51 protein-coding genes (1 of these 51 running past the window's edge) are annotated in these 57671 nt (G+C 49.8%); 26 read left to right on the forward strand and 25 right to left on the reverse strand.

Annotation, left to right across the window (positions count from 1 at the left end):
* A partial coding sequence (locus F4Y64_09780; GenBank protein ID MXX97887.1) for a dihydrodipicolinate synthase family protein occupies nt 1–478 on the reverse strand: 478 nt, incomplete at its 3' end.
* 63 nt (nt 479–541) lie between these two features.
* Nucleotides 542–1735, reverse strand: a complete 1194-nt coding sequence (gene galK / locus F4Y64_09785) for a galactokinase (protein ID MXX97888.1) — start codon at nt 1733–1735, stop codon at nt 542–544.
* 390 nt (nt 1736–2125) lie between these two features.
* On the opposite strand from galK, the gene F4Y64_09790 reads away from it, so the two are divergent.
* The 6 genes from F4Y64_09790 to F4Y64_09815 are packed head-to-tail and all read left to right on the forward strand — an operon-like array spanning nt 2126 to nt 9961.
* The gene (locus F4Y64_09790) at nt 2126–3316 is read left to right on the forward strand and encodes an aminomethyl transferase family protein (GenBank protein ID MXX97889.1); all 1191 of its coding nucleotides are present in this window, start codon (nt 2126–2128) and stop codon (nt 3314–3316) included.
* Nucleotides 3313–4893, forward strand: coding sequence for an NAD(P)/FAD-dependent oxidoreductase (locus tag F4Y64_09795; protein ID MXX97890.1), 1581 nt, complete (start codon nt 3313–3315; stop codon nt 4891–4893). Before F4Y64_09790 ends, F4Y64_09795 begins: the two co-directional genes overlap by 4 nt.
* The gene (locus tag F4Y64_09800; protein ID MXX97891.1) at nt 4893–6248 is read left to right on the forward strand and encodes an FAD-dependent oxidoreductase; all 1356 of its coding nucleotides are present in this window, start codon (nt 4893–4895) and stop codon (nt 6246–6248) included. Before F4Y64_09795 ends, F4Y64_09800 begins: the two co-directional genes overlap by 1 nt.
* Nucleotides 6249–6276: 28 nt before the next feature.
* Complete coding sequence (locus F4Y64_09805) at nt 6277–7431, forward strand: trypsin-like serine protease (GenBank protein MXX97892.1); 1155 nt, start codon at nt 6277–6279, stop codon at nt 7429–7431.
* Nucleotides 7428–8468, forward strand: coding sequence for a hypothetical protein (locus F4Y64_09810; protein MXX97893.1), 1041 nt, complete (start codon nt 7428–7430; stop codon nt 8466–8468). Before F4Y64_09805 ends, F4Y64_09810 begins: the two co-directional genes overlap by 4 nt.
* Nucleotides 8465–9961, forward strand: coding sequence for a magnesium chelatase (locus F4Y64_09815; GenBank protein MXX97894.1), 1497 nt, complete (start codon nt 8465–8467; stop codon nt 9959–9961). Before F4Y64_09810 ends, F4Y64_09815 begins: the two co-directional genes overlap by 4 nt.
* 46 nt (nt 9962–10007) lie before the next feature.
* On the opposite strand, the gene F4Y64_09820 is transcribed toward F4Y64_09815, so the two are convergent.
* Both F4Y64_09820 and F4Y64_09825 read right to left on the reverse strand, forming a co-directional pair.
* Entirely contained in the window at nt 10008–10301 is a 294-nt protein-coding gene (locus tag F4Y64_09820; GenBank protein MXX97895.1) for a hypothetical protein, read from the reverse strand.
* A 232-nt stretch (nt 10302–10533) separates the two neighbouring features.
* On the reverse strand, nt 10534–11661 hold the full coding sequence (locus tag F4Y64_09825) for a hypothetical protein (GenBank protein ID MXX97896.1): 1128 nt from the start codon (nt 11659–11661) through the stop codon (nt 10534–10536).
* Nucleotides 11662–11754: 93 nt separating this feature from the next.
* Between F4Y64_09825 and F4Y64_09830 the strand changes: the two genes are divergently transcribed.
* Nucleotides 11755–12468 (forward strand): glycosyltransferase family 2 protein, encoded by a 714-nt coding sequence (locus F4Y64_09830; GenBank protein ID MXX97897.1) that lies wholly within the window; start codon nt 11755–11757, stop codon nt 12466–12468.
* Between the two features lie 62 nt (nt 12469–12530).
* Nucleotides 12531–13442, forward strand: coding sequence for a branched-chain amino acid transaminase (locus tag F4Y64_09835; protein MXX97898.1), 912 nt, complete (start codon nt 12531–12533; stop codon nt 13440–13442).
* 234 nt (nt 13443–13676) lie between these two features.
* Here F4Y64_09835 and F4Y64_09840 read toward each other — a convergent pair whose 3' ends face one another.
* A complete protein-coding gene (locus F4Y64_09840; protein ID MXX97899.1) occupies nt 13677–15248 on the reverse strand; it encodes a DUF2911 domain-containing protein in 1572 nt (523 codons plus the stop codon).
* 104 nt (nt 15249–15352) lie between these two features.
* Between F4Y64_09840 and uvrB the strand changes: the two genes are divergently transcribed.
* The 7 genes from uvrB to F4Y64_09875 all read left to right on the forward strand — a co-directional run bounded on the left by uvrB (nt 15353) and on the right by F4Y64_09875 (nt 22365).
* Nucleotides 15353–17419 carry an excinuclease ABC subunit UvrB gene (gene uvrB / locus F4Y64_09845; protein MXX97900.1) on the forward strand — a complete coding sequence of 689 codons (2067 nt, stop codon included), beginning with the start codon at nt 15353–15355 and terminating at the stop codon, nt 17417–17419.
* A 56-nt stretch (nt 17420–17475) separates the two neighbouring features.
* Entirely contained in the window at nt 17476–17694 is a 219-nt protein-coding gene (gene rpmE, locus F4Y64_09850; GenBank protein MXX97901.1) for a 50S ribosomal protein L31, read from the forward strand.
* A 71-nt stretch (nt 17695–17765) separates the two neighbouring features.
* The gene (locus F4Y64_09855; protein MXX97902.1) at nt 17766–19127 is read left to right on the forward strand and encodes a thymidine phosphorylase; all 1362 of its coding nucleotides are present in this window, start codon (nt 17766–17768) and stop codon (nt 19125–19127) included.
* Between the two features lie 33 nt (nt 19128–19160).
* On the forward strand, nt 19161–19916 hold the full coding sequence (locus F4Y64_09860; protein ID MXX97903.1) for a PspA/IM30 family protein: 756 nt from the start codon (nt 19161–19163) through the stop codon (nt 19914–19916).
* 2 nt (nt 19917–19918) lie between these two features.
* Nucleotides 19919–20272: a hypothetical protein gene (locus tag F4Y64_09865; GenBank protein MXX97904.1), complete on the forward strand. Its 354-nt coding sequence runs from the start codon at nt 19919–19921 to the stop codon at nt 20270–20272.
* A complete protein-coding gene (locus tag F4Y64_09870; protein ID MXX97905.1) occupies nt 20269–21111 on the forward strand; it encodes a hypothetical protein in 843 nt (280 codons plus the stop codon). The genes F4Y64_09865 and F4Y64_09870 overlap by 4 nt, the downstream gene beginning before the upstream one ends.
* 15 nt (nt 21112–21126) lie before the next feature.
* A complete protein-coding gene (locus tag F4Y64_09875; protein ID MXX97906.1) occupies nt 21127–22365 on the forward strand; it encodes an HlyC/CorC family transporter in 1239 nt (412 codons plus the stop codon).
* On the opposite strand, the gene floA is transcribed toward F4Y64_09875, so the two are convergent.
* Both floA and moaC read right to left on the reverse strand, forming a co-directional pair.
* Complete coding sequence (floA, locus tag F4Y64_09880; protein ID MXX97907.1) at nt 22362–23366, reverse strand: flotillin-like protein FloA; 1005 nt, start codon at nt 23364–23366, stop codon at nt 22362–22364. The genes F4Y64_09875 and floA overlap by 4 nt on opposite strands.
* A gap of 27 nt (nt 23367–23393) precedes the next feature.
* A complete protein-coding gene (gene moaC / locus F4Y64_09885; GenBank protein MXX97908.1) occupies nt 23394–23879 on the reverse strand; it encodes a cyclic pyranopterin monophosphate synthase MoaC in 486 nt (161 codons plus the stop codon).
* Between the two features lie 166 nt (nt 23880–24045).
* Between moaC and F4Y64_09890 the strand changes: the two genes are divergently transcribed.
* Together F4Y64_09890 and pckA are read left to right on the forward strand one after the other, a co-directional pair.
* Nucleotides 24046–25782: a long-chain fatty acid--CoA ligase gene (locus F4Y64_09890; protein MXX97909.1), complete on the forward strand. Its 1737-nt coding sequence runs from the start codon at nt 24046–24048 to the stop codon at nt 25780–25782.
* Nucleotides 25783–25859: 77 nt separating this feature from the next.
* Nucleotides 25860–27470 (forward strand): phosphoenolpyruvate carboxykinase (ATP), encoded by a 1611-nt coding sequence (gene pckA / locus F4Y64_09895; protein MXX97910.1) that lies wholly within the window; start codon nt 25860–25862, stop codon nt 27468–27470.
* A 44-nt stretch (nt 27471–27514) separates the two neighbouring features.
* Here pckA and F4Y64_09900 read toward each other — a convergent pair whose 3' ends face one another.
* The 4 genes from F4Y64_09900 to pyrR all read right to left on the reverse strand — a co-directional run bounded on the left by F4Y64_09900 (nt 27515) and on the right by pyrR (nt 32962).
* Nucleotides 27515–28618: a DUF4249 domain-containing protein gene (locus F4Y64_09900; protein ID MXX97911.1), complete on the reverse strand. Its 1104-nt coding sequence runs from the start codon at nt 28616–28618 to the stop codon at nt 27515–27517.
* 10 nt (nt 28619–28628) lie between these two features.
* Nucleotides 28629–31001 (reverse strand): TonB-dependent receptor, encoded by a 2373-nt coding sequence (locus F4Y64_09905; protein MXX97912.1) that lies wholly within the window; start codon nt 30999–31001, stop codon nt 28629–28631.
* A 453-nt stretch (nt 31002–31454) separates the two neighbouring features.
* Nucleotides 31455–32405 carry an aspartate carbamoyltransferase catalytic subunit gene (locus F4Y64_09910; protein ID MXX97913.1) on the reverse strand — a complete coding sequence of 317 codons (951 nt, stop codon included), beginning with the start codon at nt 32403–32405 and terminating at the stop codon, nt 31455–31457.
* Nucleotides 32405–32962, reverse strand: a complete 558-nt coding sequence (pyrR, locus tag F4Y64_09915; GenBank protein ID MXX97914.1) for a bifunctional pyr operon transcriptional regulator/uracil phosphoribosyltransferase PyrR — start codon at nt 32960–32962, stop codon at nt 32405–32407. The genes F4Y64_09910 and pyrR overlap by 1 nt, the downstream gene beginning before the upstream one ends.
* 46 nt (nt 32963–33008) lie before the next feature.
* On the opposite strand from pyrR, the gene F4Y64_09920 reads away from it, so the two are divergent.
* The 4 genes from F4Y64_09920 to F4Y64_09935 all read left to right on the forward strand — a co-directional run bounded on the left by F4Y64_09920 (nt 33009) and on the right by F4Y64_09935 (nt 37976).
* A complete protein-coding gene (locus F4Y64_09920; GenBank protein ID MXX97915.1) occupies nt 33009–33947 on the forward strand; it encodes a DUF58 domain-containing protein in 939 nt (312 codons plus the stop codon).
* Nucleotides 33948–34567: 620 nt separating this feature from the next.
* Nucleotides 34568–37135, forward strand: coding sequence for a SpoIIE family protein phosphatase (locus F4Y64_09925; GenBank protein MXX97916.1), 2568 nt, complete (start codon nt 34568–34570; stop codon nt 37133–37135).
* Nucleotides 37132–37554, forward strand: coding sequence for an ATP-binding protein (locus F4Y64_09930; protein MXX97917.1), 423 nt, complete (start codon nt 37132–37134; stop codon nt 37552–37554). The genes F4Y64_09925 and F4Y64_09930 overlap by 4 nt, the downstream gene beginning before the upstream one ends.
* Before the next feature lie 71 nt (nt 37555–37625).
* A complete protein-coding gene (locus F4Y64_09935; GenBank protein ID MXX97918.1) occupies nt 37626–37976 on the forward strand; it encodes an STAS domain-containing protein in 351 nt (116 codons plus the stop codon).
* A 456-nt stretch (nt 37977–38432) separates the two neighbouring features.
* Here the strand turns inward: F4Y64_09935 and F4Y64_09940 are convergent, their stop codons facing one another.
* The 7 genes from F4Y64_09940 to F4Y64_09970 all read right to left on the reverse strand — a co-directional run bounded on the left by F4Y64_09940 (nt 38433) and on the right by F4Y64_09970 (nt 44751).
* On the reverse strand, nt 38433–39713 hold the full coding sequence (locus F4Y64_09940; GenBank protein MXX97919.1) for an ammonium transporter: 1281 nt from the start codon (nt 39711–39713) through the stop codon (nt 38433–38435).
* Nucleotides 39703–39960 (reverse strand): hypothetical protein, encoded by a 258-nt coding sequence (locus F4Y64_09945; protein ID MXX97920.1) that lies wholly within the window; start codon nt 39958–39960, stop codon nt 39703–39705. Before F4Y64_09945 ends, F4Y64_09940 begins: the two co-directional genes overlap by 11 nt.
* A gap of 36 nt (nt 39961–39996) precedes the next feature.
* Nucleotides 39997–40770, reverse strand: a complete 774-nt coding sequence (locus F4Y64_09950; protein MXX97921.1) for a nucleoside-binding protein — start codon at nt 40768–40770, stop codon at nt 39997–39999.
* A gap of 45 nt (nt 40771–40815) precedes the next feature.
* Nucleotides 40816–41070: a NifU family protein gene (locus F4Y64_09955; protein MXX97922.1), complete on the reverse strand. Its 255-nt coding sequence runs from the start codon at nt 41068–41070 to the stop codon at nt 40816–40818.
* A gap of 20 nt (nt 41071–41090) precedes the next feature.
* Nucleotides 41091–42170 (reverse strand): Mrp/NBP35 family ATP-binding protein, encoded by a 1080-nt coding sequence (locus F4Y64_09960; GenBank protein MXX97923.1) that lies wholly within the window; start codon nt 42168–42170, stop codon nt 41091–41093.
* Nucleotides 42171–42345: 175 nt separating this feature from the next.
* Nucleotides 42346–43320, reverse strand: coding sequence for a hypothetical protein (locus F4Y64_09965; GenBank protein ID MXX97924.1), 975 nt, complete (start codon nt 43318–43320; stop codon nt 42346–42348).
* An 87-nt stretch (nt 43321–43407) separates the two neighbouring features.
* Nucleotides 43408–44751, reverse strand: a complete 1344-nt coding sequence (locus F4Y64_09970; GenBank protein MXX97925.1) for a hypothetical protein — start codon at nt 44749–44751, stop codon at nt 43408–43410.
* 188 nt (nt 44752–44939) lie between these two features.
* Here F4Y64_09970 and F4Y64_09975 point away from each other — a divergent pair, with 188 nt between their 5' ends.
* The 3 genes from F4Y64_09975 to F4Y64_09985 are packed head-to-tail and all read left to right on the forward strand — an operon-like array spanning nt 44940 to nt 47945.
* The gene (locus F4Y64_09975; GenBank protein ID MXX97926.1) at nt 44940–47087 is read left to right on the forward strand and encodes a SpoIIE family protein phosphatase; all 2148 of its coding nucleotides are present in this window, start codon (nt 44940–44942) and stop codon (nt 47085–47087) included.
* A gap of 36 nt (nt 47088–47123) precedes the next feature.
* The gene (locus F4Y64_09980) at nt 47124–47495 is read left to right on the forward strand and encodes an STAS domain-containing protein (GenBank protein ID MXX97927.1); all 372 of its coding nucleotides are present in this window, start codon (nt 47124–47126) and stop codon (nt 47493–47495) included.
* A 3-nt stretch (nt 47496–47498) separates the two neighbouring features.
* Nucleotides 47499–47945 carry an ATP-binding protein gene (locus tag F4Y64_09985; GenBank protein MXX97928.1) on the forward strand — a complete coding sequence of 149 codons (447 nt, stop codon included), beginning with the start codon at nt 47499–47501 and terminating at the stop codon, nt 47943–47945.
* On the opposite strand, the gene ubiE is transcribed toward F4Y64_09985, so the two are convergent.
* Complete coding sequence (gene ubiE / locus F4Y64_09990) at nt 47899–48660, reverse strand: bifunctional demethylmenaquinone methyltransferase/2-methoxy-6-polyprenyl-1,4-benzoquinol methylase UbiE (GenBank protein MXX97929.1); 762 nt, start codon at nt 48658–48660, stop codon at nt 47899–47901. The two genes, F4Y64_09985 and ubiE, sit on opposite strands and share 47 nt — an antisense overlap.
* A gap of 235 nt (nt 48661–48895) precedes the next feature.
* Here ubiE and F4Y64_09995 point away from each other — a divergent pair, with 235 nt between their 5' ends.
* Both F4Y64_09995 and F4Y64_10000 read left to right on the forward strand, forming a co-directional pair.
* A complete protein-coding gene (locus F4Y64_09995) occupies nt 48896–49393 on the forward strand; it encodes a hypothetical protein (GenBank protein ID MXX97930.1) in 498 nt (165 codons plus the stop codon).
* The gene (locus F4Y64_10000) at nt 49390–50361 is read left to right on the forward strand and encodes an NAD-dependent epimerase/dehydratase family protein (protein MXX97931.1); all 972 of its coding nucleotides are present in this window, start codon (nt 49390–49392) and stop codon (nt 50359–50361) included. Before F4Y64_09995 ends, F4Y64_10000 begins: the two co-directional genes overlap by 4 nt.
* Before the next feature lie 10 nt (nt 50362–50371).
* Here F4Y64_10000 and F4Y64_10005 read toward each other — a convergent pair whose 3' ends face one another.
* The 6 genes from F4Y64_10005 to F4Y64_10030 form a co-directional block, all read right to left on the reverse strand.
* Complete coding sequence (locus F4Y64_10005) at nt 50372–52219, reverse strand: carboxypeptidase-like regulatory domain-containing protein (GenBank protein MXX97932.1); 1848 nt, start codon at nt 52217–52219, stop codon at nt 50372–50374.
* 149 nt (nt 52220–52368) lie between these two features.
* A complete protein-coding gene (locus F4Y64_10010; protein MXX97933.1) occupies nt 52369–53526 on the reverse strand; it encodes a M23 family metallopeptidase in 1158 nt (385 codons plus the stop codon).
* Between the two features lie 33 nt (nt 53527–53559).
* A complete protein-coding gene (def, locus tag F4Y64_10015; protein MXX97934.1) occupies nt 53560–54129 on the reverse strand; it encodes a peptide deformylase in 570 nt (189 codons plus the stop codon).
* Nucleotides 54130–54134: 5 nt separating this feature from the next.
* Nucleotides 54135–54602: a DUF411 domain-containing protein gene (locus tag F4Y64_10020; protein ID MXX97935.1), complete on the reverse strand. Its 468-nt coding sequence runs from the start codon at nt 54600–54602 to the stop codon at nt 54135–54137.
* Nucleotides 54603–54606: 4 nt separating this feature from the next.
* Nucleotides 54607–55491, reverse strand: a complete 885-nt coding sequence (locus F4Y64_10025; GenBank protein ID MXX97936.1) for a DUF4835 family protein — start codon at nt 55489–55491, stop codon at nt 54607–54609.
* A gap of 271 nt (nt 55492–55762) precedes the next feature.
* Nucleotides 55763–57671: the 3' portion of a hypothetical protein gene (locus F4Y64_10030; GenBank protein MXX97937.1), read on the reverse strand. 911 nt of this gene lie beyond the right edge of the window; the window shows 1909 of its 2820 coding nt (coding positions 912–2820); its start codon lies beyond the right edge, outside the window — the gene reads right to left on this strand; the stop codon is at nt 55763–55765.

Consider the following 57671-nt stretch of genomic DNA (forward strand, 5'->3'; position numbering starts at 1 on the left):
ATACATAGCGCCCCGTAGCCTTATCTGACGGCCGTCCTACTATACCAGGGAAGTGATATAAATACACTCTAATCCAAGTGCTCCCCATCGATTGAAGCAGGTGATCATACGAAGCAAACAGACCGTCCTCGCTCACATTTTTGTAGTAGAACGGGGGGAGGACCAGCATGCGTTGCACACCGGCGTCCAGTGCATGCTTTGTTAAATCTGCTGTATCTGTCAGAGCGCAACAACCTGTGCCAACGATCAGATGATCAGGATCAACGCCAGCATCCAGGACCGTATCAAGGGCTCGTTTTCTCTCCGACGTACTCAGACTATTCGCCTCCCCTGTCGTCCCCATCAGGACAACGCCCATGGCACCGCGTTCCAAAAGCCATTGCACATGGGCACCTAGACGATCATGGTCTATCCTCAAGTCTTGATCGAATGGAGTAAGGCTGGCCGTCAACACTGAAATTCCTGTGACTTGAGACATCAGAATAGCTAGTTCGTAAGGTCTTGAATGCCGCCCTGCTCTACCGTTTTATTGTGGCTCCGATCAGAGCCATTCTACATGTGCCTCAATTCCCGTACCGAGTACATGAACTCTGGCCTTAAGCTGGTATTTTTCCTCATAGGCCGTTGAAACAGCTTTAGCAACCGATTGTGCGTCCTGGGACCGAGCCAGATTGATTGAACAGCCGCCAAAGCCACCTCCCATCATCCTCGCCCCGAAGACTCCAGCAAGCGATTCCGCGTGCGCGACCAAAAAATCAAGTTCTTCGCAACTCACCTCATAGTCGCTTTTCAGGCTTTGATGTGATGCAGAAAGTATACTTCCCAGCAAGCTCCAATCTGAGCGGACTAAAGCATCGCATGCGTTCCTCACCCGCTCATTCTCATGAAAAACATGCCGGAGGCGCCGCCGCAATACAGATTCTTCCAGACGATTGATATGATGAAGTTGTATCTGGCGCAGTGAGGTGATCTCCAGGTCGGCTGCTTTAATTTGCTGCAGGGCCTTGTGACATTCCGCACGCCGCTCATTGTACTTTGAGTGGGCAAGCTTTCTCTTTACCCGACTGTCAATCACAATGAATTGTGCATCCCGATTCTGAATTGGAATATGCTCCCACTCCAGTTTCCCACAATCCAAAAAAAGTGCATGATCGGTACGGCCAACGCGGGATACAATCTGATCCATGATCCCGCACTGCACTTTCGCGTACTTGTGTTCTACGACCTGACCGATCCGAGCGAGATCAAGCGGATCCATGGGGGTATCGCGGAGCTTTTCCAATGCGAGTCCGGTTGCCATTTCCAGTGCGGCCGAAGAGCTAAGGCCTGCCCCCAAGGGGATGTCCCCCAAAATCAGCAGCTTGACAGGTTCCGGTGGGGGAAGTTCTTTAATCATCCCTGCAACGTACGTTGCCCAGTGCGCGTGCGGCACCTCAGGCCATTCCCCCGGACAATAGGATAGACTCTCCTGATAATTCAGTGATCGAAGTTCGTGGAATCCAGTTGAGCTATGACCCACAGCAACATAAACTGCCCGATCCAGCGTCATCGGCAGTGCTAATCCACCATTATAGTCCGTATGCTCCCCGACAAGATTGACCCGACCGGGCGCACACGCTACAAACAATGGATCTGCACCTCCACGCCATCTCCTAAATGCCTCTCTTACACGCTCTTTGGAATTGAACATATCGAATGCAATCACTGCCGTTGTCTGGAGATCCGATTCATTCAATCTGGACGGCCAGGGATTCTTTTAAGCTTCATCAATATCACCGGCGAACAAATTTGACCGCAATGTCAGCCCCAAGAAATGTGTAACACGGGATGATCCTGTACGAATTTAGTTCTCTCAAAGTACTCATCCTGAGATACAACCACGAAGAATATATTTCTGCCACGCATTCAACGAATTTTGCCTCCAGGACCCCTCAAACACGAAATTTACGCTCAGGTTACGAACCAAGAAGCTTTTTACTAGTTTTCGGTGAGTTTTCCGAAATAAACGGATCTCTCATTGCATTTTCGTCAAGTACTGGTTTCACCTGCAAGCACCAACTTCGCCTGCAGAATTAACCAACCGACAAACATCTGCGAATTTTGATTGACCATAAACTTTAGTAGTATGCTTCCGACTGCATTTTATTCACGCCAATTAGACCTTTGTGAGAGCATGGATTGGACACGCTGGAGCGGATATTATGCTCCCCAATCCTATCAACTGCACCACGAAAATGAGTATCACAGCATCCGCACCGCAGCAGGTTTGATTGACATCTCTCCACTTTTCAAGATTACAATTACGGGCCCGGATAGTTTGACACTCTTGAATCGGATTGTCGTGCGCGATCTTTCTAAACTCAAGGAAAACCGTGTTGCCTACGTAGTGTGGTGTGATCCGGATGGGTTTATTCTTGGGGATGGCGTCGTCATGAGACAGGACACAGACACCTACTTCTTCATGTGCCATGATCCCACTTTCGGTTGGATTCAAAAACACGCCACCCACCTCAATGTGTCTATTAGAGACGAGACGGAGTTACTTGCCGGCTTATCTTTACAGGGGCCCCATTCTGCCAAAATACTCTCCCATGCAGGTGTAAAGGACCTCTGCAGCCTCAAATACTTTGGAGCCATCCATACGAATATCAACGGTACACCAACCTGGATATCACGAAGTGGCTTCACAGGAGATTTAGGCTACGAATTGTGGTTTCCAAACAATCAGGCATTGAACGTTTGGGACACACTCATGGAATCAGGATCTGAGTTTGCTTTACGCGCCGCAGGCCTCAAAGCCCTGGATGTATGCCGGATTGAAGCGGGGCTGTTACAACATGGAGTTGATTTTCAGAATGCATCGCAAGTACTGGTTCGTGCACAGAAATCCACGCCCTATGATTTGGGGCTCGGTTGGATGGTACACTTGGATCGTGACCCTTTTGTTGGACAGGCTGAACTTCGAAACCTCCAGAACTCCCGGTATACGATGGTCGGACTGGACATTGACTGGATTCAGACGCGAGATCTATATGAATCAAGAGGGCTGCCCCCTGCTCTCCCCGTTGAGGCATGGTCCACGTCGGTTCCACTTTATCGGGACCATGCACGCCAGCATCAGGTTGGCTATGCAACCAGTGGAACATGGTCTCCGATACTTAAGAAGTATATTGCACTGGCTACCATTGAGACATCCTACGCATCCGATTCTGTGCGAATTGAACTTGCCGTAGAGCATGCACGCCACTGTGTGGACGCGCATCTCGTAGAACCACGATTTTATGATCCCCCCCACAAGCGAGCACCCGTGGGATGAGTGCCTCCTGGGATGCCGTGATCATAGGGGGAGGTCATAACGGACTGGTCTGTGCGGCCTACCTAGCACGTGCGGGGCGTAAAGTATTGGTCCTTGAACGCCGCGATGTCTTAGGGGGTGCGGCCGTATCTGAAGAAGTCTTTCCCGGGTTCACGTTCTCTGTAGCCTCCTATGTGATCAGTCTGTTCCGCCCGCGTATTATTCGTGAACTGGAGCTGGCGAAATACGGCTATCAGGTGATTCCCATGGATTGTGCATTCCAACCTTTGCACGATCATCACGGACTTGCACGCTGGGGTGATGCAGTCCGAACATATTCAGAGATCAGTCGCTACAGCCGGCGCGATGCCGAAAACTACCATGAATTCAAACGCACTCTAACTCGATTCGGCCGCATCGCCGCCCAGATTATCAATCGCCCGGCTCCTACGGGATTTAGACCTCAGGACCTTCACACACTTACAGGACTGCTGCAATCGGTTCGAGGTCTTGAGCAGCATGAGTTGCAACAACTCGTGCGGTTACTTACACTGAGCGCTGCAGATTTTCTTGATGAATGGTTTGAATCAGAGATCCTAAAGGCTCCCCTCTCTGCGAGCGGAATCATCGGCACCTTCCAGGGAGTACGCTCCCCAGGCACTGCCTATGTCCTTCTACATCACTATATGGGGGAAATTGATGGCGCCTTCCGATCATGGGGCTTTGCCCGAGGAGGAACCGGGAGTGTGAGCCTGGCCTGCGCCAAAGCAGCCCAGGCTCACGGTGCAGTTATTCGCACGAATGCTGAAGTGACCAGTGTGCGTGTCCGAAATAATCGTGCAACTGGCATTATTCTGGCCGATGGCGAAGAAATCAGTGCCCGCAGAATTGTGTCGAACCTTGACCCGAGGCGGACACTGACAGGATTGATGGATCCTGCACATCTGCCGGAGGATGCGGCAGATGCACTTGCCCGTTTCAAGTATCGGGGAAGTAGTGGTAAAGTGAATCTGGCTTTGAATGGCCTCCCGGACTTTACCTGCCGGCCAGGTGTGGGGGATCATCTAAGAGGTGACATTGCGATTGCACCGAGCGTTGATTATCTGGAGCGTGCGTTTGACGAAGCCAAGTATAGCGCGTTTTCATCCCGTCCCTTCATTAACGCGGTGATTCCATCACTTACGGACCCCTCCGTCGCTCCACCAGGCAAGCATGTGATGTCGTGTTTTGTCCAGTACGCCCCCTATGCGTTGGCGGGGGGACCGGAAGCCTGGAACTCACAACGCGAGGCATTCGGACAGGTGGTGCTGGATACGCTCGAGGAATTTGCTCCGGGGCTGCGCGACCGTGTAGAACACATGCAAATCCTGACTCCCCTTGACCTGGAACGTGACTTTGGATTAACCGAAGGTAACATCTTTCATGGAGAACTCAGCCTGAACCAGCTTCTATTCCAACGCCCTGCCTGGGGGTTAGCTGGATACCGAACCCCGATACGGAATCTGTGGATGTGTGGGTCAGGTACACATCCTGGTGGTGGTGTAATGGGAGCCAGTGGCGAACTGGCGGCAAAGGAGCTTTTACGGGAACGGCGCTGATGCAAAAGCCTGACGTAATTATCGTCGGAGCCGGAATCAATGGCTTGGCGGCTGCAGCCGCTCTATCCAAAGCAGGGATGGATACCCTCGTCCTTGAAAAGAGGGATGTCGCCGGTGGACTCTCCGCATATCACACGTTTGGGGGCAGATATCGGATTCCAGGATTCCGCCCCTACCCGGGTGGAACGGTGAACATGCTGAACAAAGCACTAAGAGTGATACTGTCCGAGCCGACTTCCAGTACAACCGCGGGACTCTGGGATCGTGAGCCCTTTGAGGTCGAGAGCCTCCCTGCTCTTGCGGATGCTGGCAATGCATTAAAAACACTACTCGGCGTTCCTCTGAGACACACTTCACTGCGGAATAAAAGTGCCTGGCTGACCACCTTGCTCCAAACGCGGATCAAAGATTTGGCCAGATGGATCCCGCTCAGTTGCGTAGATCTCTTCAATGAGTTCGATCTTCACGAGACGCAGCGCTGTGCTCTGGCTGTTCCCCTGTCTGTGCGCACCTTTGCAGGGCCCCGGTCGCCATTTGGAGCACTCCAACTGTTGCTTCATGCGACGGAAAATATTTCGAATGGGCATGCTTCGCTAGCGGCAGAACTGGAAGCTATTGCACGTTCGAGCGGAGCCGTGCTCCGAACAGGTACTCAGGTCAAACAAATTCGCTCTGACTCCAACGGGGCTCATGTATTGCTGCAGGACGACGCCCCCATCTACGCCAGATTCATTCTGGTGACATGCTCCCCGGCAATGCTTCGTAACCATTTACTGAACCCTGCTTTGGTCAACCAGTGGCCCCCGGTCCGATCTCGTGGCACCTGTGCAGTGCTTGCACTTGCGATGGATGGGCTCCCGGACTGGCTCTCGTCAGCCCGAACGCGTGTGACTCCTGGCTTGGTTGCACAGGAGCAAGCCTTCGATTGTGTCAAATACAATACAATCCCCACACAGCAGACACTCGAAATTGTCACGCAGCAAGAGGACAACACTGTGATCATTTATGCGCTGCAAACCCCTTTCCAGACAAGTGACTCATGGGCCGAACCAGCGCGAGAATTATTGATCGAGCGAATCCTGAATCAACTCCCGGGCTTCGACCGACCGATCCTTGCAAAGCAACTCTGGGTACCGGCGGATATAGCAGATGAATTTGGAGTTCCTGACGGGCATGTTCTCCATTTTGAACGTGACCTGGATCAGTTATTGTTTCCTGCTCCTGATTGCCTTTTCCCTGGCGTATACTGGTCCGGTCATTTTGCCAATCGAGAGCTTGGGCAGATTGGTGCTGCCGGGTTGGGAGCAGCACGTAAAATCATCAATAAAAGAAACCACATGTCTAAACTCTCGTAAAGAATTTTAGTCATGTATCTTTAGTTCTATGGAACGTTTTCTCGTATTCGTACATCTTTCTCTGGCCATCATACTGCTTGGATGCCAGCAAAACGTGCGCTCTCAGGCACAACTGGTTTCGCCGGAGTCTACAGCCACGATCAATGACTCCATCACGCTTAGCCGGCAGACCGCCATCACACGTGCAGTAGAAACGGCGACACCTGCCATTGTCAGCATCAACGTTATTGAATTGCAACAAGTCCGTTACCGGGATCCATTCGCGGATCTTTTTCAGGACCCATTCTTCGGACAGTTTTTTTCCGAACGGCAATCGCGAATCATTGAACGCCGTGTCCAGAACCTCGGGAGTGGCTTCGTAATATCTCCGGATGGTTATATCGTGACCAACCACCATGTAGCTGGGAATGCAACCAAAGTGACTGTATCGCTAACTGATGGACAAACACTGGATGCGGAGTTAATTGGAGCCGATAAGGCAACTGATCTTGCCCTCCTGAAGATTTCTCCAGATCGTCCTTTGGACTATTTACGTTTTTCCGAGTCCCCCGAGCCGATCGTGGGGGAATGGGCAATCGCCTTGGGAAACCCTTTTGGACTCTTTGAGGCAGCGGCCCCCAGTGTGACGGTTGGAGTAGTCAGTGCAGCAAAAAGAGACCTTGGAAGCAAGGATGGACGCATCTACCATGACATGATCCAAACAGATGCTGCAATTAACCGCGGGAACTCCGGTGGCCCACTCATCAATGCTCTCGGTGAAGTGATTGGCGTCAATGCTGCAATCTACAGTGAAAGCGGAGGATCCGTCGGCCTGGGGTTCGCGGTCCCCGCTGCCAGAGCTCAGAGAATTATCAACGAGTTGCGTGAAACTGGCCGGGTTGACCGCTCCTACTATACAGGAATTAGTTTTGTAGCTGTGACCGCACAGATTGCTGAAGCTCTGGACCTGGAAGATACACGGGGAATATTGATTGCTGATGTAGACTCGGGTTCTCCTGCCGAAGAAGCCGGCCTGCTGCCCTATGATCTCATAGTGGGACTTCAGGACGAGTCGATCTCAAACCATGATGACTATGTCGCCCGAATATTTGATTTCAGACCGGGAGATGTGATCACGTATCATGTATTACGTGATAACCGCAAAGTGCAGTTAAGCTTACAAATTGGACGGCGGGAAGGTTGATCAACGCATCTCATATCAATTCCAGCTGTCTGATTCTTGTCTCCTGCATCCTGCTCACAGGATGTCTTCCTTCCTCCTGTAACCGGATTGAATCGCAGACGATATCTCCCGCAGATTCTCTGTCTCGAACCATTGCAGCCGGGATCCCGCCTGATACCCTTGCATCTCCAGATGTGATTCGTGGAGCGGATCTAGAATATCCTCGGACCATACTGTTTGGTAAAGGTAATCGAATTTATGCGAGTGATACGGAAAGCGGGCGCATCTTTGTGTTTGATCTGAACGGAGTTGCTGAGACCTCTTTTTCGTTACCCAACACTACTTTCCCTTACCTTGCCGGATGGAAATCTGACTCTCTCATTGTCTTCGATCCAGAGGCACACCGATTCCATTTTGTAGTGAACAGGACAAGTGTGGACTCCATCGTTGCTGAAAAAGTGCCCCCAAAGTCATTGCAGTATGTCTTGGCAAACGAAGATAAGTTGTACCTCAAGGCCGTTACACGTGACACAACCCACTTCCTTTGGACATTGGACCGAGCCGGAAATCCGATTCAAGAATCCGTTTTGTATGGATCTTCCTGGGAACATGCAGGATTTCTGCGTAACTTTGACGATCAACTTGTCAGTCTGAGTGGATTCTACCCATGGATTTTGATCTGGACAGAGGATTTATCGGACGGCCCCGATACACTGCGATGGAGGGGCTTCGATTCACCGATGCTGCGACGAACCTATGCATTCGATCAGGGACAGGGTCGAGGTGCTCCCCTTATCACCAGTTCAGCCGCGACAGCGGGGGAATTCTGGTTCGTACTGAACCAGCGTGCCGGCTGGCTTCGTGTGGATGTCTATGACCGCTTAGGAATGCTCCAACACATACTCATAGAAGCCGACCCCAGTTACATCAAAAACTTTTACCCGATTGACCTGGCTGCGAAGTTGAACCCAGATGGGACCTATCAACTGGCAGTTGCACTCGTGGCACCGGAACCTTCCATCCGTGTGTATCTATGGACTCCTCCAATACAAACATGAATACCGTGAGCGTTAAGCGTGAAGACATCAAGACACTGGGAGATCTGAGAGCATCTTCTTACAAAGTGGAATCCGTCAAGGATGAACTTCGCCGAAATCTGCTGAAGCGCCTTCATGATGGGAGTGAAGTATTTCCGAGCATTCTCGGATATGACCGTAGCGTGATCCCTCAACTTCAAAACGCGATCTTGAGTCGCCATGATATTCTTCTTCTCGGGTTGCGGGGCCAGGCAAAAAGTCGAATCCTCCGACTGATCCCTCTTCTGCTTGACGAATATATCCCTGTGGTGGCTGGTAGTGAGCTCAACGATAACCCCTTCTCTCCCTTATCAAAGTTTGCATGTGACCGGATCGCCAGCGAGGGTGAAGAAACGCCGATTGCATGGCTTCACCGAAGTGAGCGCTACGCAGAAAAATTGGCAACCCCGGATACATCTATTGCCGACCTGATTGGAGACATCGACCCGATTAAGGCTGCGCATCGGCGACTCACCTATGCGGATGAGGAAGTGATCCATTTCGGAATCATTCCACGTACAAATCGTGGGATTTTCGCCATCAATGAACTCCCTGACCTGCAGGCACGGATTCAGGTCGGCCTGCTCAATATTATGGAAGAGCAGGACATTCAGATTCGCGGATTCAATGTGCGCTTCCCATTGGATCTGATGATGTTGTTCAGTGCCAACCCTGAGGACTATACCAATAGGGGAAACATCATTACCCCGCTCAAAGACCGCATTGATTGTCAGGTACTGACCCATTACCCAAAAGATCTCAATACTGCATTGGCCATCACCGATCAGGAGGCTTGGCAGAATCGTGGTGGTGTTCGAGTGACCATTCCAGAATTTATCCGACAGGTGATTGAAGTTGCGGCGTTCGAAGCCCGCGCTAGTGAATACGTGGATCAAAAATCAGGGGTGTCCGCACGGATGACACGCTCGGCACTTGAGGCAGTGATTGCAAATGCCGAACGCCGGGCAGCTCTTTACGGACAATCACAGATCTGTGTCAGAGTTAGTGACCTCTACTACGTAGAGTCGGCGATTACAGGCAAACTGGAACTTGTGTACGAAGGGGAGCAGGAGGGGCCACAAAAAGTCGCGCGGCTTCTCATTGGGCGAGCTATCCGAAGAGTGTTTGCAGACTATTTCCCTGATCCCAGTCTCAAGGGAAGGGAGACCTATGGCAAGATCTTGGAATGGTTTGCCCAGGGAAATACCTTAACACTTGATCCTGAATTGTCCGACGCGTCATTTAAGAAGTGTCTGCGTGCGGTCTCGGGGTTAGATGAAGTCATTACCGGCCAATTCGGGCCTGCTAAAAAACAGCGCATCTCCGCAAAAGAACGCTGGATTCTTAGGGAATTTGTCCTTGAGGGGCTGCATCAGGCATCTATGCTCGGCAAAGAAGAGCAGACCTATTCCGACATGATGGGAAGTATGCTGGGATCATTGGATCCAAGCGAAGAGGAAGAAGATTTTGAATGACTTTCGTATCTACCAAAATGGCTCAGGTTTTCGACGCAACTATCATTCACTTTGGAACGATACGGCCATCTGGAGTAATCCTTTCATTGTCGCCGGGGGGACGTGTTGGGAAGTTGGAAATTGGAACATTAGGATCCCGATCCTTGGGGACATAATGGGAATGGTTACCGTGAGGAATCTCAGCATATTCGTTTTCCCCAAAAGGATTCAGAACAGTTTGCATTACAAAGAATAACAGGACCGCTCCCACGATCAGCAAGAATACGCGAAACCGGCGTCGTGCAGGTGAGGTCTTTCGCGGATTTTCGGCTGCTTTTCGTGATTCAGATGATACTGCCATCCCCTTTAATCTCCGTGTGTTTCGACTCTAAAAAATAGTACAGTCAGGCAGCTAAGAACGCATCAAGTTCTTCTAAGTTTTTCAGACTCGCTTGGGTTCTGGACCACGTCCCTCATCAAATCTCCCGACGTAGTTTAAACTGGCGTAAGAATAGCCTTATCCCTGACCTCACACAACGATCTCGCCTTTTTCTCGTCTGATCTTACCCTGCGGATAGGAAATTTCAGGAACCCTACGGTGAGATGTACTCATATACTTCGATAGATGGGTTGCCCAGATCAGTATAGTCCATATCTGGTTGTACCACTCGATACAATAATCCAGATTTGGCTTGCTTAAAGAGATAATTAGTACCCAATTCCTCTGTAACAAGGAAACCATCTTTCGTAAATATTTGGTAGCCAAGGCCCTTAGGGCCGGAGTATTGCACCATAATGCTTTGATCATTTAGTTCGAATATCCGACTCGTAAGTGTGCTACTGGCACGTAGGCGACTACTGGCTTTCATTTGTGCCGCAGGATTACCCGAACCATGGCTTGGAATATCCTTGGATACATCCTGAAACCAGGATGTTCGGTGTGAAATCTTTGAATCTATAGTACCGTCTCCAGCAACCTTTAGAACGTGAGGTTCTAGGGCTCCAGCATAAAACGTATGCGTCTCGTCGGCCACAATTCCACCCATTGCCATCCTAGCATTTGCATTGGGGAACTTACTGGCAGGCAATTCAATCTCACGAACCGTTTCCCCGTTGGGAGTCATGAACCTTATGATTGACGCAGTTGGCGTACGGTAAAGACCGACAAGATTGCCTCGGGAATCTGTATCCCAAAATCCCGGTCGGGAGACGAGAGAAAAATCCGAATGAACATTACCCAAACATCCTCCTTCTGCCGTGAAACGGTACCCCCACGGACCAGCATTTCCAAGAAAAATGGATTGATCATCCAGGAAAATTGCATTTACAGGTCGGAATTCAAAGCCCGGATGACATGAGGACGGGTCCAGGACGGCTAGGAGACTGCCGTCTGAGTCAAATAGAAAAGCTTGTCCTCCTGATAGATCAACAACTAATAATCGCCCCTTGGAATCTATATCTAAGCTCCAGATTTGACTGATCAACAAGTCCTCTGTAAGTACCTCTTGCGGGTCGGACAACGTAATTGTTTGTACTTTTCGAAAGTTCTCTGACAGGATATTACCGGATTGGGCACTTGCACTGCCTAAGGCAATCAAGCATCCAAATAAGCAAAGAGATGAATTATGACTGATTCGCCGATTGAACATCGCAAACGCGATCCCCTGAATCCATGAAGCATTCATCGTGAACGAGTCTCTAATGCTCTTTAGATCTACCATTTCTATGACTGAGGGGAGCGCGTATCGGCTAGGGTGTACTCAAACATCTTAAAATTATTCCTGGTTTAATCATTTTGTCAGCTACTGTTCTTGATGCGTGTCCTGGTTATCATTCCTGCATTTAATGAAGCCGAAGCAATCGCCCAAGTGATTCAAGATATCCCTCGTGGACTCGTTACCGAGGTCGTCGTTGTGAATAACGCTTCTACAGACGCAACAGAAAAAAATGCATCCAGGGCAGGAGCAACGGTACTGTACGAATCCCGCCGCGGATATGGCTATGCTTGTCTTCGCGGGCTTGCCTATGCGTCAAGCCGGAATCCAGACGTAATCGTATTTCTTGATGGCGACTATTCGGATCACCCCGATGAGATGTCTGCCCTGATCGCCCCAATTCTAGCAGGAACCCACGATCTCGTGGTCGGCAGCCGCATCAGGGGAGTGAGTGAGCACGGTGCCCTTTTACCACAGGCACGCTGGGGAAATCGACTGGCTTGTCTGCTGATGCGGTTACTCTGGGGGGCTCACTATAGTGATCTGGGGCCCTTCCGGGCCATTCGATATCAGTCCCTCATGAAGTTACATATGCGCGACGCGACCTTCGGCTGGACCATTGAGATGCAAATCAAAGCACATATAGCGGGTTTACGTATCACAGAAATACCGGTCTCCTATCGGAGACGAGTAGGTGTATCCAAAATCACCGGATCCCTGGCAGGAGCCGCAAAGGCATCGGTAAAAATCCTTGGAATTATCTTCCGATTTGCAATCATATCACGTCATCTGCGTAGAAGACTAGCCGCGTAACTGTCTCAGATTGCAACCGCATGTCTTCTTATACGTAAGTGCGCTTTCAAATTCAATTCAGCATGAATTACGATATCTGGTTTAACGGGAAGTTTGTCCCCTACGAAGAGGCAAAAGTTCATGTGCTTGCTCACGTGATTCACTACGGCTCAAGTGTATTTGAAGGCATTCGTGCTTACCAGACCAAAAAAGGTACGGCTGTGTTTCGTCTTCGCGAACACATGCGTCGTTTACTGGATTCGGCCAAGATCTATCGTATGGAGCCTCCTTATGATCTGGAAGCTCTCCAGCAGGCAGCAATTCAAACCGTCTCCCGGAGTAACCTACAGTCCAGTTATATTCGGCCTATTATGTTTCGAGGGCTGGGCCCGATGGGAGTGAGTCCATTGGATAATCCCGTCGAAACCGCCATTGCAGTCTTTGAGTGGGGCCCATACCTTGGAGCGGATGCACTGGAAGAAGGGATTGATGTGCAGGTGGCTTCGTGGAACCGATTTGCTCCGAACACCGTGCCGGCTCTTGCAAAAGCAGGAGGAAACTACATCAATGCCAGCCTAGTCAAGATGGATGCAATGCTCAATGGGTACGAAGAAGGAATTATGTTAACTACCAGTGGCTATCTTGCAGAGGGCAGTGGGGAGAATTTATTCCTTGTTCGCGATGGTGAAATTTTTACGGCACCGACAGCCTTCTCTATCCTGCCTGGAATCACGCGTTCAACGGTGATCCAGTTGGCGAAAGCTGCAGGGATTCCGGTACATGAGGGAAGTATGCCACGCGAGGCGCTCTACGTTGCAGATGAGCTATTCTTTACAGGCACCGCTGCTGAAGTCACTCCCATCCGCTCGGTAGACAAATATGTGATCGGTAACGGAAAACGTGGAGAGATCACTCACAAAATACAGGAAGCATTTTTCGATATCGTTGAGCAAGGAAACGATCCATTCGGCTGGCTCACTCCCGTCTCCAGCTAACCTCAGTCGGTTCTTACCTCAATTTCAGGATGTGATTTGGGGGAATCCAAACACTCCGAAAACAAGCCCCATCACATCCCGCTCAGGAAGATATGAAACAGGGAGGCGGTATCAACTCTACCAGGGAATAATACCTGAACGCCTGTATACTCAAATGTACCCCCTGCTGCTAAACAGATTACCGCTGAGTACTTCGTGCACCTACGCGTGTATCCGCTACAGTATCAACTTGTGCTAAGACGCTTTTAGGGCCAATACCACCCTGGTCTGATCCCATTCGATCACCATATCTATTCCATCCTCACTTCCTTCGAAACGAATCGTGAATGCCTCCCGGATCGAATCCAACTGAGTGGCTGGAACTACAACTCGCAGCACATCCTCTTCTTCATCGTACTGACCTGTGCCATTCTGACCCAGACCGCGGTTCATAATCAACGTCCACTGCGTCTCATCCGGGATACTGAACAGTGAATACGTTCCCGCTGGTAATTCCTGACCACCAACTTGAACATCTCCAGTAAACGTGATTTCTGTGGCCTCATTGGCGGCGGTACGCCAAAGCTCTCCGAATGGAACCAGATCCCCAAATATCTTGCGACCCCGTTTGCGTGGCGAACTGTAGTGCACTTTCACATAAGCATCCCCCAGCTGCGTACGGGCTAATTGGAGTGGACTCAGACGAGGCTCCTCGGCAGGGATATGATCCGTGTTCCAGTCATCCTCATACAGACTTTCATCAATTGCTGGAATAATCCGAAGTGCATTCTTGTAGTACACCTTACGCAAAACCTCATCGGGTAAATCCAACCCGTACATCGTCCACCAAGCATGACGTTTCCGATAATAGGGGAAGAATTCATCAGCGGTTTCAAAGAGACGGATATAGGTATGATATTCGGCGGCGTTCCAGGAATCCTTGCCCATTAGTACACGATCCTGGTAATCGATCATCCACTGCCGTGCAGTATGCGGCTGACGGCCGAGCTCTGCGACCACAGCTCCCAATTCCGTATAGACATTGGGAAACTCGTCCAAATGCTCTCCCAGTCGCTGCAAATCATTTCCCAACCAACCAAGATGTGCGTTGAGGAAGATCGTCTCGGGATGTTTTCTGAACACATTCCACTGCTCTTGGATCAACACATCCCAAGATGGGTCCGGCTCCCGCTTTCGTCCCGGGCGCTCCTTCAACTCAAACCAGCGCTCGTTGAATCGGTCGTGGGGGAGCCAGAATTGTGATGGGTCCGCAGTATGAATCAGAACCGGAATACCTAATTCCCCACACTTTGCCCAGATTGGATCCAGTCGTGGATCATCCGTTTTTAGCCGGACTCCGCTCGAATCAAAGACCGACATCCCCAGATTTTTGAATATTTTTAGCCCTGCAGCACCATTCTTTACATCCATCTCCAGTTGTGCTGCAGCAGCCTCTCCGAATCCAGCCTCATCAATTCTCGAAAAATCAATGTTGGCAAAATGCACAAATCTGCCGGGTGCATGTAAATCCGTGTTTTTAACCTTTTGCAATAGATCCTGACCGCTGCCCCCACTTAAATTGACCATCGTCACCAAGTTCAAGTCATCCATTGCCGCAACCAATTCACCTATTTCTTCCTTGGATGCTGTGCCAATCCGCCATTGATGCCCGTGTGCATCAACAAAACGATATTTTGCTTTCGTTAGTAGATTTTCTTCAACCACAAGCGTAGAAACGGGGGCATAGTCTTCCCATTGAAGGGTTTGCCCCTCGGCCTGAAATACAATGAATGTCAGGCCAAGAATAATCAGAAGTCGGTGTGTCATGACGATTGATCGAATGCAATAGTGAGTTGAGAGACGTCAGAATATACGCCAGTATAGTACTTTATTCATACAACCGTTAAACTCTTTTTCTGTTGACTATACCCATGTCGGTTCCGCTTTCCCAGCGCACATTTGAGCTATCTGCTTCGTTCGTGCCGTTTGGAGATCAACCAGGTGCGATCAAGGCCCTTACAGAAGGGTTGGTTCAAGGAAAAGAGCATCAGACGCTTCTTGGAGTGACGGGATCCGGGAAAACATTCACAATCAGCAACGTGATCCAGAATATCGGAAGGCCAACCCTGGTTATGAGCCATAACAAAACGCTGGCCGCTCAGCTCTACGCCGAGTTTCGGCAATTTTTCCCGAATAATGCTGTTGAATTCTTTATATCCTACTATGATTACTATCAACCCGAAGCCTATATCGTTCACTCCGATACCTATATAGAAAAAGATCTGTCCATTAATGATCGAATTGATCGACTTCGGTTGAGGGCAACCAGTGCTTTGGTATCCGGACGGTCAGATGTGATTGTAGTGGCAAGTGTTTCCTGTATTTACGGCTTAGGCTCCCCCAAAGAGTATCAATCCCAAATTGTCCAACTCGTACCCGGCCAGAAAATAGAACGTGGGGACCTATTGCTGCAGTTGATTGGAATTTTCTATAAACGCAATGACATGGAGCTCCAACCTGGGACATTCAGGGTACGCGGAGATACTGTAGATATTTACCCCACTTATGCGGAAGATATCGCATACCGTGTTCTCTTCTGGGGAGATGAGATTGAACAGATCACCATGATCCATCCACTCACAGGAGAGACTCTCGAACAGGAACACGCGGCACTGACCATCTATCCCGCCCGGATTTTCGTGACACCGAAGGAACAGATTGATCGTGCAGTTGCTGCCATTGAAGACGAGCTGCAATGGCGCCTGGCAGTGCTCCGGCAAAGAAATCAAATGTTGGAAGCCCAGCGCTTGGAGCAACGTACACTTTTTGATCTTGAGATGATCCGTGAACTGGGCTATTGCTCAGGGATTGAGAATTATAGCCGTCATATGACCGGATTGCCCGAGGGGCAGCGTCCATATTGCCTCATGGATTACTTCCCGGATGATTTCCTTCTTGTGGTTGACGAGAGCCATACAACAATTCCGCAAGTACGGGCAATGTACAACGGCGATCGAGCCCGCAAACTCACACTGGTTGAGCATGGCTTTCGTCTGCCCTCTGCGCTGGACAATCGACCAATGACGTTTGAAGAGTATGAAGAGCGGCAACACCAAACGATCTTCATGAGTGCAACCCCGGGAGACTACGAACTCATCAAATCAGAGGGAGAATTTGTTGAGCAAGTTATTCGTCCTACCGGCATCCCTGATCCGCCTGTCTTGATCCGACCCAGTGAACATCAAATTGATGACCTTCTGGAAGAGATTCGTAGTGTGAACCGACGCGGTGAACGAACCTTGGTTACGACACTGACAAAACGCATGGCAGAAGATTTGACGGACTATCTGGAATCATTTGGGATCCAATGCCGCTATCTCCACTCAGACATTGATGCGCTCACAAGGGTTGAGTTATTGCGGGATCTTCGACTTGGCGCATACGATGTACTGGTGGGGGTGAACCTGCTTCGAGAAGGACTTGATCTCCCGGAAGTATCTCTCGTAGCGATCATAGATGCTGATAAAGAAGGCTTCCTCCGAAGTGACCGTGCGCTCATACAGACAGCTGGACGTGCCGCACGCAACATCAATAGCAAGATCATACTGTATGCAGATAAAGTCACCGGAAGTATGCAACGAATGCTTGATGAGACCAACCGCCGCCGAACAAAACAGCTGGCCTATAATGAAAAACATGGAATCGTCCCCCAGACGGTGCACAAAGACCGCCGTGATGTGCTGCGTGGAACCGTGGTCGCTGAGGAGCGCGAGCCTGGAGGACAAACACCACTCATCCACCCCGAAAAAGCCCCTGAAATACCACGGGAGCTGAATGATCCCTTGATTAAAATGCTCACCGAAGCGGAGAAGCGAGATCTGATTAAGCAAATGAATGTGGAAATGCTTGAAGCTGCCGAGAAAATGGAGTTTGAGAAGGCCGCAGCACTCCGAGATACGATCGCCCGCACTGAGGCTCTTCTCAAAGATGGAACATAGCCGAAGCAGAATGATTAGAGCGGGGCTATTGTGTATACCTGATACGAGATCGATCAATGAAAAAGGGAATCCATCCAGACTACAGCCCGATCAAGGTGCGCCTCGCCGATGGGACCGAGTTTGAAACGCGGTCAACGATGCCGTCCGAGCAGTATGTGTCCGACGTTGACAGTACAAATCATCCATTTTATACGGGACGTCGGCAATACGTAGACACCGCAGGTCGCGTCGAAAAATTTCATCGTAGGTACGGCAAAAAAAGTGCCAGCAAATAATAGCTTTTGCGTATTTGAATGTCTTAGGGGGCGGACCGTGATCTGGTTCGCCTTTCGTGTTTCGTACAGTCATGGATGCAATCCAGATCATTAAGAAGAAGCGTGAGGGCTCAGAGCTTTCATCCGCCGAGATTCAGTATCTGATTGAAGGATATACCGCAGGGCGTATCCCTGATTACCAGATGGCAGCGTTTCTGATGGCTGCACAACTGCGTGGCATGGCCCTGAATGAGACGATCACACTGACCCAGTGCATGCTGAATTCTGGGAGGATCCTAGACTTCTCTGCCATTTCCACTCCCGTAGTTGATAAGCATTCAACGGGCGGAGTTGGAGATAAAATTTCACTCGTGCTCACTCCCATTGTCGGGGCGTGCGGGGTTCGTGTACCCATGATCTCAGGCCGAGCTCTAGGACATACTGGAGGAACACTTGATAAGTTGGAATCTATCCCCGGGTTTCGTACGAACCTGCAAATCCATGATATCTACCGCCAGATCCGTGAGCTTGGCGTAGCAATGATTGGAGCAACCAAGGAAATCGCGCCGGCTGACCGCCAGCTGTATGCCCTGCGGGATGTGACTGCGAGTGTCGACTTTATCCCCTTCATTACCGCCTCAATCCTAAGTAAGAAACTGGCAGAAGGCATCGATGGATTGGTGCTTGATGTGAAACTCGGTCGCGGCGCTTTTATGAGAAAGAACGAAGAGGCACGAGAGCTTGCTGAGACCCTGGTAAACGTTGGAGAACACTTTGGGATGAGTACGATTGCTTGGCTCACCAATATGAACATTCCCCTAGGGCAGGCCATCGGGAATTGGCTTGAGGTTGAAGAATCCATCAACTGCCTACGTGGGGAAGGTCCCGAAGATGTACTTGAGTTATCGCTGAAGCTGAGCGGTGAAATGATTGCGCTCGCGGATTTGGCTGGGTCACCTGGAGAAGGTGAGGAAATGGCACAGGCTGCAGTGCAATCCGGCCACGCACTGAATTTTCTGGCGAAGATTGTCGAGGCCCAGGGTGGAGACCCTGCTGTCATTCATGATCCTGCGCTTCGTATGCGTACCTTGGAGCCTCAGACCGTCACGGTCCCGCTGGATATCAGTGGATACGTGAGTGACGTGGATGCTTTCACGCTTGCCGAAATCGGGAACAGCCTTGGAGTCGGAAGACTGGTGATCGATGACAAAATTGATCCTGAAGCTGGGATCGTATTACACCTGCGTCCAGGCGAAAGAGCCACACCCGGTCAACCGCTGGCAAGCTTCTATACTCGAAAGACTGATCAACCTGAGCAGGTTGCACACAGTATCTTTGACGCCTTTACGTTCTCGAAAAAACCCGTTGATAAACCAAACATTCTTATTGACCGCCTCACTTTTGAAGGATGGGCATCTGATTCGCGAGAACATAATTTAATCTCGCAGAGTTAGGTATCTTACAGTTCAGCTAATCCCCTTTTTAACATGTCTCTCTGGACCCGATTCAAACGTGCAATTCGATCAATTTTTGGGGGCGCTATCTCTTCCCTGGAAAACCCCAAGCTAATTCTGGAGCAGAATATCCGGGAACTGAATGATCAGGTTCCGAAAATGAACGAGAACATTGCGACCGTAAAGGCCAATGTAATCCTCCTGCAAAAAGAACTCAAACGTGTCCAGTCCGAAGTGCACACATTGAGGTCAAAGATCCAGTCCGCAATCCAAGGTGGACGTGACGACCTTGCACAGCAACATGCAGTTCGATTTGAAACTGCCCAGGCAAATCTAGTAAAAACCCAGGAACAGCTTGCTCATGCAACTGCGGCCTATGATAAAGCGCAACAGGTTAAAAAAGCTTTCATGCGTGAGCGCCAGAGGAAGATTGATGCTGCTCAAGAGGCCCTGCGTGCAAGCGAGCGTGCAAAATGGCAAGCAAATGTTGCCGATGCACTTGAGAAATTCGAAGTAGGCGGGATTGATCAGACGCACGATGAAATGATCCAACGCTTGGATCAGGAAACGGCCAAAAATGAAGCACGTATTGAAGTTGCCATGGATTCCGTGGATCTGCAGGCAATCCGCTTGGATGAAGAGGCTGAAGATTTGCGAGCTGCCGAACTGGTGAACCAGATGAAACGTGAAATGGGGCTGCTCTCTGAACCAACAACGGATCCTGAACGTATTGATGTAGAGAGCCCTGAGGAAAAGACCATGGGGCGTACACGCAACCGGGAATCGTAGCGATGCCTGAAGAGGAACGCGCACGTCTTAAAGAACAATATATCAAGGAGCTTCGAGAGCGTAAGCAGATCCGTCGTACGATTGAGTCCGCCAAGAAAACACAGGCAATCAACAGTGCTCTGGGTGCGATGGTGGACACTCTGGCTAGCGCGGGAGATACTGCAGACGAATTTACGGCACGACTGGATGCTGAGACAGCTTTGAATGAGGCCCGTCTCGAAGTTGCATTAGAAGACGAACTGTCAAAAGAGAAAACGTCGGCTGCTGATTTGGATGCGGCCGCTCAAACCTCCGATCCTCCCACCAAGACCATTGGTCCCAGATTAAAGGCTGATACTCCCGACAAAGACGCATGAAAGAGGGAGAGATCAACTATACCCGCGAGACCTTCCTGCATCCGTGGAATTTATCCTTCCTTACCATTGGGGCGGGGGCTGCACTCGCACTCAGTACTATTGGAGGACCAGTAGGAGATACGCTCTTTCAATCCATATTGACCGCAATCATTGCCTTTGAACTATTGATCTTGGGTTATATGCCCCGTCACAAACGGTTTCGGAACCTTATCCGTGCCAAATATGCAGCAATTGCTGCTAAACCTCCTTCTCAGCGTGAGATGTATCGGCAGCTCAGCCGGGTAAATCAGCGTCGTTACATTCGGTTAAAAGATCTGGAAAAAGAATTGCAGGCGAATTACCGCAAATTTAGTTTCGCATCTCAGGGGATCCTGGAGAGTCATACCGGCAAAATCGAAGGACTCATGACTTCCTGCCTGAAACTCATGTTTCAGCAGGAACGGTACACCTCTTTTGGTCAACACAAACGTGAACAGGAGCTTACCACGGCAATTGCTGCCGTTGAATTAGAGTTGGAAAATGCCTCTGAACCCATTCGCAACATCAAACTTCGGCGACTGAGGGTGTTGGAACAGCGCAAAGAACGCTTCAAACAGACCCAGGAGCAACTGGAAATGATTGAAGCGCAGGTCGCTACAATTGAAGATGTCGTGAAGTACATTCACGAACAGTCGCTAACCCTGAATAACCCTGAGGAAATCACCTACCAGCTCGACCTTCTTCTCTCCGAGGTTGAGGAAACCGAAGCATCTGTTTCTCAAATTGAATCTGTATTTGGACCAGAGGAAAGTGAGAATGACTGGGAGGCTCCGGCACTGCAGTCCAGATCCCGTACCTGATCGCCTGCTTCACGCATGGCCTTGTCTGTAATAATTAGTACTCTCTTTTTGAGTGCGTTCTTCTCTGGCACAGAAATCGCATTCGTCGCCGCGAACCGCCTACGCGTCGAAATGCGTGCACGGCGCCGCGGTGTTCTCGGGCATCTGGTCACTTTTTTCTTCGAATCACCTACACGACTACTGACGACCACTTTGGTCGGCAATAATATCGCACTGGTCATCTTTTCCACCGCCATGGCACTCGTTCTGGCCGAACCACTATCCCGCTATGTGACCGGTGAGAGCCCGCAGTTGATTGTTCAGACACTCATCGCTGCGATTGTGGTGCTGCTGATTGGCGAGATACTACCCAAAACTATCATGCGGGAGACTGCAAATCGAGCGGTCTTTTTTCTCGCGATCCCGCTTGTCGCAACCTATATCGTACTGCTACCTCTCATCCTCCTGGTTGGCTGGACATCACAGCTACTTGTCAAGGGACTCGGTGGTGCATCTGATCAGCTTACCCGTTTTTCCCGCCGCTCGTTCGAAAAAATGATCGAGGAGAATGTGGAGCGCGGATCTCTTGACCTTGACGCCGAGGAAACAGAGATGCTTACCAATGTTTTTGGGCTGCACGCAAAACGCGCGAAAGTATGCATGACACCGCGTACGGAGATCATATCTATTTCGGAAGACACTTCTCTCGAAGATTTTCGGCAAATCTGCATTGAGAGCGGGTATTCCAAAATACCAGTCTACCGGGAAAACATTGATACGATTGTGGGCATTGCCTTTGCCTACGATTTATTTGATAGCCCCAAGACTTTACACGAGGTCGTGCGCCCTGCCCGATTCGTTCCAGAATCGAAGCCTGCCAAAGAGCTTCTTCGAGAATTCAGGGACAGTCACCGATCTATCGTGATTGTCATTGATGAGTACGGTGGAACTGCCGGCTTGATCACACGCGAAGACCTTCTGGAAGAGCTCTTCGGTGATATTCAGGATGAGTTTGATACGGAGAAGATAACCATGAGCGAAACAGCACCCCGTACTTACAGATTCAGCGGAAAAGCCGAAATTGATGAAATCAATGAACGCTTTGATATAGCAATCCCCACGGGAGATTTTGAAACTATCGCCGGGTTTATTCTTGATCACAGCGGCGCAATTCCCTCCCCGAACGACCGCTTGATCGTTGGTACCTTCCGAATCGAAATTCTTAAAGCCTCACGAAATCGGATCGAGCTCGTCCAGCTCTCCCTTATCGATTAGGATGATGGGGGCTTGCCCTCACCGGTAGACTCCGCATCTCCACCAATTGCCGAGCGCATATCTGTATCTGCCTCAATATTGCGCAGATTATAATAATCCATCACCCCCAATTGGCCTTTGCGGAACGCCTCTGCAATTGCTTCAGGAACCATTGCCTCGGCTTCTACAACACGAGCACGAGCTTCCTGTACACGGGCGATCATCTCCTGCTCAAGCGCGACGGCGGCGGCACGCCGCTCCTCCGCCTTGGCCCGCGCAACCTGCAGATCTGCCTCCGCCTGATCCGTCTGCAGCTTCGCACCAATATTCTCGCCAACATCTACATCCGCAATATCAATGGAAAGGATCTCAAATGCAGTCCCCGAATCTAGTCCCTTCGCTAGTACAGTCTTGGAGATAATGTCAGGGTTTTCTAGCACAGCAGCGTGCGAGTCAGATGACCCGATGGTGGATACAATGCCCTCCCCTACCCGAGCAATGATGGTTTCCTCACCCGCTCCTCCCACGAGCCGCTCAATATTGGCACGCACAGTCACACGCGCAATGGCACGAAGTTGGATCCCATCTTTCGCGATTGCGGAAATGGGTGGGGTTTCAATGACCTTCGGGTTCACGGAAACCTGAACCGCCTCAAATACATCCCGCCCTGCAAGATCTATCGCCGTTGCACGCTCAAACGGCAGGTCAATGTCTGCTTTGTCTGCCGAAATCAGCGCATTGATGACCTGTTGGACATTACCTCCCGCCAAGAAGTGTGCCTCCAGTTTTGGAGTTTCAGAGGGAATCCCAGCCTTGTGCGCCGTGATGAGCGGCTTTACAATCCGATCCGGTGGGACCCGCCGGAGTCGCATTCCGACCAAATCGCGGAAAAGTTTCAGATGAACACCTGAGAAGATTGCCGTGATCCAGAGTCGTACCGGAACGAAGTACAACAACAGGATAGCACCAAAAAGGATCAGCAGAATAATGAAAAAACTGCCAAAGTTCAATAAATTCTCCATTTGTTTCGTCTACAGGTTTTTTTTCTGTTACGGAGTACTGTCAACTGAATAGCGACCACGCACACCACCCTCTTTGGATACTAGTCGTATGTCAGTGATACGTATTGCCTTCGAAATAGATTTACACATGTCATAGATGGATAACGAAGCGATCGACACAGCCGTCAATGCTTCCATCTCCACTCCGGTGCGTCCGCATGAAGTAACCTTGGCTTGAATCTTAACAGCGTGCGTCTTTTCATCAAACGAAAACGAAAGTACGACCGAATCCAATGGAATCGGATGGCATAATGGAATCAGCCGGGCAGTATCTTTCGCCCCCATGATTCCAGCTAGCTGCGCTGTAGTTAGTACATCCCCCTTGGCAATACGCTTCTGCGTCAGTGCCGTGTATGCATCAACACCTAATTGTATAACCCCCTCCGCGGAGGCACTGCGTGTCGAGGAAGGCTTCCTCGAAACGTCTACCATGTGGATGCCACCTTCATCCTCCAGATGAGTAAATTCCGGCATTCTAGAATCGTATGAATTACCTGATACCTGACAGGGGTTCTTTTGTCCCTGTCCTAAAATTTTCGTACAATTCACCCTAATGTAACGTAATCACATCTGAAGTATCCCCTGAATGGGTAGGACACTCCTGGATGTGAGGTGATATCGCAATAATTCCGCTGATACTATGACTGATATTTCGACCCTCTGTGACTTAATTGATTTTGGCCTGACCCATAACTCTGGCATTGTTTCTTCTACCAAAAGGAAGGGAACATGGATCGATACGGACGTGGCTACATTTCGAGAGCGTATGGATGCCTGTGCTGCAGGTTTTTACAGCCTGGGCATACGAAAAGGGGACCGGGTTGCTCTCCACTCGGAAAACAGCACTGAATGGCTCATTGCTGATCAGGCACTGTTATCTCTGGGGGCAGTCAGCGTGCCTATCTATACCACCCAGCCCGAAGGGCAAATCTTACACATTGTTCGTGATGCTGGTGTGCATGGATATATCGTATCGTCTCAGGAATTGTATGATCGGTGTCCCAGCGAGATGATGGTAAATTCAGACTTGAAATGGGTGATGGGAATCCTCGGCAAATACACCGATGATATGTTCACCATGGAGGATCTGATTGAGCGTGGCAGAAAACAGCTTTCCGAGACACCAGATCTGCTCAATGAAACCAGATCGGCGGTGAGCAGCGACGACCTGGCGACACTTTGCTACACGTCCGGTACTACTGGTCAGCCCAAGGGGGTTATGCTCACACACGGGAATTTGACGACCAATGCACTTGCATTGGCCGAACGCTTACCGTTCGATGTTCCCGCACGTGTCCTGTCCTTTCTTCCCCTGTCTCATTCGCTGGAACGCGTTGCCTCTACCTTCTATCTCTCCCAGTCTTGTCCCATCTACTTCATTGAAACGACCGATGAGTTGATGGAGGATATGCAACATGTGCGCCCGGCACACATGACGACGGTGCCTAGATTGCTTGAAAAGGTTCATGCAGGTATCATGACCAAAGCCGTAGCCGAGAAAGGAATCCCAGGATTGATTGCCCGGTGGGCCTTTGGACGCGCGGAACGGTTTGATCTTGAAAACCCCAGTTCAGGTTTGCAGGACAAGCTTGCGGACAAGCTTGTCTACAGTAAAGTACGGAACACACTCTTTGGTGGAAATCTGCAGGCACTGACCAGCGGGGGTGCTGCACTGTCAACTCAGGTGCAGGCTTTTATCAATGGCTTGGGCATTTATTGTGGCCAGGGATACGGTCTAACTGAAACCTCTCCCGTAATTACCCTCTACGAGCGTAAAAAACTTCGTCCAGGCTCGGTCGGAACCGCGATTCGAGATGTAGAAGTGAAGATTGCTGAAGATGGAGAAATTTTGACCCGGGGGCCGCATATTATGCGTGGATACTATAACATGCCCGAAGAGACCGCGGAGACGATTACCGATGACGGATGGTTGCACACCGGCGATATCGGGAAGCTTGATGAAGATGGCCATCTATACATTACTGATCGAAAAAAACAACTCTTTAAGCTCTCTACCGGAAAATACATTGCTCCCGTGCCAATTGAGGTAAAGCTGGCTTCGGATGCTCTCATTGAGCATGCCGTTGTGATTGGCCCTGATTTCAAGTTCTGTGCCGCTCTGATCGTCGTAGATGCCGCCTACGTAGAAAATGCTTACGGATCTGAGCCGGATGTACAGATCCTGAATAACGCAGTCCAGACCGTAATCGATAAAGTGAACGAAGATCTGCCGCCCTGGGAACAGGTGAAGAAGTTTCATTTGATCCTTGATCCATTCACCATTGATACGGGGGAACTCACACCCACGCTGAAAGTGAGGCGGAAGAATGTATTTGCAAAATATCAGAAAGAAATTGACGGACTTTACTCGTCCTAGTCAGCGATATTCATCACTTTCCCGCGCAACGGATATGGAGCATCGCCGTATGCCACGGCCGTGATATTTCTTCCTTAATCATGAAACTTGACCTGACTCCTTTTGGCATTGAAGTCAAGGATATTCGACGGAATGTGGTTCCGGCAGTACTGTACGAGGATGCTCTGCGCAATGAAGCCACCGCAGCAATTACACAGAGTGGTGCACTGGCCATCACAAGTGGAAAAAGGACAGGCCGCAGCCCTCGGGATAAGCGCATCGTTAAGATGCCTCCAAGCGCAAGCGATATCTGGTGGGGTTCTGTAAATCTGCCTATTGATCAGCATACCTTCGAAATCAATCGGGAGAGGGCTCGCGATTATCTCAATACCCGCGAACGACTCTATGTGGTGGATGGCTATGCCGGATGGGATCCCCGCTACCGTATCAAGGTGCGCATCATCTGCGAACGAGCGTACCATGCCCTGTTTATGCGAAATATGCTGATTCGGCTCAGCGATGAGGAGTTGAAAGCCTTTGGCGAACCGGACTACGTCGTCTACAATGCCGGTATGTTTCCAGCCAATCGCCACACGACCTATATGTCCTCTAAAACCAGCATTGATCTTTCTTTCGAAGATCAGGAGATGGTCATCCTAGGTACGCAGTACGCCGGGGAGATGAAAAAAGGCATCTTTACGATCATGAATTACATCATGCCCCGCAGAGGGGTATTGTCTATGCATTGCTCGGCGAATCAGGGAAGGGAAGGTGACGTCTCTCTTTTTTTCGGGCTTTCGGGAACGGGAAAAACCACATTGTCTGCGGATCCTGCCCGTGCACTGATTGGTGATGATGAACATTGCTGGACAGAAAATGGGATTTTCAATATCGAGGGTGGCTGTTATGCCAAGGCCATCAATCTGTCTGCTGACCAAGAACCGGAGATTTTCAATGCAATCCGCTTTGGTACTGTTCTGGAAAACGTTGTTTTCGATCCGGTCACACACACCGTGGACTATACGGACACGACCCTGACCCAAAATACCCGTGCCTGTTTCCCCATTGAGTTTATGCAGAATGCGCAGATTCCCTGCGTAGGGAGGCACCCGTCAAATATCATTTTCCTCACATTTGACGCTTTTGGGATTCTGCCACCAATTGCGCGCCTGAGTCCCGAACAGGCAATGTATCACTTTATCAGCGGCTATACCGCCAAGGTTGCAGGAACGGAAGTAGGGGTCAATGAACCGGTGGCAACCTTTTCTGCGTGCTTTGGTGCGGCATTTCTGGTATGGCACCCCGCAAAATATTCTGAATTGCTGGCGACAAACATTGAAAAACATAAGGTCAATGTCTGGCTTATCAATACCGGTATGGTCGGGGATCGAAATGAGCGAATCCAGCTTCGGTATACCCGCGCGATCATTGATGCCATCCATAATGGAGACCTCCTTGATGTACCCACAGTACGCGAACCTATCTTTGGGTTGGCAATTCCTACAACGTGCCCCGGCCTGCCAAAAAGTCTCCTGTTTCCTGAGAAGGCGTGGTCTGATCCAGATGCTTATCAGGAAGCAGCCCAGCGCCTCGCAGTTCTCTTTACTGATAATTTTGCTCAGTACATCAGCAAATGCTCTCCCGAAGTTCAGTCTGCCGGTCCTCTGAGTAACCAGGGATCGGAGGTGTATTTTCCCCGAGGCGGATGATTCTGGCCTTATTAGTCATCAATCGTCGGGCATGATACCCCCGATTACTCAATCACTGCCAGATCGAAAAGACGATGGCTTGCAGAATAACCGGCGAAGATGCCGCGCCCACCTTCAAGGTTTGTGTATATATTGGCCGGTTCTCCAAATCCACCAAAATCCTCCTGCTCTTCAATTGAGCCATGGTATTCCACATATTCAGGACTCAAAGCCGTAACGAAAAGGATCAGAGTCGCTTCCTCAAGATTTCCCAAATCTGATGGTATTTGCACCTTGATATCAAAATCAAAGTCTGGATCATCCACAAAACGATCAGAAGAGACCCCAAGGGAACAATCAAAGTCATCACTAGCTTCCACGGACACGGGATTCAGGACATCACTAAATGAACAGAACCAGCGTGGACTGTCATGGCGCATGGGTAGACCTTGAACCCGATATGTTGTCCCGCCCAGAGGGAATCCAAGAAAAATGCCAAAACTATAATAATTGAGACCCGGGCGATTCTCCAAACTAAAACTGACTACATACCCTGAATCTTCGAACACGTCAGTAGGGTCCAATCTTGAGATCTCTGCATCTGAAATGACTGGAGGTGCAGGAGCCATCGAAATGGCAGATACGGAAGGAAGTCCTGGAGCTTCGACAACGATACGGTAGGAGACATTTGCCCTCGGCTTGCGCAACTGTGATGAGACATACCAGCCATCCTCTCCTCCATCATGTATCAATCGGGCAACAAGCGACTCCTCCCTATATACCATTACCGTAGCGTCGGTTAAAAATGCATCTGTTGTATCACCCAAACTCCCGAGCGGAAGGGTTTTTGTGACTCGCGCTGACCAGACCGAATCTGGAGAGAATTTGCTGATAATGGCGAGTTCGGAGTCGTAATCCGGTGGATCAATTTCGACTACCGTTTCACAGGCCGACAACAGGACCATACTCATTACAATCGGCCAGATTAATCGGAAAGAGGTCAACTTTGATTTTCTGCTAAATTCGGTCCGAGTGGGCCATTGACGTATCATGCAACTCGCTAAAAATGAATTCCTCATCACCATTTTGTCTGGGTCCGCCAGAAAAGCTGAAAGAGCCTTTTTTCTTGCCTGAAGTAACCAGCCGTCAATATGAACAGCACTTTGCATTTTGACATAACTAGAAAGACAACTGATAGCTGATGGAAGGCACGATTGGGAGTATCGAAAACTTCTTGAAGATCAAATCACCATTATCAGCACTATCGGCAAAAATGCTGATTGCATTCCTTCGACTGTACGTGTTGTAGGTACCTAGGGTCAGGGTGCGCTTTACGCGTGTCATTGTTCGATGAATACGCATCCCAATGTCCAGCCGATGATAGGCTGGCATTCGTGCGCCGTTGCGGGCGCTCTGCACCCGATACAGCGCCGTCCTCTCACCTCTTGTCCATGGAAAAACAGTCCGCGAGGATGACTCAGCGACGAGATGTCCGACTGGTAGCGTAACCGCCTGACCTGTACCATAAACCCATGTTCCACTGATATCAAACCGGGCGTTGAGTTTATGGCTGATTACCAGTGCGGCATCATGACGGCGATCATACCGATATGGAAACCAACGGCCATCGTTAATTTCATCGAACTTTCGGCGACTCCAGGATAGAGTATAGCCGATCCAGCCTGTCGTCCGCCCTGACCGCTTCCGAATAAAGACCTCTCCACCGTAAGCAACCCCATACCCCGACACCACGCGATCTTCCCAGTTCCCATAGGTGGCATTAAAATAATTGGCACCATCTTCATATTCGATCAGATTATCCATCTTTTTGTAATACCCTTCCAGTGACAGCTCGAGCTTTCGGTCCGCGAGCATCTGGACAACTCCACCTGCAACCTGCCATGATTTTTGGGGCAGCACTTTTGCCGTTGCAGGGACCCATAGGTCTGTCGGCAGAGATAATCCACTAGTCGTTGCTAACAGATGAATATACTGTTGCATGTATGCAAGAGATGCTTTCAGACTAGTTTGTGCGTTCAAACGCCACAGTGCCGCAATCCGAGGTTCGAGTGAGACGTAGGTTCGGTCTTCAATCAAAAAGTTTGATGCATGCACACCAGTATTCAAGCGGATCCGGGAACTAAGACGCCAATCATCTTCGATGTATGCCTGGAACTCTCCCGCTCGGAGGCGGCGATTAGGAGAAGATGTTGAATCCGTGATGGCACCATCAACCCTGAAGACCTCCTCGTAGGCACCAGTGAGGAAGTAATGCTGCAGTGCGCCCACCCCAAAACGGATGCTGTGATTGGCACTTGGGATGAATTCCAAATTCACACGTGCATGCAAATCACGAATACCAGATTCGTATGAGTTTTTATATCGAGAAGTTGAGGTTCCCCCTGTATCGTATCGGTATTCGCTGTCAGCAAGCAGCGCGTAATCGGTATAGCCAACCAAAACATTCGAAAATAACCGTGCTCCGAAGATGTGATTCCATCGGATGGTCGCCGTCAGATTGCTCCAGCTTAACCCACTTCGATCCTCATCGTCATTCCCCTCGTACCTGTAATAAGAGTACAAACGATCATTCCCTGCATAACCGCTTAGATAAATTCGGTCATTGGGTGAGAGAATCACGTTGGTCTTTACATTAAAATCATAGAAATAGTACCCAAAATCTTCTTCATCGCGATCGAGGAAGGGGCGGACGAGCAGGTCGGCATAGGATCGGCGTGCGGAGATTAAAAAAGATGCGCGGTCACGCTTGATGGGCCCCTCCAGTGTCATACGGGATGCCAAGAGCCCAATGGCTCCCGTTCCTGTAAACCGCTTCATATTCCCCTCCTTCATGGTGATGTCAATCACTGAAGATAGTCGCCCACCGTAACGTGCCGGAAATCCCCCCTTGAGGACACGGACATCCTTGATAGCATCGGAGTTGAACGTACCCAAAAATCCAAATAGGTGACTCGGATTATAAACTTGGGTCCCGTCGAGGAGATATAGATTTTGGTCCGGCCCACCTCCACGCACATAAAGACCCGTTGAGCCCTCTACACCGGACTGAACTCCAGGCAGAAGTTGAATGATGCGTAATACATCCGCCTCTCCCAGAAGCGATGGAAGATTCTCGATATCCTGGACAGGAATTGTTACTCCGCTCATCTGTGTTGTCTGCAGTGCGGATTCGGCAGGTGCAATCACTTCCAATTCCCCCAGAGCGAGCCTAGCAGGCACAAGCGAGATATCCAGGACAAGGTCCTCCTGAGACGAATAGGTCAACCGTTGCGTAGTATATGCGACATGACTGACGACCATGCTCACGCTGTCGCCAAGCAATGTCAGGCTGTAATAACCGTATTGATTGGTCGTGACTCCTATGTCTTGAGTAGACACATACAACGCCGCTCCGACGACCAGCTCTCCGGTTTCAGAATCCGTTACGGTTCCACTGACTGTGATGGGGTTCTCCTGAGCAGACACAACTGGCAGGCATAGACCAAAACCTATGAATACCAGCAAGATCGGGATCTTGTGTGAACCAATCATTTTTGAGCCAAGATCATGGGCGACAAATCTTCCATTCCGCTACCATATTCTCCTCTCCATTTAGGATATCATAGGCTATTTCCCGGCGAGCAGGCATGATTTTGACCATCACTGGCAACAACCTTCCCGATTGAAGTTTTCCAGCAACCAGGACGGAGCAATCGTACTTGAGGTAACGTACGGTCTACCGGCAACAACATTGCTGGTTGAAGTTTCAATGATCAGCCGCTCGCTCTGAGTCGAACCCTTCAGGGAACCGAACCGCATCCACAGCACTCCCTCGTCATCTGCTACCATGGTGTTGAATGTAGGCTTCAGTATTAGGGATGTCTCGGAATAGCTGATCTTTCTCCTCATCAAGGTAACACAACGACTGCCTGCCGTAAAACAACGGGCGCGGTGGCAAAAGAGAACATGAATACGCTGGGACCGCAAGGATACCGTCCCAATTCATCACTTCGTGCCAGAAGCAAGCAGATAAATGACAGCCATTCGTACGGCAACACCGTTCGTGACCTGATCAAGGATCACAGCCCGCTCGTGCTCTACAACTTCATCATCTAATTCAACCCCTCGATTTACCGGACCCGGATGTAGCACAATCATATTCGGACTCCGCTCCATGTGATCTGCCCTTAGCCCATAGAGGGCATGATATTCACGCAGAGACGGGACTAGACTCGCCCCAAATCTTTCACGCTGCATACGCAGTGTTATCGCTACATCACAGTCTTGGAGTGCATCGTCGAGATGATGCACGACTCTGACCCCCAATTTATCTATGTGAACGGGCATGAGGGTTTGGGGACCACAGACCGTGACGTGGGCACCCAGTGTCGTGAGTGCAAAAATATTTGATCGCGCAACACGGCTGTGTGCAATATCCCCGATGATTGATACACGCAGATTCGAAAAGGACTCATAGTGCTCTGAAATTGTCAGCAAATCAAGAAGCGCCTGAGTCGGGTGCTCGTGGGCTCCGTCCCCTGCATTGATAACACTTCCCTGAATACAACGTGTGAGAAAATGTGCTGCACCAGGTGAACTATGGCGAATCACTGCCATATCTACCTTCATCGCCTCAATATTCTGAGCTGTATCACGCAAGGTCTCTCCTTTGGACAAACTGGATCCTGATCCGCCGAAGTTGACTAGATCTGCAGATAGCCGCTTTGCAGCGAGCTCAAAAGAGATACGTGTTCGTGTAGATGGCTCAAAAAACAGGTTCGCGATCGTGAACCCGCGCAGGGTCGGGACCCGCTTGATCGGGCGTTCCAAGACCTGGCGGAATTCTTTCGCTGTCTCAAGGATCAGATAAAGTTCACCGGCACTGTACGTTGATAGGCCAAGTAGATGCTTATGTTGGAGAATCTTTGAGTTGGTTTGTGAGCTTGCACCTTCCATCAGTCTTCCCCCCGTTCAACTAACCAGACGCCATCACGATCATCAACTTCACGAAACTGCACACGCACCTCTTCCCTAGAAATCGTCGGGACAACACGCCCAACCATATCCGCACGAATAGGCAATTCGTAATGGCCTCGATCAATAAGCGTGAGAAATTGTATTCTCGATGGTCTCCCTAAATCTGTGACTGCATCCATCGCTGCACGTACAGTGCGTCCGGTGTACAACACATCATCCACCAAAACCAGATGTTGGTTACCTACGTCGAACGGAATGTCGGTCGTTCGCATTTGTGCCATGCGGGGTCTCTTTCGAAAATCATCGCGATACATCGTTACATCCAGGGTCCCCGTAGGAACTTCTACACCCTCCAAGTCACGTATAAGTGCCTGTAGCCTTGATGCGAGATAGACACCACGCCGATGCAGACCGACGATTGCAATCCCGCTATCGGGATCCCAAGACTCAATAACCTCTCTGGCCAACCGAGTGATTGTCCGCTGTACATCTTGCGCGTCCATCAAACGCGCTTTAACGATATCTGAAGGTTTCATGCGTATAATCTAAGCACTGACATGCATCTTTCAACGCCTCCACCCAATGGAAAATACTAATTCAGCCAGCTCGCTCAAATATTTGGACCCTATCACGGTGTCCCGGCTGAAGAACATGGAAATGCGAGCCCGTCTGGTTGTTGAAGGATTCATTACCGGCCTGCATAAGAGCCCTTACCACGGATTCTCGGTTGAGTTCGCAGAACACCGACTTTATAACCCGGGAGATGAGTTAAGACATGTAGACTGGAAGGTCTATGCAAAAACAGACCGTCATTATGTCAAGCAATACGAGGAAGAAACAAATCTGCATCACTACGTCGTTCTGGACACATCAGCCTCCATGCAGTACCGCCACACGGGCCACCTGTCAAAACTGGAATATGGGGCATATCTGGCGGCAGCATTGCACTTCCTCATGATCCTGCAACGAGATGCGACCGGGCTGTTATCCTTTGACTCCGAACTTCAGACGTTTCTCAGGCCGAGAAGTACGATGCGCTATTTACGAGAAATTCTGTCGCATCTGGAACGCTTGGTAAAAACTAGAAGCACAGAGACCTATACCGGAACCGCACGCGCACTTCATCAAGTTGCAGAACGGGTCCGGCGACGATCCCTGATTGTCGTGATTTCAGATCTGATCGAAGAATCTGACTCTCAGGAAGGTATCGTTCGCGCATTGAGGCACTTGCGCCACAGGGGGCATGAAGTGCTCATCTTTCGCATACTTGAAAAAGAAACTGAGAAATTGTTCAATCTTCCGGACCACCCTATGATTTTGCAAGACATGGAATCCGGCTCAGAGCTCTCTCTCCACCCCGGGCAATTGCGTGAGGCCTACATAGAGCGTATGAATTCACTTACCGAGACGCTCAAGCGTCAATGCCTTAAACACACCATCGATTATGTCGAACTTGATACAGGCGTGACGTACGATAAAGCACTTGTAGCGTACTTGAATAAGCGTAAGACCCTACATTAGGCCGAAGGGATCAAAGTCCTGCCTGAAATGGAGAACCGTTGTCTACCCTGAGCGGTCCCTCGAGAGTACCCTCCTTTGACTTTCGTTTACCCGAAGGAGTCGAATCCAACCATCGACTTTAGGGCATATTTCGCGTCACGCGTGAGTATTTACATGTGCGGTTTGCACACCTCCATGTGGTTCTCGAACTCAACCTGCCGAGCTACCGACTCGAAGCTGTACAGCAGTGGCAGCCTGGTAGGCAGTACTCCCTGAAACCGTTTCCTCTTGAGCGTGCAAATGCACCTTGAATTGATGACTCTCTCGAGAACAGATTCTCCCTGCCGCATCCGATTCGAGTCCGTCTCCAACTGCCGATCCATTAACGTAGGTTTGGACAAAATCCCCGTTATGCACCGTGCGCAACGAAGGGGAGCAGCAGACTGCCAAGCGAAGCTGCGCGTGCTCCTACGATGAAACTTTTGAGTGTCACCGATTTAGAATTCGGTCACTGCCAAACATCGAGGCAGTCGTTGAATGAGCTGATTTGGGTATTTTCTCCCTATATTTTCCTCGTTTTTTCAATAAAACATTTCCTTACCTTTATTGGGCGCAGACTTCAGCAGTAAGTTGAGTGATTTATGGGGCAAAGCTCAGACTCTAATATCCTTTCGTTTTTCGGTAAGTTGATCCAGCCATTCATTCCAAGAGTGAATCGCTTGGCCACGGTGACTTTCATTGCGAACGTGGGATTGCTCGTGATCACTGGATTGGCTTTGTCTGCGACATACATCACCAATTCGATGAATGGGCAGCGAGAGGAAGCCCGTGGCACCGCAGAAAAGAGTGCAACCCAATATTCTGAAGTTTTTGCAGATATTGGCGAAATTTCTATTGCAAGCGTAGCACGGACGGCCGACGCGTCCCTGAACGCACCGATGACCGCCCAGGCGTTCACGGCTGCTTTTTTAGTCAGTGCCGCCGCCGAAGCCAACTACGACACCTCCTACGTGATTCAAATCCTAACCTCCATTACCGAGGAAACGGTATTAGATGAGTTCTGGATTACCGACAGGGAAGCCCTCTCCTACCTTACCAACGTTCGTGGACCGGACGGTGCTCTGATCCCTTTCCGATTCGCGGAGAGCCCGGTTGAGCAACCACAAGCATACAAGTTCTACTCACTGTTGGACATACCACCTGATTCATTTCATGTGGTTACGCAGCCCGCGCAAGTGCGTGAAGTAGATCGGGCCGTATACAAGTATGTTGGCACCAATGGCGTGGACCACGAACGAATTGTACAGGTCGGAAATTTATTGGATTTCGGCAACGATGAGCTGCTCAGTCAAACCCATGCAGATGAAACTGCTGACGTTTCTGCTGTAATTGAGGGCAACCTGTCCGCCAACATGCGGGTGGTCGGTGTCATCCTTGATCACTTTGTGGTCGCTTCTATCGCTGCAAGTCGTAGTGTCGATGCTCTGGAGGAAGACTTACGTAGAATTATACAGCATACTGCCGTCGGCGAAATCACGATAGCTGACCGTGAAAGCCGGGTGTTGTTTTCCGAAAATGCCTCTGGTGGATCACGACTTATTTCTCTTGAATATCAGGAGGAACTAGACGATTTATTGACGAATCAGTGGGTGGACCATAGTGGGGCAAAAATTCATCGTGGTGATTCGTCACAGTACAAGTATGTCACGGTCGCTCGCCCCAGTAGCCCATACATAGTTCAGGTTGGTCTTCCACTTGTCCGAGGAAATAGTGCCAGTATCTTGAATACTGTGTATCAGGAGCAGGCAGAGGTCCTTGTTCGCGAGGGGCGTCCCGAAGCACTCTGGTTTATCGATTCGAACGGCAATACGGCAGCAGCAGCCCAGTACTCCGAGACAAATGATATCACCGAAATGGAGGAAGCCTGGCGTAACCCCTATGAGCTGCGATCAAGTACTGCCACCCAGATCATTGAAGCCGCAACCGAAAGTGGCCGCTCCAGTAGTGCCGCACGACTTGGACTTATTGATCGTAATCAACGAGAACTCTGGGTTGCTGCGCCCGTTGCAATTGGAGAAAACCAGATCGGCACCGTCCTAGCCTTCATTAACCTGGACGATACCGTAGCTGGAATCTGGAATAGTATCCGTCAGGGACTGCTTGTCACGCTATTGATGTTGGTATTTACTGCAATTGGCAGCTTTGTTGGAGCACGCCTAATTACGCGCCCCATCGAAAAAATTGCGGAATCTGCACGTTTTGTTGAGAGCGGAGAACAACCCGATGAAGAACTGCTTGGGAGCGTCCTGGACCGTGCAGACGAGATTGGATCTTTGGCTAGAGTCTTCCAGGATATGACGATCCAGGTCTTCAGTCGTGAGGAAGTGCTCGAAACACTAGTGGCCGAGCGTACCTCCGAACTTGTCTCTGCAAATAATGAGCTCCGGCTTGCCCAGGAAGCCATCAATCAAGACCTGGAGATGGCGATGGTTGTGCAAGCCGCTCTGGTAAGGGACGGAACCGCGGATCTTCATAACTTCAAGGCTTCTGCGCGGATGGAACCTGCACTGCAGGTTGGTGGGGATTTTGTGGACTTCTTCGAAGATGGTAACTCACTAATCTGCGTGGTCGGAGATGTATCTGGAAAAGGAGTGGCAGCTGCTCTTTTCATGGCAGCTTCACAGGCAGCAATTCGGTTTGCAACCAGTGAAAGCAAAGATGTAGCCCAAATTTGCCAGAATGCAAACAATCGCCTCTGCCAGCAAAACCCGATGGGACTCTTCGTAACCGTGCTCGTGGCTAAGGTGGATCTGGATAGTGGAGAAGTAACCTATGTTTCTGCAGGCCATGAACCTCCCTACTTACTGAACAATTCCCAGCGTTCGACCGTATCTGGAACTGGAGGAATTGCCATGGGAGTAATGGACGGAATTGACTATAATTCGAGCGTAATCCAAATGCAACCCGGGGAAATTTTATTCTGCTACACGGATGGTCTGACGGATATGGTCAATATTGCCGGAGAGATTTATGGGAAAACCCGACTTGAGCTATCTTTAGATGGTGCTCCAAATTCCGACCCCACAGAAGTCATGAACCACGTATGGGATGATATCAGTAAATTTTCCCACGGGACTGCAGCTGCAGATGATCGAACTTGTTTAGTGCTTCACAGAAAAACTAATTCCCAAAAAACAGAAACAACATGATTGCGACCGATTTTCATGTCCAGGTTGCTGCGCGTGTATCAGAGTTACGTGATCTTGCCGCAATGGTAGAAACCTTCGGTGAGACGCATGATCTTCCTCATCGGACTATTTTTATCGTAAATCTTGCTCTGGAAGAACTCGTTACCAATACGCTTGTACACGGCTCATTCGAGGAAGGTGTTGAGCCACAAATCGCCATTGATCTCAGCATTCGCGATAATCGTGTGCATGTGGTGGTTGAATCAAATGGCGGCAAATTTGACCCAACAGAAGACACCGAACCTGATCTGACGAGTGAACTGGATGCCCGGCCGATTGGCGGGCTTGGAATCCATCTCGTAAAAACTCAGGCGGATAACTTCTCCTACGAGTTTGTTGATGGTATCAACCGCCTGATTCTGGAGTATAACTTAACTTAGTGCCTGGAGAGTCTCAGATTCCTGAGACATTGTAATGCTGACTAACCAAAAAATTTACGGAGGGACCAACCGTGGCTAACAATATTGAAGTGCTTGAAGAGCACGAAGGAGATGTACTCATACTGACCCCAGTAGGACGTGTCGATAGTTCTAATGCTCCCCTGTTCGAGCGTATGATTAAGGACCGCATCGACGATGGTGAGATACATATTGTTGTTGACTTTACCAAGTTATCGTTTATCAGCAGTTCTGGCATGCGCGTATTACTGATCGGAGCAAAAAGTATTCGGTCAAATCAGGGGAAGCTTATCCTTTGCAGCATGCGTGACAGTATCCGGGAAATATTCAGTATCAGCGGATTTGATACCATCATTCCCGTAGTAAAGGATCGTATCGCAGCGATTGACGCTAACCCAGCTTAGGTCTCCGCGTCTGTGAGACTCAGTGGCTAATAAAATCTCGCTGCATTCATTTTGAAGAAGAGCTCCCTACTCATCAGGCGTTCTGTGGTGTGGTGGCTCGGCGGGATTCTGCCCTGCGGTAGAGGCTGTACTCCATTGTGAGTCTGGATTTGCGCGACCAATTGAAACCCGTACCTGTTACGGGATTCGCTTTATTTGGCAGATAACCTTGAGCCGGAACGGTGCTTAAATGAATGCGCCGAGCCCATTTTGATTGTAGGAGCATCACGGTACCTCTGCATCTCTGGCGGATCATATAACGACCACCCTTAATTCATCCCAACCCGCTGCTAGCGCGTACGACACGACCGTCTGATTGCCAGACTCACGCCAGCACCAGCACAAACAGAAGTGAGGTCCGCCACCCCCAAGATCCAAAAGTCCAAAGAGAATCGGCAGGAACTACGATAGACTCATCTATTCTTCGTCCTCATCATAGTCCTCTGGCATCAATACGAATTCGGGATAGGAATCTACACCCAACTCCGCAGTATCCTGTCCAAGACGCTCAACAGATTTTGAAACACGGGTTCCAATAAGAACATCTATCAGCTTCCATACTGCAAATGAAACAGCGAAAACAAAAGCTCCGATTACTACGATCCCTAAAAGCTGGATCCCGAAGCTTGTCCCATCCACAGTAAATGCAACCGCAATCGTTCCCCAAATTCCTGCAAAGAGATGAACAGGCACTGCACCGACAACATCATCGATCTTCAGTTTGTCCAATAATTTGATTGCCAGGACACAAACGATACCACCGACAAAACCAATGAGAATGGCAATCCCATGATGGTGCATTGTGGGGGCAGCTGTAATGGATACCAATCCAGCCAGCGCACCATTCAAGATCGCAAACATATCAAATCGACCCAATATTGGACGCGAAACGACAATCGCAGCAAAAACCCCGGCAGCACCTGCAAGGGTTGTATTGGCGACAATTCCCGCAGCAGCAATTAAGTCAGTGGTTCCTGCTAAAGCCAATTGAGACCCAGCGTTGAATCCATACCAACCAAACCATAAAATGAACACACCTAAAGTAACGATTGGGACGCTAGAGGGTGGCGTCGGATTTACGCTACCATCCTTCTTGAATTTGCCCAAACGGGGCCCCAATATGATTGCCCCTGCAAGTGCAGCCCATCCTCCTGTACCATGGACAATCGTTGAGCCGGCAAAATCCGAAAAGCCTAGCTCATACAGCCAACCCTCTCCCCAAGTCCATGCGCCAACAATCGGGTATACAATAGCTGTCAAAGCAAGCACGAACGAAAAAAAGGCCCATAACCGGATCCGTTCTGCCAACGCACCCGACACGATGGATGCGGTAGTGGCCACGAACACCATCTGAAAAAACCACCCCGACATTTGGGAATACCCACTGTCTACGACCGCCTCATGTACACTTGAGTCTCCACCGACCAGAGCGACTTCTTCTGGGGTGGCATTGAAAAACAGCTTAAAGCTCCCAATGAAACCGGACACATCCGTATACATCAGGTTGTAACCGATAACATAATAGGCTAAGGCTGCTATGGCGTATAAGCCTAGATTTTTGAGGCAAATCACGGATGCGTTTTTGGTGCGGACCGACCCGGACTCCAACATCGTGAAGCCGGCAGCCATCCACATTACAAGGGCTCCCCAAATAAGAAAACCGAACGAATTAAGAACAAACTGAGTCTCAGGTGTCATTTTGAAAAATTGAAGTGATTCCAGAATTATACAAAATAAAAATGGGAATCAGCACAACAAAGTCGAGCCGGGGGAAAGTGGTACTATGGGCCACGGCGATGGGCACCTCGACATTGAGGGACTCCCAAGATTCGAGGCCACGTTTCGCGGGCTCAGCGTTTACGTCAGCCAATACCTTCGGGTAGTGGGCGAAATCGCCACCGAGCTGATCGAGAATATTAAATGGAAGGCCTTCGGTCGGTGTCAACAAAATGTGATGTCTCTCCTTCACCCATGAGAAGACTCATTGCATGCGCCAGACAACCAAAAACTCAGGGCGGAACTCATTCTGACCGTCAACTCCTAGTTTGTTTGACCAGTACTGAAGCTCAACTCCCATGTGGAGCCAGCCTGGCGACTTAAACAGATTCCCCACATCCCATACCAGCTGTGGCTGCGCCAGAATCCAGGCCTCAATCGTCCCTGTGTCATACTCGAGTTCTACTGAACTGATGTACTCGGCATGTCCCATGAACGAAAAAGACTGGCTTCCAATATTGAATACCTTGAGCCAACTGATATCAAACATGAATCCGGCATCATGTCGTGTTCCGTCGCTATAATCCACGATTGCGGCGAAATCCGTATTCACGAATATAAATCCAGGGATATTCCACGAAAGCTGCACACCAGGTAGAAACTTGAGAACGTTGACATCTCCATCAAAGTTCAAGCCACCAACCGCAGAAACATCTACAATGGGCCCCATCTTGATGTCCTGACCAAAGAGCTTGCTGAAGCTCAAGGATGGATACCATTCTCCATAAAAATCTCTATCGTTAAATCCATCATTCTCCACGTCATCCAAAAAATCAATGAAGAAAAAAGTCCTCCCCAGCTTCCAGCTACCTGCATGCTGGAACGTGAGGATATTTGTTGCGTGATGACGTCCCGAGAATGGATTCAACAGGCTGCCCCTCTGATATTGAAATTCCATCTGTGCGGAAGCAGACAGAGGCTGCAGTCCAATAAAAACGGTCAAGGCTAGAATGCCTGCCAAAAGTCCTTTTTGATTCATCTTATCCTGAGTTTGTGTTTTCTGATGCCCTACTATGTTAGCGCCTCACACTGCATCCACTCGCGAAATTTGTGGTACAGCATGCCGCAATGCCTGCTCAATCCCTGCACGTAATGTCATAGTACTCATTGGACATGTACCACAGGCACCGAGTAACTTAAGCTCTACAACCATGTCATCTGTGATTCTGTGTAGCTGAACCTCTCCACCATCAGCAACAAGATACGGACGAATAGAATCAAGTCCATCTTCTATTTTCTGGCGAAGGGCGGCATCCATATTTGGATCATATCTGGACATCACAGCGGAAATTTTTGAGCCTATTGATACTCAATAAGTGGAGATGCAGGAGAAGTTTCCCTCTCTGCCAATGAAGTGACGATCCTACCTGCAATAGATCGGAACGCTTGGGCGGATCCACTAGAAGGCGCTGATAACACGATCGGGCGCCCCTCGTCACTTGAAACCCGCAGAGGCTCCTCCAAAGGAATCTTACCAAGCAGCGGAATACCGGTTTCGGTTGCAAGACGGTCGGCTCCACCATCCCCAAAGAGATAATACTTGCGCTCGGGGAGATCTGCAGGGGTGAACCAAGCCATATTCTCAATAATCCCCAAAACGGGTACATTTACTTTCGAAAACATCACCAGTCCTTTTCTGGCATCCGCTAGGGCCACTTTTTGTGGCGTTGAAACAATGACGGCACCAGCCAAATTGACGGTCTGCACAATCGTAAGTTGGATATCCCCCGTACCCGGCGGCAAATCCAGCAGAAGAAAATCAAGGTCTCCCCACTCCGCATCGTTCAGGAACTGTCGAACAGCCCCAGAGACCATTGGACCACGCCAAATCACGGCTTCAGAATCATCCACTAATAACCCCATTGAAAGTACATGCACACCATGTTTGATGATCGGAACGATTTTTCGTTGATCATTGACACGCGGTTTCTCTCCCTCCAGCCCAAACATCACCGGAACACTTGGACCGTAGATATCTGTGTCTACCAGACCTGTCCGATAGCCTTCCGCTGCAAGAGCTACGGCGATATTTGTTGCTACAGTACTTTTGCCAACCCCTCCCTTACCTGAAGCAATGGCAATCATGTGCCGGGCTCCGAGCTTAAGTTGCTGTGCACGCCCCTTGGAGTAGGTTAATTCAATCTGGACTTCTACATCCTCCCCAAACTCAGACCGAATCACTTCTCTGCACTGTTGGACAACCGTTTTGGAAAATGTAGTCCCCGGTTGGGAAATAGAGAGCTTAAATGCGATGGACCGACCATCAATCACGACATCCTTTACAGAACCAAGCCGAATAATATCACTGTCCCGTTCCGGGTCATGTATCTTACTCAAGACCTGATAAACAGCTTTACGTCTGATCATTTTTCGGTTCATCCCCTCTTCATACCTTAATGATTCGATGAGTTGATTCGCATTTCAACGCCTCCTCCCTACAAAAATAGGAAAATCTGCTTCCCGTTGATGCCGGACATACTGTCCTGATTCGCTCTGTGCATTTTCCTGTGTAGTCTAAGCAGCTTCAAGCTCGATCACTCCTTCATGTCTACGGCTACTTTATTGCACCCGTCTTGAAAATTCTCAACGCCATGCCATGACATAGCCCCCACGGGCTCACGGTTATTGATTCTTGTCTCAGCATGTTCATCACTTCCAGAAAAATCAGGATTGCAGCAGGAAATACATCAGCTCTGCCTTGAAGCCTTCTTGGGTTTAGGGCCAGAACGTCAGACATTGCCATACGAGTCAAGAACTCCAGCCAATACTTTACCTGAGTACATGAGAGTTTATCTGGATGCTCCTCTTTCACCTGGAGTCGTTCCCAATTCGGGTTCAATTTGTCAAATTTTATCGGAAGTTCTCCTGCACTCAATTCATGTTGCAACTCCAGTAAAAGACGATGTACATCTGACGCACCGACAAGGATCTCCGTCTGAATTCCCGAAATGGGTAACTCAGACAGCGATTTATTGATGAATTCCGTGGCCCCTTTTAGTTCACTGGAGTCAGGAGGCTGGGAAGAAAAGTATCGCTCTGTAATACGTACGGAGCCAATATCCAAACTGAACCGCTGAAGGATGCGACCATCCGGCATTCCTTCAACAATTTCTGTCGAGCCTCCACCTATATCACATGTAACGATCCTGCCCGTAACATTGGCTAGCCCAGCAACTGCTCCTTCATAGCTTAAATCTGCTTCCTGATCTCCCGAGAGTATTTCATAGTGCAATCCCGTTCGTTCTCTTACGATCGTGACAATTTTATTGCCCGTATCCCGAGAAGCACTGGTTCCAGCCACAACACACCTCTCCACTTGCCACTGATCCGCTGCAGATTTAAATCCCTGTAACGCCTGAACAAGACGTTCAATGGCCGATTCTGTGAGGACGCCGTGTGCATCTACCCCTTCTCCAAGCCGAATCATTCGGTGCTCTTCCGCAAGTGGATTCAATTTGCCACTAGGAGTCAACTCAGAGATTAGAAGCTTTGCAGAGTTTGTCCCGACGTCAATAGTTGCAAGCTTCAAACCCTACCTCAATGGTGATCTTCCGAATAGATGATTGCTCACGATTCTGAGCCACCGCAAAGGTACAAAACCTCTGTAGATCGGTTGTTATTGGGGGGCAGTAGGAACCGTAGGAGAGGCCCCAACTGTGATTGCAGCACCTTGGCTCTGGACTGGAAACATCGCAACTCCCCATCGCTCAGGATAATCTGGCTCAGGTGAATTCCAGTCATCGTACGAGTGAGAGCCGTCCGATTCATAGTGCAGTCTATAGACTCCAGGCTCTAGCCTAAGAAATTCAATCTCCTTTCGATTCTTTCGAGCCCCGCCTGCATGTACAGAACTATCATAGGACATCTGCCACTGCACTCTTGATTCTCCCGTACCTTCCTGCTTTTCCAGCCATGCCAAATCATATCCGTTGTCGGGACCTGTAATCTCTCCTAGAGCATAGAGTACCACCGCCGCCGTATCCTCCACAACAAAAGGTTGTACATGCTGCTCGTCATCCCCAACCTGAGTGATACGGATGATCGGATCACGCTGCATCCAGGGATCAAAAGTAGAAACATCTTCCTTATCAGAGGTGCGTATATTCAATCCCCACCCCTGGGGATAAAATGGGGGATTCCCTACCCAACTATCATAGTGGTGCGCACTGTTGGTCACTGCGATGGCGCGATAGACACCCGGGGGGAGAACGCGTTGACCTTTGAAAATTCGATTTTCCTGTACTCCTCCCGCCCAATCTGTGTTATCGCGGGAAAGCTGCCATACGACGTGCCCGCTCACTGCATCCTCGATACGTGAGTAATCCACCGGCTGCACTTCGTCCTGGCTACCTAATTGGCCGATCGCATGAATCTCGAATTCTGTCGGGCGATGAACTTCAAAAAGGCTCTCTCTCTTTTCTTCACCGCGCAGAGGTACAGCATCCCACGTCTTATTGTCAGAGTTGTCCCCTAATGGACGCGTGATCGTCCGTAACGCATCTTTGTTATCCGGTGAATGAATTGTCACATGCCACTTGCGGCGATCCTTTCGAAACGTCAAATTTGAACGACGCTGAAGCTGACCGTACGAAGCAAAATTCAAAATGTACGAACCTGTATCCAGCTCCAATTCTTCTTGATCCACATAAGCGATGGACCCTTCCTGCCTCGTATTCGCGGCATTCATGGACCACACAACTTCTCCCGTATGAGCGCGGGTAATCCAGGAATATGCTGCCAGCCCAGTTGCTCCTTGACGTTCATCAATGGAACCAACTGCATTAATCACAACCTGCAAAGGTCCTGAGACCTGAAAAGCCTGTTGTTTTAGTTCACGAACATCAAGATCGGAAAGCATGATTGCTCCACTCGGTGGCGGAGACTCGGAAAACAGTCTCACGACTACCAAGAAACCTAGGAACACTAATAATATGACCTGAAACCGACTCCAATTACTCATGACCGCGAAATATCACTACTACAAGCCCTTACGGTAACTCCCATAGCAAAGTTGCTCTCTCTGCCTATCTGTAACAAATTTTTCCAAGCTAGGTAATAACTTGTTCCAGGCACTTTATTGACGGGGTACCCCAAATCAGTTTTTCCAGAGTTCTTTCAAGAAAGGCGCTCGTTGCACTGTTCAAGCGTTTGTGGCGCTGGATTCCCCCTATTACGTTTGTCCTCTTCCTCTGCGGTACGACCATCTTCTCGTATATGGGAGGTGTCGGCGAGACGGCTCCGGTAAGCACGAAAATCCTTCATCAGGCGGCATTGGCAGTCTGTTTTCTGTGTCTGTGGATTACCATTGCACGTACGACTCAAAATTCACGGCTACCGCCGGTTCAAATTTTCTGGCGGGCAAGTTTGACGATTCTGGCTGCCCTTGTCTTGGTTGTGCTGATCCTGCAGATTCCGGGTGACTTTATCGTTGAAAATACCCCTGCCGCCCCAATCGTCCACGTAAAAAGTACCCTTCTGAGTACGATCCTCGCAGGACTGGGATTCATTTTGGTTCAGCGATTCGGACAGTTGGTTCGATTCCGTCGTACCCGGCGAAGTGAACGAGAATGGTCCCTGCTGATGCTTTTTGTCAGCATCACTTTCGTGGCTGTCGCCCCGTTCCATCATCATTTTGATGCTGAATCCTCCCCGTTCAGTTTCATTCTGGATGTCATTGCAAGCGCAGCGATTCTCGGTTCCATTATATTCATAGGTTTGAATATAATCCGTTTTGCGTGGATTCTTCGTTTGCCCGTAAAGCAAAAGATGGGCGCACTCGGATTGGGCGTTGTCGTGGTCTGCTTGACTTCTGCCACTTTGCTGCTTCTGTTCCGCCCATTTTCCCTTCCCTCGGTTGCTGGACAGTCCTATCCCATTGAGTACCTGTCTTTTTACAGTCTTCCACTCATGGCCGTCACTATTCTGTTTATCACCTTTGCATTTATTTACGGTCTGACCTCCGTGCTGTCCATGATTTTCCATTTACCCACAATTGGAGACTATCAGCGAAGCGTGGATGAAATGGCAGCCATGCAGGCGCTGACGGTTCTGGTACGTGAGGTTGCAGATCCTGAAAAACTCTACCACTGGGTCGTCTCAACACCCGTCGACTCGGGGCGTGGAAAAGCGGCATGGCTGACCATACAGGAATTGGATTCCGGGTCCTTGAAACCCCAAATTGTCGCCGCACACAACATCGAAGCATCGATTGCGGATGACGTATGTGACGTGAATGCCATCCACGGTGAGGCGGCAAGAACCCGCACCTTGGTTTCCATCCAAAACACCTCTTCTGACCGCAGAATTCAGAACGGAAAAACAAGTGGGATTATGAGCCTGTTGGCGATTCCGCTCACAACCCGTACCGAGGTGCTCGGAACCCTGTTTGTGTCTCGCGATGTTGCCCATGCGTTTGAGAATGAAGACATTGAATCCATCGGGGTCTTTGCATCACAGGCAACGCTTGTACTCGAAAATGCTCGCCTGTTGGAAGCACAATTTGAGCGTGAGCGTCTTGCAAGTGAGCTTGCAATTGCACATGATGTGCAGCGACGCCTGCTACCCCAGACAATGCCCAGGGTTTCTACTTTGAGTCTGGCGGCCTCTAGCACTGCGGCCCAAGAGGTTGGTGGAGACTATTACGATCTCCTTGAATTGGGCGATGGAAAGTTGGCTTTTATCATCGCGGATGTCTCAGGCAAGGGCACTTCGGCGGCGTTCTACATGGCTGAAATGCAGGGAATCTTTCAAGCAGTGGCCCAGATTGCTCCAGATCCTCATGATTTTCTCTGTCATGTAAACAATGCCCTAGGGCGATCACTGGAAAAGAATGTTTTCGTAACCGCGATTTATGGAGTCCTTGACTGCACATCTGGCGCGATCTCCATCGCGCGCGCAGGACATCCCCCCGCGGCATTTGTAGATGTGACCGGTCGTACAACGCTTTTACGCTCCGGCGGATTAGGGATTGGGCTGGATCGTAGTGAGTTGTTCGCGCAAACGCTGGAGGTCAAGCAACATGTATTCAATCCCGGTGACCTGATTGCCCTGTACACCGATGGTGTGACCGAAAGCCGGAACCCTGAAGGGGAAGAATTTGGATATGACCGTCTCCTACAAAGCATCCAGTCTGCCCGATATGAGCGTGCACAGGGGGTACATGACGCCGTACTTCAATCTGTGGATCAGTTCCTGGGACCAGAAAAGAAATATCTTGATGATCTCACCGTACTGATCATCAAGTGGCATGGCCCTGAGCCCGCAGCGCATAATGCCGAAGACGACCCCTTGCTTTAACTTAAGACCATTACCTACTATTGACTACAATTGCCTATGAGTAATTTTTCTGTTGCATTCCGGGATGCTGGTTCGGCCACCATATTGGCCGTATGTGGGGAGCTGGATGCCCATACAGCACCCGAACTGGAGTCTGCCATTAAAAAGTGTCGGGATGAGGGAAAGTCGAACCTCATCGTAAATGGGAGTGAACTTGACTACATCTCCAGTGCAGGGCTCGGCGTATTTATGGCATTTATTGAAGAAATCCGCACCTTGGGCGGAGACATCAAAATATGCGCCCTGAAACCGAGAATTTTCGATGTATTCGACCTTTTAGGATTCCCGAAGATCTACCATATTGTCGAAACAGAAGAAGAGGCCCTTTCCCTCTTTGAGCAAGGGATTCAACCGATACAGGGGGACTAAACCATGGGCCGTGCGTCCATTACTCATACCCTCGTTGTACCCAGTGAAACAAGGCAACTGGCGAAGGTGCGCAATTTCGTCGTGAAACATGCGCGCCAAGCAAAAGTGGGTGAGACGCACATAGAGGCGTTGCGCTTGGCTATTGACGAAGCCTGTGCCAACGTGATTGAGCATGCTTACCAAGGCAATCCAGAAAAGGAAGTTTCCCTTGCCATCACCATTGAACCAACACGGGTGGTTGTACAGATCCGCGACCATGGACGCCCTTTCGATCGGACAACCTATCAGCGACCCAACGTGATGGAATTATCGCGCAAACGTAAATCCGGGGGGCTCGGCGTAGATATCATCCGCCGCCTGATGGACGAGGTGCAATACCTCAATCATGGAGACACCAACGAAATCAGGTTCGTTCGATTCCGTCGGGCTCATCGTGATGGCCTTCGGTAGCATAGCCTGTATAGAGGGACACGATCCCGAACGTGAGTGGCTCTTCCCGTGTTCGCTCAAACCCACATCGTTCCAGCCGCACCAAAAAGTTATACCCACTCGGAAAAACCTCTATTGAATCCGGCAAATATGTGTAGGGCCCGGTGACCCCGGAAAGCATCCGCCCGATCCTTGGAAGTATCCACCTCGAATACATTCTGTAGAGCATCTGGATGAATCGACTCTTTGGCTGACTAAACTCAAGCACGACTAGCGGTGCCTGGGGCTTTAGAACGCGCTGCATAGACCGCAATCCCGCATCTAAGTTGGCAAAATTGCGCACCCCAAACGCCACGATAGCCCCATTAAAACTGTTGCTCTCAAATGGTAGCTGTTCCGCCGAGGCTTTGACAAAGTCAATTCTTTCTGTGTCGTACCTGGATGACTTTCGTCGTGCTATCTGCAGCATTTCGTCAGAAATATCCACCCCCACAATTTCTTCCGGTTTCAGCTTTCGCATTGCGAACGCTATATCACCCGTTCCGGTAGCGACATCAAGAACTCGTTTCTCGAACTGGTTCCCCAGTCGCCGGATCGCCGCGGTGCGCCATGTACGATCCAAACCAAAGCTAAGTACACGATTTAGTCTATCGTAGCGCTGCGCAATCGCATCGAACATGTCCGCTACTTCTGCTTCCTTTGATTTATTCTCTCCCACTGGTGGGTAATAGCGCATCAATCGTAAAGTCTTGGCTGGTTCTCAACGTTCTCGTCCCAATTCACGTTAGAGACTGATGAGGCATCAATGGCGAACTTCTGATTATTTATTTGTTAGTATGCCGATCCCGGTTTGACATTTCACCTTGTGTCAATCTCCCCATCGTTCTGGTTCATCAAACAAGGTTATACTCCCCGCGTTGCAGTGTAGCTGAACTGCCATCTACTGTGCGCTGTACGCTCCTGATCCAGTAATGACAAAAGAATTCCTTGTTGACATAGATGGCCAGCGGATACCCGTGACGCAGTCGGGGAATCAGCTCTACGTACTTGACAAGAAAACCAATGCATCACTTGTAGAATTGCGACCGGGTCTTTACAGCCTTGTGCTCAAAGGCAAGAGTCACCTGATTCATATGGATGGAGGACCGGATCCTCTGATGACTATCAATGGGCAGACCGTCAATTCTAACATTGTCAGTAAGCGCTCTGAGCTCATCCTGCGCCACGGACAGCAAAAAGGAATTCAAGAAGTAGTCAGCGAACTCCGGGCCCCCATGCCGGGGTTGATCATGGACATCATGGTTCAAGTGGGTGAAGAGGTTGTTCAAGGGCAGGGACTGATTGTACTTGAAGCCATGAAAATGGAAAATGAACTTCGGGCTCCTTGTACAGGTCGAGTCAAACACATACATGCGCAGGAAAAAGATGCTGTAGCGCTTGATGCGATTCTTATGGAATTTGAATCATGAACGTACTGGTCACGGGTGCAACTGGGTTTTTGGGGAGTGAACTGGTGTATCAACTCCTGGAGGTAGGATATCATATCCGGATTTTCAGGCGGGAGACCTCCAAATTAGACCTGCTGAGTCCTGTAGTAAACGACATAGAACATGTGACTGGTGATGACATCACAGATCTGGAAGCACTGCGTAGGGCGATGAAAAACGTCCAGGTTGTTTTTCATGTGGCGGGCAATGTGAAATTCGGATCCAGATCCCTCAACCACGTCAATGTCCGGGGAACCGCAGCGGTCGTAGATGCCGCCAGAGAGACCGGAATTGAGCGATTGGTGCATACATCCAGTGTTGCCGCGATTGGGACCTCTGAGGGGGTTATTTCGGACGAGAATGCTGAATGGCAGGATAAGCCTTGGCCCTATGCGCAAAGCAAACACATGGCTGAACTGGAAGTGCAGCGTAGTATTGCCGAGGGACTTGATGCGGTGATTGTCAATCCATCCTTGATCCTGGGACCAGATCGTAGTGGAGGAAAAGCCCTGAACCTTACCCATGACTATGCTCTCAAAATTCGTGCAGGAAGGGCATGGCTATATCCCACTGGGGGAACGAATGTTGTAGATGTGGCGGATGTTGCGGCCGGCCACCTTGCAGCATTGGAGCATGGGCAAACAGGCGTTCGCTATATTCTGGGAAGCGAAAACCTCAGCTGGAAATCCATCATCTCTACTTTGGCAGAGGCTCTGGGAGTCAAGCCTCCGAGGATTCCATTACCTTACAACTTGGCTCTCGTGGGAGGGGGATTTATAGATTTGTTGAGTTTCATGATGGGGAGGCGATCTCCCCTGGGACGATCCACCGTGACCTACGCCCTGAAAACGCGTGAATACTCGAATACGCGTGCAATCTCGGAACTTGGATGTTCATTCCGTCCCTTTTCTGAGACAGCTCAACGGGTCGCGGATTCGCTGAAACGCTAAAGAAGGATCCCTATTTGCGCTGATATTGCAGCGCAATTTGTAATGACCGCCCCGGCTCAGCATACGTGCTATAGAGGTATGTGTACGTCGCGTCCAACAGATTCCTGATTCCAATCTGCAACGATATGCTATTCAGCTCCGCGGTCTGGATCCACACATCCGCGCTCGCCCACGCAGGGGAATCAAATAAAGTGCCATAGAGCTCTGTGCCCAATGAAAAGAGGTCTAGTGGGCCTCTCACCGTAGCATGGACCCGTGCCCATGTGGACAGTGAAGTCTCAGAGATCAACGATGAGGTATTTGATAGAGAGGTGTACGTGGCCAACCACCACCACGAACCGCGTACGAGTGCAGTCATTCCATGGATACGGCCACCCTCCGAGTCGCGCAAAAACGTCATAAGCTCAGCAGAACTTTCAATCCCGTTCCACCTGAATCCCACATCTGCTTGCTCCAGAACACCTCTTTCCGACTGCGCGCGACCGGTTCCGGCGATCAGTTGCCAGTCACCGCTGAGTTGCCAAGTCAAAAACGTCATTCCCCCCCAATGACCGCGATCAGGGTCTATTCTGAACTGTCCCTCAATTAGTAAACGTGAAATCCGATGCAATGCCGTGACAAATACACTACCCTCTACAGATGAGCTTGCGTCATCCTCTCCTTTGGTGGGGTGATTCAAACTCCCGCTTTCCATGTAACGATAAATATCTGCACCTATGTTCAGACGTAGATTTCGCAGCGGCAAAAGCGTGACCGTAATGGATCCACTCCGCTGTTCTCTATGCAGATCATCGTTTAGCTGCTGAAGAGCCGCCGTTGCAACCACCCCCTGCAGAAAACCAGCCTTTTGAGAATACCTGTACTGTACGATCCCCGCATGCTGACGGATGTCTCCTCCAGTAGATTCGAGGTCCTGTAACCAGCCGCCACTTCCTGAAAGATGATGATTCGGGCCCATCCGTATCCCGGCGCGTCCGGCAACGTTTCCCGAACGAATTCCGGCCTGCTGAAGAACCCCGCTCCCATCTGAATAATTGCTTGCCGTCTCATAGATTCCACTGAGCGTTCCATAAACCCGGGACCAGTTGCGATGGAATGTCATTCCTGAACGTACCCTCTGTGTTCTTGAATCATAAAGCAGCTCTGCACCCGTTGAAGACTGTTCAGGTATCTTGTACTGGATTGACGCATCCATTCCAAGACCTAGGTTATAAGGGCTGGGGATAACCTCTGAACCCTCTAAATCTGCGATCAACGTAAGCGGCATTGAGGGATCAATCAATCGCACTCCATCCAAATAGAACGATTGTGGAGTGAGCTCTGACCCATACAAGGTATACTGAAACTCAATCGCACTCACTCGGCGAGGTAATAGACCTCTAAACATTCGCGTGGCCCATCCTCCCTGTGGGTTTACAAATACATGTTGATCCGGTAAATCATAAGCCTCGAGCATCAGAAAGATTTTCAGTTCCAGGTTATCTTCAACGTCAACTGACTCTTGGAAAGGAGTGTATCCTTCCGCAGATACGGTGAGTATATATTTTCCGGGATTGATGCCGGTAAATTCGAAGCGGCCATCTGGCCCGGTGAGTGATCCATGCAGTGTTCCCGCCAGTAGGACGACTGCCCCAGAAACTGGAGTCATTGTTTTTGAATCCAGAACCGAACCAACAATCCTAGGTGACGATTGGGCAACAACGCAGTTCAGACCAATACAAAAAACAAGACACTGGAATATCAAACGCAAGGATAGCGCCCCGAGCCGTGCGGCGCTCAATAAGAACAGGCTCGCTTCTGTTGGCTCAACCAACCTTGACCGAGTGCTCCGATCAGTTTTGACCATACCCACCGGCATAATAGATCCTTGATGCTGCGATGAAGATTCCTGCCAGTACTATAAAATACTCTTACCTGTCTGAGTGGCCCGGACGCACTGATCGCTATATATCTGAATTGCAAAAACCAGTTTTTGCTGTACCTAACGGGTCACGCTCCCAGTTGATGCTACCACCCGGAATTGCCTAGATCATCAACGGAGCGCGATATCAGATCAATGCGGCGCCTACCACTCTCAGAAAGAGAGAAGTTATTCCCCCTTCCCCTTACGAGGCCGTTTGTCAGATACTGATAGGCAATTGATGATCGTTGAAGGACATTCAGCTTTGGTGAGTCCACCATTTCGTCGGACGGTTCAAATTTGATTGGCAACCCAGAGGCAGCAAACGTAATTTTCCAAGAATTCCCCATTTCAATTGGAGCCCCATATTCGGGGACCCAATCTTTCAACTCGTCGCACAGCCACGGATAGCGCCATAAGATATCCGGGAGTGTTGGCCCCAGTGGAACGGTGACCTCAAAAAAGGGCGTTTCCCGCGTAAAAAGCTCTGGAATGGTCAGGTCTGGATTCTCCCTCAGCTCCAGGTACAAAGACGCAACATCTATCCCGACCAAGTTGAGCCCATTATAGATTTCATGATGATTAGGGGCTGCTCTTTTTAGATGATCATCATACCAGGCATTGAAGGCCTCGCTCAGCATGAGGTTGATTTCTAGGTGTAAGTGTGCCCGGTCACGACTGACTCCCCTTCCTGTATAGCCCATGATACCAATGGGAGCCCCCTGATCAACTTGATCCCCAATGGATACGCTAACACTTTTTAGATGGGCATAAAGGCTGTAGTACGGTGATTGCCCCCACCAGTGCTCAACTACAATATATCTCCCGTAATTTGAGCGACCCGACCCTTCGTTCACGTAGACAACTTCGCCATTCGCAATTGCCCTGACTTCATCCAGCGGCTCCCCTCTTGATGTGCGTTTTAGTGAGCGAATATCAATGCCTTCGTGAAAACGACTGTAGATCACCCCCTGACTTGTGCGGCGCACATTCCGTACAAAGCCATACTGTCCTGCCGTCCAGTCAGGCTTTTCATTGGGCCTTGGCTGACGATACGTTCGCATATAAAATTCCGGTCCACCGCCCCGGAAAAGTGCATCATTATCCGTGGGTAAGACGATCGAAATTCGGGAGTCGTCCTGAGCTGTAACCCCTGGAGATACGATCCCCGAAATAAGAAGAACAATCCATACCCCCCCAACCAGCATTCGGTTTTTTGAAAATACTGCCAACCAAACAATTGACACCCAATTCCTCATGCCCATAATCTACTGTAACTAGTGGAAATAGAGAGTGATCTACACTGATTGTACCGGATAGTCCGCACAAATATTGCCACGTGCAATTTCTGTCAACTTCCGCTTAAGGATCGTGCGACGGAATGCACTGATGTGATCCGTAAACAGGATCCCCTCCAAATGATCGTACTCATGCTGAATTACGCGGGAAAGAATTCCGTCAACCGTCTGGGAGTGCTCCTGCATATTTCTATCCTGGTAGGTGATCTGTACAGATTCCGGTCGAAATACGGGCTCTCTGATATCTGGGATGGAGAGGCATCCTTCTTCAAATTCTTCCTCCTCCTCTGATTCCCAGGTAATCTCAGGATTAATGAACACCATAGGTTGCTCGGGCAAATTATCCCTCACATCCTCCGGCATATCCTCCTTCAACCCCGAGACATCTACAACAAAGAGACGCTCTAATCGCCCAACCTGCGGAGCGGCAAGACCGATCCCTTCAGCATTGTGCATCGTCTCAATCATGTCGACAATCAACTTTTGAACCTCTGCATCAACAGATTCGACAGGCTTGGTTTGTTGACGGAGAATGGAGTCGCCAAACAAACGTATTGAGAGTATCGCCATGAATACTACGGATCCACCTGGGCGTAGACACCCGTAACTGTTTCCTCGTTGAATGTTACGATCTCGTAGGGTTGCGCATTCGGACCCTCCATTCCCGGCGATCCGATGGGCATCCCCGGTACTGCAATGCCTGGTATATCCGGCCTCTCCTCAAGCAATTTGTGTACATAAGCAGCCGGCACATGACCTTCCACTATATACCCATCTACGACTGCAGTGTGACATGAATGTGCGGCCTGCGGTACCCCCAATTCCGCTTTAATTGAACCCATAGCCCGCATATTACGGGACTCGACTTCGAAACCAGCCGCCTCCATATGCTCCGCCCACTTGACACAGCACCCACATGTTGGAGATTTATATACAACCATCGTTGGCTTCACCTCCTGGCCGCCTGGTCGCAAGGTAAACCCAACTATGGCAACAGCACAAAGCCCCACGCCTGTCAGTACTATTAAGATGGCACGCTTCATGATCTTATTCGATTAATACGTTATAGTTGGACAGCCGGGAAGGATCCACATCAGAAAGAAGGTCATACACTTGTCCACGTTCTTCTGCGTCCTGAAACATTCCTACCAGTTCTTTGGATTTTGTGCTGAAAAAAATGTCGAAGACATATTGTCTAGATTGATCATCATACAGATCAGACATAGTTTGTAAGACCTCCAACACTTTGGCGCGCGCAGCCTCCATGTCCAAGGTAAATAAATCCAATGCCTCCATATGATACTGATAATACACTTGGCGAAGAGGACGCATACGTGGACTTGTCATTTGATCTACAATCCGTGCACGTCCGTCAACATCTATAGTACTCCACCCCACGGCGTTCGTAGCTACGGCCAACTGCTGGATACGCTTGGCTTTCTGAAAATGTTGTTCTCCCCCATATTCACTAAACGAATCATAGTCGTAACCCAACATGAGATAGGCATAGTAGTCTAGTACAGATGTAAGTCCATCGAATCGTTCGACTTCGAATACCAAAGGGGTTCCTTGTGAATAGTTAAAATCCCACGCTTCATCACTGATCTGCAGCATAGGGGTCTTTGCCATGGTCCCGTAAATCGGACGGGTGCTGTTTAAAATTAGTTGTGCACGAAAGGAAGTCAGCGTAAAATTCTGTTGGATCACAACCTGGATGGAGCATTCAATGAGTTCGTGCACTTCGAACTGATCCTCCGTCCAATTATTGTTGTTCATGTAATCCTCGATTTCCCCTTCCAGCTCATCAAGAAATGAAAAGCCTGAGCCCTCAAGCTGCCGATAATTCACCTGCGCAGTACACTGGAACTCCCGCGCAACCGGGGCGGATACGAATCCCGCTAAAACACAAATGAGGATGATCTGTCGCATCATCGTTTGGTTTTGACACCAAGGGTTATGCCGGATGTACTGTTTTGACGTATACAAAGCTGCATGATTCCAACGGTTCAGCAAGTCCCCCAGATCTCATCAAGCATGAACTTACAGAATCCCTTTCCACTATATCATGTGTGGAAAAAGATTGATCGCGATTGCAGTTCCTGCCAGTTTTTATAATTGATACTACGGAAAAACTGCTTCCCGCCGCCCGTACAAAATTTGGCCCAATTTGTTCGTTCATCGGATACCTTGCAAGCATTGGAGATTACATGAGCGAGAAGTACCCCTTATTAAAATCCAATGGATTAAACGAGGCACGTACTTCCAAGTCCAAATAATGCAGTAGCCGGAACTGAAGCCCCATCCCGAGCCCCGCCGACCAGTTGCCACGATAATCTGGGCTGACAACTACTCTCTGTATAAATCCATACACGTAGAGAACCTTGAAGTATGAAGGCACGGTCAGGAATCCATTTTGTATGTACCAAACAGGTTGCAGAATTTCTGCATCAACCCGAACGTGCGCTCCCCTGCCCAGAAATGCTTCGTGCCCCCTGGGAAGAACTAACGACCGGCTATATACCCCGGCACCATTTTGAGACAATAGAGACGCACCCAGTATCATACTTGTGTTCGATCTCCGGGAAATGGACCAGTACTGGTTTAGTCTCATGTAGAAACCCGTCCGTCTGGGATCACGTTCTCGGATCACATCTGCACGTCCATATATCCCAAGAACTGTCCCTCTGTTTGGCCGCACGTCCCGTGTATTCTGCTGCAAGCCAACGGCAAGTAAAATACCTATATCCACGCGCGTGCTGCGCTCCCATTCAGCAAGGGATTGACGTGTATCTCTTCGATACGGAACTGGATTCTCATCCAGGCTGAACCACCGTGTCCGCTCACTGCGTACACCTGCGAGGATGCTGGCATAACTATGACGCACATTCGCTTCAAAGCGAAGTGGGAGGGTGAATGTCATTCCAATCCCCCTGGATTGCTCTCCATAGGTGATATCCCGGATGGATTCTTTTCCATCTTCCTGCGTCAGGACCCTAGCAATGGCAACATCAGGCTGGCTATAGACGTCAATAGTTGCGACCACCGGACGAAAAACTGCACTCACCTCCGCCCGCCCCCATAGCTTTCGTGCCTGTACGGTTGTCTCCATCGCATAGGTGCGACGGCGAAGAGGATCACTCCCATGGATTGAGAGTCCGCCACCCAGCCCCAATCTTCTTTCTGGAGTATCGTTTGACCACACACCTACAGGGAGAAACATCCGAGGAAAAAGCCTTTCCCATGATTTGTATGGCTCGTGAGTGAAATCTTTCGGTAATCCCAACCTGGAGGAAATCTTGGGCAACTCACTCACGGGCGTAAGGGGTACTTCGACCCACTCTTCTGGGGCAAATTCCACAGCCACAACATTATAGCGCTCATGCTGGTAATCAACATAAACGAGGGTGCGATTATCCTCAGAGAGGATAGGGTCTAGTGCCCCGTACAGGACATCTGAAAGCTGCAGTGTGCGCTTCGATTCCAGGTCATGACATAATACGTTGGTTACGCTACCCAACTCTGCGGTGAAGAGGAGGTATCGTCCATCCGAACTCCATGAGAGCTCACGAATCGCTGCACCATCGATGAAAATCCATGGCTCCAGCACCCCGCTTGAATCCGCACGATAAATTGCCTGCGCCCGATCATGTCGAACCAGGACGGCAGTGGTTTCCGCCGAGGGCGCGATCTGGATAAGATCTGCCTGACTTCGGCCGCGAATCGTCTGAATACCGCCAACTGCATCAACCTCAATCCAGGTGTTGCGCTGTCCATCATTTTGAAGTGCCCAAATACCGGAGGAGCTCTGTACAGGGACATGGGCACGAGCTCCTTGAGTTAGACGTCTCTCCCGATTCTCAGATAGATCGTACTCGAATATATCTGCAGATGAAGCCAGCGTCGAAAACCGGTCTGGAACATAGCGGGAATAGAGTATGACACTATCTGCTACGCTAAACCATGCATCTTCCGGTAACTGGACGGAGTGAATTCGTTTCGTGGCTCCGCTCTCAATATCCAGACTATACAGTCCCGGAGTTTCATTTAGTCCTCTCCGGTATACGACGAGTGTCGAATCATTCAACCATTGTGGCCGACGCTGCAGGATACCC

The organism is Rhodothermaceae bacterium (genome assembly GCA_009838195.1).
In the GTDB taxonomy this organism is placed as follows: Bacteria; Bacteroidota; Rhodothermia; order Rhodothermales; family Bin80; genus Bin80.

What these genes read in the sequence shown, in the direction of transcription:
- F4Y64_09790 (MXX97889.1), top strand. Translation starts at nt 2,126, where the DNA reads ATGCTTCCGACTGCATTTTATTCACGCCAATTAGACCTTTGTGAGAGC.
- F4Y64_09795 (MXX97890.1), top strand. Translation starts at nt 3,313, where the DNA reads ATGAGTGCCTCCTGGGATGCCGTGATCATAGGGGGAGGTCATAACGGA.
- F4Y64_09800 (MXX97891.1), top strand. Translation starts at nt 4,893, where the DNA reads ATGCAAAAGCCTGACGTAATTATCGTCGGAGCCGGAATCAATGGCTTG.
- F4Y64_09805 (MXX97892.1), top strand. Translation starts at nt 6,277, where the DNA reads ATGGAACGTTTTCTCGTATTCGTACATCTTTCTCTGGCCATCATACTG.
- F4Y64_09815 (MXX97894.1), top strand. Translation starts at nt 8,465, where the DNA reads ATGAATACCGTGAGCGTTAAGCGTGAAGACATCAAGACACTGGGAGAT.
- F4Y64_09820 (MXX97895.1), bottom strand. Translation starts at nt 10,301, where the DNA reads ATGGCAGTATCATCTGAATCACGAAAAGCAGCCGAAAATCCGCGAAAG.
- F4Y64_09825 (MXX97896.1), bottom strand. Translation starts at nt 11,661, where the DNA reads ATGGTAGATCTAAAGAGCATTAGAGACTCGTTCACGATGAATGCTTCA.
- F4Y64_09830 (MXX97897.1), top strand. Translation starts at nt 11,755, where the DNA reads ATGCGTGTCCTGGTTATCATTCCTGCATTTAATGAAGCCGAAGCAATC.
- F4Y64_09835 (MXX97898.1), top strand. Translation starts at nt 12,531, where the DNA reads ATGAATTACGATATCTGGTTTAACGGGAAGTTTGTCCCCTACGAAGAG.
- F4Y64_09840 (MXX97899.1), bottom strand. Translation starts at nt 15,248, where the DNA reads ATGACACACCGACTTCTGATTATTCTTGGCCTGACATTCATTGTATTT.
- uvrB (MXX97900.1), top strand. Translation starts at nt 15,353, where the DNA reads ATGTCGGTTCCGCTTTCCCAGCGCACATTTGAGCTATCTGCTTCGTTC.
- rpmE (MXX97901.1), top strand. Translation starts at nt 17,476, where the DNA reads ATGAAAAAGGGAATCCATCCAGACTACAGCCCGATCAAGGTGCGCCTC.
- F4Y64_09855 (MXX97902.1), top strand. Translation starts at nt 17,766, where the DNA reads ATGGATGCAATCCAGATCATTAAGAAGAAGCGTGAGGGCTCAGAGCTT.
- F4Y64_09860 (MXX97903.1), top strand. Translation starts at nt 19,161, where the DNA reads ATGTCTCTCTGGACCCGATTCAAACGTGCAATTCGATCAATTTTTGGG.
- F4Y64_09865 (MXX97904.1), top strand. Translation starts at nt 19,919, where the DNA reads ATGCCTGAAGAGGAACGCGCACGTCTTAAAGAACAATATATCAAGGAG.
- F4Y64_09870 (MXX97905.1), top strand. Translation starts at nt 20,269, where the DNA reads ATGAAAGAGGGAGAGATCAACTATACCCGCGAGACCTTCCTGCATCCG.
- F4Y64_09875 (MXX97906.1), top strand. Translation starts at nt 21,127, where the DNA reads ATGGCCTTGTCTGTAATAATTAGTACTCTCTTTTTGAGTGCGTTCTTC.
- floA (MXX97907.1), bottom strand. Translation starts at nt 23,366, where the DNA reads ATGGAGAATTTATTGAACTTTGGCAGTTTTTTCATTATTCTGCTGATC.
- moaC (MXX97908.1), bottom strand. Translation starts at nt 23,879, where the DNA reads ATGCCGGAATTTACTCATCTGGAGGATGAAGGTGGCATCCACATGGTA.
- F4Y64_09890 (MXX97909.1), top strand. Translation starts at nt 24,046, where the DNA reads ATGACTGATATTTCGACCCTCTGTGACTTAATTGATTTTGGCCTGACC.
- F4Y64_09900 (MXX97911.1), bottom strand. Translation starts at nt 28,618, where the DNA reads ATGCAAAGTGCTGTTCATATTGACGGCTGGTTACTTCAGGCAAGAAAA.
- F4Y64_09905 (MXX97912.1), bottom strand. Translation starts at nt 31,001, where the DNA reads ATGATTGGTTCACACAAGATCCCGATCTTGCTGGTATTCATAGGTTTT.
- F4Y64_09910 (MXX97913.1), bottom strand. Translation starts at nt 32,405, where the DNA reads ATGGAAGGTGCAAGCTCACAAACCAACTCAAAGATTCTCCAACATAAG.
- pyrR (MXX97914.1), bottom strand. Translation starts at nt 32,962, where the DNA reads ATGAAACCTTCAGATATCGTTAAAGCGCGTTTGATGGACGCGCAAGAT.
- F4Y64_09920 (MXX97915.1), top strand. Translation starts at nt 33,009, where the DNA reads ATGGAAAATACTAATTCAGCCAGCTCGCTCAAATATTTGGACCCTATC.
- F4Y64_09925 (MXX97916.1), top strand. Translation starts at nt 34,568, where the DNA reads ATGGGGCAAAGCTCAGACTCTAATATCCTTTCGTTTTTCGGTAAGTTG.
- F4Y64_09930 (MXX97917.1), top strand. Translation starts at nt 37,132, where the DNA reads ATGATTGCGACCGATTTTCATGTCCAGGTTGCTGCGCGTGTATCAGAG.
- F4Y64_09940 (MXX97919.1), bottom strand. Translation starts at nt 39,713, where the DNA reads ATGACACCTGAGACTCAGTTTGTTCTTAATTCGTTCGGTTTTCTTATT.
- F4Y64_09950 (MXX97921.1), bottom strand. Translation starts at nt 40,770, where the DNA reads ATGAATCAAAAAGGACTTTTGGCAGGCATTCTAGCCTTGACCGTTTTT.
- F4Y64_09955 (MXX97922.1), bottom strand. Translation starts at nt 41,070, where the DNA reads ATGTCCAGATATGATCCAAATATGGATGCCGCCCTTCGCCAGAAAATA.
- F4Y64_09960 (MXX97923.1), bottom strand. Translation starts at nt 42,170, where the DNA reads ATGAACCGAAAAATGATCAGACGTAAAGCTGTTTATCAGGTCTTGAGT.
- F4Y64_09970 (MXX97925.1), bottom strand. Translation starts at nt 44,751, where the DNA reads ATGAGTAATTGGAGTCGGTTTCAGGTCATATTATTAGTGTTCCTAGGT.
- F4Y64_09980 (MXX97927.1), top strand. Translation starts at nt 47,124, where the DNA reads ATGAGTAATTTTTCTGTTGCATTCCGGGATGCTGGTTCGGCCACCATA.
- F4Y64_09985 (MXX97928.1), top strand. Translation starts at nt 47,499, where the DNA reads ATGGGCCGTGCGTCCATTACTCATACCCTCGTTGTACCCAGTGAAACA.
- ubiE (MXX97929.1), bottom strand. Translation starts at nt 48,660, where the DNA reads ATGCGCTATTACCCACCAGTGGGAGAGAATAAATCAAAGGAAGCAGAA.
- F4Y64_09995 (MXX97930.1), top strand. Translation starts at nt 48,896, where the DNA reads ATGACAAAAGAATTCCTTGTTGACATAGATGGCCAGCGGATACCCGTG.
- F4Y64_10000 (MXX97931.1), top strand. Translation starts at nt 49,390, where the DNA reads ATGAACGTACTGGTCACGGGTGCAACTGGGTTTTTGGGGAGTGAACTG.
- F4Y64_10005 (MXX97932.1), bottom strand. Translation starts at nt 52,219, where the DNA reads ATGCCGGTGGGTATGGTCAAAACTGATCGGAGCACTCGGTCAAGGTTG.
- F4Y64_10010 (MXX97933.1), bottom strand. Translation starts at nt 53,526, where the DNA reads ATGGGCATGAGGAATTGGGTGTCAATTGTTTGGTTGGCAGTATTTTCA.
- def (MXX97934.1), bottom strand. Translation starts at nt 54,129, where the DNA reads ATGGCGATACTCTCAATACGTTTGTTTGGCGACTCCATTCTCCGTCAA.
- F4Y64_10020 (MXX97935.1), bottom strand. Translation starts at nt 54,602, where the DNA reads ATGAAGCGTGCCATCTTAATAGTACTGACAGGCGTGGGGCTTTGTGCT.
- F4Y64_10025 (MXX97936.1), bottom strand. Translation starts at nt 55,491, where the DNA reads ATGATGCGACAGATCATCCTCATTTGTGTTTTAGCGGGATTCGTATCC.